Source organism: Rhizobacter sp. P2_G4 (assembly GCF_056403575.1).
This window is the reverse complement of sequence record NZ_JBFUFG010000005.1, coordinates 1-56238: the sequence shown is the minus strand read 5'-3', so window position 1 is coordinate 56238 and position 56238 is coordinate 1. Positions and strand designations below refer to the sequence as shown.

Sequence of the window (56238 nt, the reverse complement as noted above, 5' to 3'; positions counted from 1 at the left end):
AGCGGGCCGCACAGGCCGAGGTCTGCATAGCGCGGGTCGGCATTCGCCGGGATGGCGCGATTGCGCGGCACGCCGATCGCGATGAAGCCGTGGTCGGTGAACTGAGGAAACGCTCCGCGCTTCACAGCACTCGGGTGGCACGACGCACAGTTGCCCTTGGCCACATCGTTGAACAGCTCAAGTCCGTGCTGCTCGCTTCGGCTCAGCGCCGCCTGGTGCCGCAGGTACGCGTCGTACTTGCTGGTGTAAGGGTAGAAGTCGCGCGGGCTTTGCTGGAAGACCTCGAGCGCCAGGCGCAGGCCGTTCCAGGCGAGCTCTGTGTTGTCGAGCACATGCTCGCCGAACGCATCCCGAAAACGCGCGGCGCCAGGTGATTGGCGCAGGCGGTTGACCACGGCTGCCGGGTCGGCGTTGGCCATCTCGAAGGGCGACAGCAGCGGCAGGCTGGCCTGTTCATGCGCCGATGAGACCCGGCCGTCCCACGCTCGGCCACCGGTCGGTCCCTGGTCGACGCTGTCGTCGCCATCGTTGTCGCTGAAGTGCTCGCTGAACGGCGGCGTGTCTTGCTGGTACATCAGCGACGGCACCGCGCGCCGGCCTGCAAGCTTCATGTCAGCGCCGCCCATCTGCACCGCCCGTGCATTCGGCGGGCCGAAGGCATGCTGCGGATCGTGGCATGACGAACAGGCCTGGCGGCCCGAGGCAGAGAGCGACACGTCGTAAAACAACGCACGCCCCAGCTCGGTCAGCGTGGCCGCGTTCGGCTGCTTCTCGAAGTGCGTGGCGTAGAACGGTGTGGCCGCCGCCGGTTGTGGCGCGACGGCCTGCACACCCGCCACCATCACGACAGCACAAGCCACACCCAACACACAAGACACAAGACGACTCAAGACCAGACTCCTCAGCGAATGAAGCGTTCTACGACGCATTCATTTCGTGTTCATGACAAGACACGGCGGTGTCACACAGGCCCGCGAAGCTCGGCCATCACTCCATCTTCGGCTCGGACATCCGCCCATGAAACACCCGCTCAGATTCGCCGCCCCGTTCGCCGTTCTCACACTCGCCATCGTCGCCGCCTGCGGCAGCGGTGACGACAACCCCGCGCCCGCATCGCCCGACACCACCGCCGCGCTGCAGTCCAAGGTCAAGAACATTGTCGTCATCTACGCCGAGAACCGCTCGTTCGACAACCTCTACGGCAACTTCCCAGGTGCCAACGGCCTGAGCAGCGTGGTCGACGCTAACGGCGCACCCACCGCCGCCTACGTGGCTCAGAAAGACCGCGACGGCAGCACCGTACTGGCCACGTTGCCGCAAACCTGGGGCGGCGTCACCGCGCCGGGTTCGGCGACCGTCATCACGCAGGCGCAAAGCGCCGGTCTCGCCAATGCGCCGTTCTCCGTGGAAACCGCATTCCAGGCTTCTGCCAACGTGAGGCTCACGCCGTCGACCGTCACGCGCGACCTGTACCACCGCTTCTACGAAAACCAGATGGAGATCAACGGCGGCAAGAACGACATGTACGCCGCCTGGGCCGATGCCGGCGGCCTGACCATGGGCCACTTCGACTACAGCAGCTCGGCGCTCTACAAGCTGGCGCAGCAATACGTGCTGGCCGACAACTTTTTCCAGGGAGCGTTCGGCGGGTCCTTCCTCAACCACCAGTACCTGATCTGCGCCTGCGCGCCCGAGTACCCGAACGCCGACACCGCCGCCGCCAAGCCCACGATCGCCACGGTCGATACCGACGCCAACGGCAAGTTCCTCCCGCGCCTCACGCTCGCCGGCACCAGCCCGGCCTCGGCACTCGACGGCCCGCCCGTTTTCGTGAAGAGCGGCAACATCACGCCGGCCAACTACTTCGGCGATGGCAAGTTCTACGCCATCAACACCATGCAGGCGCCGTATCAGCCGAGCGGCAATGCGCCGGTCGACGTGAACGGCAACGACGCACTCTTTGCAGACACCAGCAAGGCCACCACGTTGCCGCCGCAAACGCAGACGAACATCGGCGACCTTCTCACCGCGAAAAGCGTGACGTGGAAGTGGTACGGCGGTGCCTGGAGCGCTGCACTCGCCGACGGCATGCAGGCGCCCGCAGCCAAGCGCAGCGTGATCTACGCGGGCGACGCCAACGGCGTGTCCAACACCGTCAACGTCGACTTCCAGCCACACCACCAGCCCTTCAACTACTACGCCGCGTTCGACCCGGTCACCCACGCCAGCGAGCGCGCTGCGCACCTGAAGGACTACAACGACCTGGTGGCCGACGCCGCCGCGGGCACACTGCCGGCCGTGTCGTTCTACAAGCCCGAAGGCGTGTTCAATCAGCACGAGGGTTATGCCAACCTGGCCGACGGCGACGCCAAGATCGCCGACTTGGTCGCCAAGCTGCAGGCCAGCCCGCAGTGGAACAACATGGTCATCGTGATCACCTACGACGAATTCGGCGGCGTCTGGGACCACGTGGCACCGCCCAAGGGCGACCTGATCGGCCCGGGCACGCGCATCCCGGCCATCGTCGTCTCGCCAATGGCCAAGAAGGGCACGGTGGACCACACGGCCTACGACACCGCCTCCATCCTGCGGCTCATCACTCGCCGTTTCGGACTCGATACCTTGCCCGGCTTGACGACGCGCGACGCGGCCCTCAAGGCTTCCGGCGGTCAGGCGATGGGTGACCTGACGAACGCGCTGAATCTCAACTGATGCAGCGGGCTGCGTGGCGGCAGCTGCGCAGCTTCGCGCCGTGGTGTTCCAGCAGCAAGGCTCCAGCCTCCCCGAAATGGCCGAGGCTTCTAACCGCACACCCGTGCAGCGTGACATACGCCTCGCAAGGCAGCCCGCCGTGAATTGACGGCGGCGTTTTCCGGAGGTCAGCGCTGCCGATCTCGCTAGACTCGGCCGGCTATGCCTGTGCGCTTCTGCCTTTTTCCGTGAATCCGATTCCGGCTCGGTCGACGACCGGTTCGCGGAGTGCTGCAGCGCGCATCGTCGCCCGCCTGGTGTGGAGCGTCGTGCTGCTGAATGTGGTGGCCCTGGCCATCGCCGCGCTGAGCCTGTCGCAAAGCCGCGACCGGCGTGAAGAGCGTGCGACCACCACCTCGAAGAACCTGGCGGTCGTCCTCGAACGCGAGATCGCGTCCCTCGTCGACAAGGTCGATCTGGTGCTGCTGATGGTGACCGATGAAGTGGCACGTACCCAGGCCACGCAGTCCGCCGATCTGGCCCCGCTCGGTGGGTTCATGAAGCAGCAGAGCAAGCGTGTCCCCGAACTGCACGGCCTGCGCATCGCCGATGCCAACGGCGAGGTGACGCATGGATTCGGCCTGCCCGCAGGCATGCGGACCAACCTGGCCAACCGCCCCTATTTCCTTCAACTGGCTGGCGACCCGCGGGCCGGGCTGGTCATTTCGAAGCCGGTGGTCAGCCGCGTCAGCGGCGAGTGGGAGATCGTGCTCGCACGCCGGCTCGACCGCCCGGACGGCAGCTTCGGCGGCGTGGTCTACGCGACCATCACGCTGCGGCACTTCATCGAGATGTTCTCCACCATCGACACCGGCCCGGGCGGCGTGGTGGCCTTGCGCGATGCGCAGCTCGGCGTCATCGCGCGGCAACCGGTGATCGCCTCCATCGGCGGCGACGTGGGCAACACCACCGTGTCGCCCAAGCTGCGCGCACCGGTGATGGCAGGCGAAGCCGTCGGCACCTACACCGGCGCGGGCGGAGACGGCGTCGAGCGGACCGTCTCCTTCCGCCGCATATCGCACTGCCCGATGTACATCGTGGTCGGCCTCGGCACCGACGACTACCTGGCCGAATGGCGCGCCGAGGTCACCAAGGCCATCGTGTTCGGCTGCGCGTTTCTGCTGATGACCGTGCTGTTCGCCGTGATGCTGTACCGCTCGTGGCGTCGCCGCGAGGCCGACGTCGACGCACTGCGGGTGCAGGAGCGCAAGTTCCGCACCCTGCTCGAGTCGTCGCCCGACGCGCTGGTGATCTCCGACGCCAACGCGATCATCACCGTCGTGAACCGTCAGGCCGTGCAGCTGTTCGGTTACGCACCGGACGAGCTGATCGGCCAGCCGTTCGATGTGCTGCTGCCGGAGCGCTACCGCGGTCTCGACCTGGCCTTGCCGAAGGCGAACGGCACAACCACCGACCCGGGCAAGGACCGCGACCTGTGGGCGCTCACCCGAGCCGGCCGCGAGTTCCCGATCAGCATCAGCGTGAGCCCGATCGACACCGAGCAGGGCGGCATGGTGGCCGCTGCCATTCGCGACATGACCGAGCGCCGCGCGAACGAAGAACGCATCGAGTTCCTGGCCCACCACGATGCGCTGACGGGGCTGCCCAACCGGTTGGTGGTTCAGTCCCGCTTCGAGCAGGCCACCGCGCAGGCGGCGCGCACGGGCGCGAAGGTCGCCGTGCTGCTCCTCGATCTCGACAACTTCAAGACCATCAACGATTCACTCGGCCACCTGACCGGTGACTCGCTGCTGAAGGCCGTCGCCGAGCGGCTGCGCGAATGCGCACGCGAGACCGACACCATCAGCCGCCAGGGCGGCGACGAGTTCCTCGCCGTCTTCGCGCAGCTGGCCGATACCGAGGCAGTCGGCTCCGCCATCGAACGGCTGGTGCAGTGCTTCCAGGCGCCTTGCATGGCCGACGGCCACGAGATCCCGGTCTCGTTCTCGCTCGGCATCGCGCTCTACCCCGACGATGGCAAAGACTTCGGCACGCTGCTGCAGAAGGCCGACGTCGCGATGTACCAGGCCAAGGCCGCGGGGCGCAACACCTACCGCTTCTTCGACGAAGCCATGAACGTCGCGTCTGCCGAGAACCTGCAGATGCGCAATGGCCTGCGCCTGGCTCTCGCCCGCGACGAGTTCGTCATGCACTACCAGCCCCAGATCGAGCTCGCCACCGGGCGGGTGGTTGGCGCAGAGGCGCTGCTCCGCTGGCGCCACCCCGAACTCGGCCTAGTACCGCCCGGGCGCTTCATTCCCGTCGCCGAAGAAAGCGGGCTCATCGTGCCCATCGGCGACTGGGTGCTGCATGAGGTGTGCCGCCAGGCCGTGGCCTGGCGCGATGCAGGCCTGCCGCTCGACTCCATCGCGGTGAACCTGTCGGCGGTGCAGTTCGGGCGCGGCAACGTGGAGTCGGTGGTCCGCAGCGCACTCAGCGCCTCGGGGCTGGACCCGTCGTGCCTCGAACTCGAGCTGACCGAGTCGATCCTGATCCAGAACGTCGAGAGCGTGTTGACCACCGTCAAGCGGCTGAAGCTGCTCGGCGTGAGGCTGTCGATCGACGACTTCGGCACCGGCTACTCGAGCCTCTCGTACCTCAAGCGCTTTGCGTTCGACAAGCTCAAGATCGACCAGTCGTTCATTCGCGACCTGGCCACCGATGCGGAGAACGCCGCCATCGTGCGCGCCATCCTGCAGATGGCCCACGGCTTGGGCCTGAAGACGATCGCCGAAGGCGTGGAAGGCCAGCCTGCGCTGGAGAGCCTGTTGGCCCTGCGCTGCGACGAGGCACAGGGATACCTCTTTGCGCGGCCGATGCCGGCGGAGCAGCTGGCCGAGTACCTCGCCATCGCAGCGCGCCGCTCACCGAGCGGCGCGTGGTCGACTGTCCATGGCGAACTGGTGGCCGACGTCGCCCTCGAGAACGAGCTGCGCTGAACGGAGCAGGCCGGGCACGCCGAGCGGCGTGGAACCACCCGGCGCGCAGTTCATCAGGCGTTGCGGATGTGACGGCTGGCGTGGTCCAGCATCTCCTGCAGCTGGCGATGCTCCTGGCGCGTCACGATTCCATCGGCCTTGGCCTTCGCTTCGTAGCGACGGATGGCGGCCTGTTCACGCTGCAGGCTGCGGAATTCATGGCGGCTCAACCGGCCATCACGCAGCGCGGCATCGATGCGGGCTTCCTGCCGGGCTTGGCGGGCGTCGACGCTGTGCGCGTCGTAGGCGGCTGGCCGCGCCATGGCGCCCACCGAAGCGGCAGCGAGCAAGGCACCGAGAGCAAGGGTCTTGAGGTTCAGCATGATGGATGTTCCTTTCGTGGTTGAACGGGCATCGAGTTGCATTCCCGTGCCTCTTCAACGGAGTGCCAGCCGCCCTAGCTGACGAGGGCGCGGGTAAAGAAACGTGGCCTCAGCCATTGCGTTTGTTCACAACGCAGACGACGCGGGCCTCGACCAGGCGCTTCTCAGCGGCCAGCCCGTCCATCACAACCCGGTCGATGCGGTTATGCGTTTGACGCGCCATGTCTCGGCCTGCACGATGGCGCATCGTTCACCTGTGGAGGCACGTCATGAAAAACTCAGCCACCGCTGCCAAAGGCAGCACCTTCCTCCAGCTGCACCAGGCCGAGCGCGGCTTCGTGATGCCCAACGCCTGGGACGCGGGCAGTGCCGTCATCCTCGCCCACGAAGGGTTCGCGGCCATCGGCACCACCAGCGCGGGCATCGCGTTCTCGCTCGGCAAGCCGGATTACCACGTCGGCGATGCGCGGGTAGCCGTCACCCGCGACGAGATGCTCGACGCGATCCGCCGCATTGCGGCCGCCGTGCCGCTGCCCGTGAATGCCGACCTCGAATCGGGCTATGGCGACACACCCGAGCAGGTGGCCGACACCGTGCGCCTGGCCATCGCGGCCGGTGCGGCCGGCTGCAACATCGAAGACGTGGACCGCGCCACCGGCGGCCTCTACGACGAAGCCGCGGCCGTCGCCCGCATCGCCGCGGCACGCGCGGCCATCGCGTCCTCGGGCCGGCCCTTCGTGCTGACTGCACGGACCGATGTATTCCAGCAGGGCGGCGCCGACGGCGTGCCGCTCGCCATCCGGCGCGGAAACCTGTTCCTTGAAGCCGGGGCCGACTGCATCTTCGCGCCCGGCGTGACCGACGTGGCCCGCGCCAGCACCCTGGTGCGCGAGATCGCCGGCCCGCTCAACCTCGTGCTCGGCTTGAACGAGGCCTCGTCCAATGCGCGCGCCCTGATCGACGCGGGCGTCCAGCGCATCAGCGTCGGCGGCTCCATCGCGCGCTCGGTGCTCGGCTTCGTACGACGCAGTGCACGCGAACTGCGCGAAAGCGGCACGGTGTCGTATGCGGCAGAGCAGATTCCCCAGGGAGAGCTGAACGCGCTGTACGAACGCACATGGCTCAGCCAGAACCCGTGACGCAAGACCCTAGGGCCTGTTCACACTAAATGAGCACCCGCGTGACTCAGGAAACGGGCGCCATCGAGGCGCAAAGCGCAGCTGTAGCACTTGCTACAGCGAGCATTTGCAACGATGAGGGCGCCCGTTTCCTGAGATCACCCGGAGGGCCGGGCCATTGCGAGGCGCACGGCGGCGTTGTGGGCTCGTTGTGTGCCAGAGGCACACGGCCTCGCCCACGCCTTGCCCTGCACCTCGCAATGGCCCGGCGCGGATGCTCATTTAGTGTGAACAGACCCTAGACTGCCAGCATGAAAAAAGACGTCGCCCTCGCCCATGCCTGCCGATTGATCAACCACGGACCCACGGTGCTGGTGGGCAGTGAACACGCCGGGCGCCGCAACGTCATGGCGGCGGCCTGGTCGATGCCGGTCGAGTTCGTGCCACCGCGCGTGGCGGTGGTGGTCGACAAGAGCACCTACACCCGCGAGCTGCTGATGGCCAGCGGCGGCTTCACGATCAGCGTGCCCTGCCGCGCCGTACTCGACATGACCTACACCGTCGGCAGCAGCTCGGGCCGCGATCTCGCGCAAGCGGGCGGGCCCGACAAGTTCGAGCGCTACGGCATCGAATCTTTCGACAGCCCGCTGCTCGGCCTGCCGTTCGTCGAGGGTTGCATCGCCTGGCTCGAATGCAGACTCATCAACGAGCCGCACACCGAAGAGGCCTATGACACCTGCTTCGGAGAAGTGGTGTCGGCCCAGGCCGATTCGCGCGTGTTCGACGGCGGCCACTGGTCCTTCCGTGCCGACAACGCCGAGCTGCACACGTTGCACCACCTGGGCGGCGGCCACTTCGCTTGGCCGGGCCAGAGCGTGCAGGCAACGCTGCTGCCGACGCGCTGAAGAAAGCCGCTAGACCCGGCCGCCTTCGATCAATCGAAGCGCCACCTGCACGTTGTTGCGACCCGCGTTCTTGGCCTGGTAGAGCATCACATCCGCCTGCTTGACGAGCGCCTCGACGGTGGTGGCGTCTCCCTGATAGAACGCCAGACCGATGCTCGTGGTGACCTCGATCGTCTGCTGGTCGATCATGAACGGCGCTCTCATGGCCTGGATGATCTTGGCAGCCACGGAGGACGCCACCTCGGGGCTGGGCAGGCCTTCCATGACCGCCGTGAACTCGTCGCCGCCGAGACGGGCCACGGTATCGCTGGAACGCAGCGTTTGCGACAAGCGGCTCGCGAAAGCGCGCAGCAGCACGTCTCCGACGTTGTGTCCGAACCGGTCGTTGATCTGCTTGAACCGGTCGATATCGAGGTACATCAGCGCCATCAGCGCACCCGTGCTGCGGCTGCGCTCCATCGCACCCGCGACATGCAGCTCGAACCCGGCGCGATTGATGATGCCTGTGAGCGGGTCCAAGCGCGCGAGTTCGATCAGCCGCCGCTCTTCGAGCTTCTGGCGCGTGATGTCGCTGACCACGGCGTGGAAGCCGAGGACCGTGCGGCCATCGACAGCCAGCTGCGGGATGTAATGCGCCTCGTAGCAGACATAGCTGCCGCCGCTGACCATTTCGCTCTCGAACCGGACGGACTCTCCGCGCAACGCGCTGCGAATGTGCGGCTCGACGGACTTATAGGCGGCCTCGCCCAGCAACGCACGCACGGTCTGGCCGTAGATTTCATGACGCGGCCGGCCGAAGCCGCGCTCATATGCCAGGTTGTTGAAGCGGTAACGCTCCTCGGCGTCGATGTAGGCCACGCGCATCGGCAACGCATCGGCCACCGTGGTCAGCCGGGCCTCGCTCTCCTCGAGTGCTCGTTGCGCTTGGCGGGACGAGGTGACGTCGGCAACGAGTGTGTACAGGCCAACGACCTTGCCTTCTTCGTCGCGATCGGGAACGGCCGTGACCTGCACGTGGCGAAGGCCCTCGGGGCGCACCATCTCGCGGTCGTAGGCGACCTCCTGCCCTCCATCCAGGGCCGCCCGCAGCTTGGGCTCGATCTCCTCCCAGGCCTGCGCGCCGTAGAACTCCTGCATGCTCATCCCGATCTGCGGTGCGGCCTGATCACCGAACCACTGCCGATACGTGCGGTTGACGAAGCGGAAGCGCATGTCGCGGTCGAGGTAAGAAATCAGCGCCGGCAGGCTGTCGGTCACCATGCGCAGGCGATGCTCGCTCTCGCGCACCGCTTGTTCTGCAGCCTTGGCGGCCGAGATGTCGCGCATGAGTCCCGAGAAGTATTCGACCTTGCCCTCTTTGTCGCGATGGCAGATGACGATGTGGCTGACCGGGAACTCGCGCCGGTCCGCGTCCCACACCAGCGACTCGCCCACCCACACGCCGTTGGCCACCGCGGTGGGCCACACCTCCGAAATGAAGCGCTCAAGGGTTTGCGGCGGGTTGAAATCAGCCAGCGTGAGGTGCTCGATCGAGGCGTCGAGCGCCACCCCGGTGCGGCGGCGTGCGGCCGGGTTCATGTAGGTGAGCCGGCCCTTCGGGTCAAGCTGCACGACATAGTCGGTCGTTGCTTCGAAGATGGCGCTCAGCGTGCGAAGCGCCCGCTCGGCCAGCATGCGTTCGGTGATGTCCTGGATCGCACCGACCAGGCGCACGGGCTTGCCGTCCTGCATCTCGGCCTGGCCCTGGGCGCGCACCCAGATGTGACGACCCTTGGCCGTCACCAGAGGCAGCTCCAGGGTCCAGGGCTCGCCCGTCTCGATGCCTTTCTGAACGGCCGCATCGATGATTGCCCGACTCTCGGGGGCATAGAACGTGATTGAGGTTTCCATGGTCGGCACGAAATCCGGCGCGACCTCGTAGATGCGACGCGTCTCTTCAGTCCATGTGACTGCGCGCGTGGGAAGGTCGAATTCCCATCCGCCCACGCCGGCCACGCGACCCATGCGAACAAGCAATGCCTGGCTGGTGTGCAGCGCGACCTCGGCCTGCTTTCGCTCGGTCACGTCGCGGCCGACCGAATGGATCATCGGCTGCCCGGCGGCGTCGCGCTGCAGGCTGTTGGCCCAGGAGACCCAGCGCTCGGCGCCGCTGGCAGACACCATGCGGTTTTCGCTCATGGCCGTCGTGCCGGACAGGACTTCCGTAAAGGTCCGGTGAACAAGCGGGCGATTCGCGGCCTCGATGTGATCGAACAGGTTGGTACCCACCATGTCGGCAGGCGTCAGTCCGAAGTGCAACGCATAGGCCGGGTTGACGTAGGTCAGTTCGCCGGTGGGCTTAGCGAGTGAGACAAGTTCAGCCTGATCCTCGAGGATGGCTTTCACCAGCTGTTCGCTTTCAACCAATTGCTTGAGCACCGGCCTCACCTGGCTGTGCTGGGCATAAATGGCCAACGCGACGATGCCGACGAGCGCCATGGCCAGGAGGTTCAGGCGCGAGCGCAGGGGTGCGTAGAGCGTGTCGACATCCGTCTTAACCGCCAGGCCGAGACCGAAGTCCTTGATGGGGGTGAAGGCCGAGACGACGTTGACGCCGCGCCCGTCCTTGAAGAACTGCACGCCGCGCTCGCCGAGCAAGGCCTTCGTGATGGGGATGCCGGGGCGGCCTGCCGCGTCGAACATGGGCGTCTCGAAGCCCGAGGGGCGAAGGCGGTTCGGCGCGCAGATGGCCTTGTCGTTCGCGCGGCCGCAGATGGCAACGTCGGACGTTTCGTTGGAGGCCCGGATGTCGGCCAGCAGGCGATCGAAAAGCGGCATGCGCTGTTCGGTGAGCACCCGCCCGATCCCGCGCCCATCGACGAGCACTTCGGTTTCGGTGAGGAGCATGTAGCCGTCCTTCCAGGCCAGGAAGGTCCGCTGACTTGCATTGGCCAGGCGCTGGATGACCTGCGCCGTCGCCGGCGTCATGAAACCGGCCTGCGCCACGAGCTCGCCGTTCGCGGCGTAGATCTCCACACCGGTCAGGTCGGCCGTCAGGAAACTGTCGGCAACCTTCTGGAGAAAGTCCCTGGCCGCCGCGTCGTCGGGTGCTTTGCTCAGCTTGTCCAGCGCCTGGCGCGCGGCCGGCCGGCTCGCCACGGTTCTCGGGAACCACAGACTCACCTCGATGGTGTGCGCCAGCGAGGTGGCGTTCGTCGTCGCGGTGAGCAGCATGTTTTGCGAAACCGACTGCTTGAACGTGTCGCTCATCACCGCGAAGCCGGCAACGCCGCCCGCCAGCGCGACGAGGGTGATAACGGCGATGGAGCGCCGCTTGATGCGCTGCTCGGTCTTGTGCGGCGCCTTGGCGTCAAACGGCTGTGACGTCTCGTGAAGCGTCCACAGGCCAGCGCCGACAACCGAGAGGCCGAACGCGGTTGCCGGCAGCATGCGGTTGAAAGTCGCCATCTGGTACATCGTTTCCAGGCCGACGACATAGCCGATCAACGCGCCCAGCCCGACGATGGAGATGGCCAGCACCACCGTCAGAAAGACGAGGTCGCGCCGACGGCTTGCGCGTCGCCCGTGCAGCCAGAAGGCCACGCCGGTGAGCAGAAACGCCAAGCTCGCGTTCGGGGACGGTCGCCCGGGGTAGGGGTTGGATGCAGAGGGAGCGGTGCCGGCACGGACGAAATCGATCCCCAAGGCGATGCCGGTCACGCTTTCGAACAGGTAGGCCAGCGGCAGCGCGATCAGCGCGGCGATGCAGGCCGCAGAGAGCCGAGCCAACCAAGGCGGCGGCGGCGATGCCCGCGAGGCGTTGAAGAAGCAGAGACCCGCCGCGACGAAGAGCAGCGGGTAGACGATGCCAATGAACTCGGAACCTGGGATGAGACGCGCGATGGCGTCCACCTGAAACACCCAGCGCACAGCCAGGGTTGCACCGAGCAGCCCGATCAGGAGACCGGCAACCCGCGGAGCTGAAAGAGCGGACTTCTGCACGACGTTCTGCATGAAGATTTCTGAGGGGGCATGCCTCCGCTTGAACACGCGGCGCACACCCCTCGGGACCGGTTGGCAACACCGAAGCAACTGCGACGTTGAAGAGTACGCTCTCTTGGGCCGTTACGAACGCCCGAAGTGAGCCCAAGCGCACTGCCATTTCGACCGCAGCGCTGAACCTCAGCGCAGCCGAGATCAGCTACCCCAGCTTTGACAAGGCCCGCTGCACTTCGCCGATGAAACGTCCATGGTCGAACTCGGCTTTGCCGACGATCTCGTGGATGTGGCCGTTGAGGTGCTCGCGGTCGCCGGGTGCGAGATCCTTTGCCGTCACGACGACGATGGGAATCTGCGCCGTGGCCGCGCTGCCTTTCAGCGCCTCGACGACGTCGAAGCCATTGACCTCCGGCATCTCAAGATCAAGCGTGATCAGGTCTGGCTTGTAGCGCTGCGCCAGCTCGATGCCTTCGCGCCCGCCAAGCGCCCGCAGCACGGTGTAGTCGCGCTGCTTGAGTTGCGTGGCCAGCAGTTCGACGGCACCGGCGTCATCATCGATCACGAGCACCGTGACGTCGCTGCCGCTGGTGTTCGCAAGACCCAGCCGCTGCAGCACCTTGCTCAGCGCATCCAGCCCGATGGGTTTTTGCAGCACCTGCGCCGCCCCGAGCGAAAAGCCCAGGCCATGGTCGGCCGCGATTGACACGACGACGACCGGCACGGCCTCCCACGCCGGCGTGGCCTTCAGGCGCGCGAGAAACTGCCAGCCGTCCATGTCGGGCAGCAGGATGTCGAGGGTGATGAGGTCGGGCGTGTACTGGCTCACCAGCGCCAGGGCCGCCTCAGCCGACGCGGCACGCCGCACGACGAAGCCGTTTTCCTCGAGCTGCGCCTGCATCAACGCTGCTGCGGCGTCGTTGTCTTCGACCACCAGCGCGGTGGGCCGCTTGGGCGCGACGGGCCGGGAGGTGTCGCCAGCCGCCTTGATGTCTTCGCGCCACGGCAACCACACGGTGAAGCAACTGCCGACGCCCGGCTCGCTCGTCACCGCCACCGTGCCGCCGTGGACCTCGGCCAGGCGATGCACCATCACCAAGCCCAGGCCGGTGCCTTCGACGTTGCGGGTGAGCGCATTCGGCACCTGCATGAAAGGCGCGAAGAGCTGGCTCAGGTCCTTGGCGGAAATGCCAATGCCAGTGTCGGACACCGAGATCTGGACGAAGCGCTCGTGCTCGCTCGGCGGCAGCGGCATGCGCAGGCCCTGGCCTTCGCCCGGCAAGGCGGTGGCGGCGCGCAGGCGGTTGACCTTCTCGGCCCGCAGCACGACCCGGCCATGGGCCGGCGTGAACTTCATCGCGTTGGACACGAGGTTGAACAAAATCTGCTTGAGTCGCCGCCGGTCCACGCGCAGCGTGCCCAGGGTCTCATGCGCGTCGAGCTCGAAGCGCACGCGCTTGGCCAGCGCCTGGCCGGACAGCAGCCCGAGCATGTCGGCAAGCGCAGCATCGAGGTCGACCACGTCGAGCGAAATATCGACCTTGCCGGCCTCGATCTTGGACAGGTCGAGGATGTCGTTGATCAGCGCAAGCAGGTGGTGCCCGCTCTGAAAGATGTGGTTGGCGAACCGGCGCTGCTTCTCTGCGTCGTCGGCCATGCCTTCCTTGAGCATGTCCGAGAAGCCGATGACGGCGTTGAGCGGCGTGCGCAACTCATGCGACATGTTGGCGAGAAATTCGGACTTGAGCCGCGTCTGATCGTTGAGCTCCCGGTTCTTCTCGCCGAGTTCGACATTCAGCAATTCGAGCCGGTCACTCAGGCCTTGAAGGTCGATCGCGCGCTGGTGTTCATGCGCATGGGCTTGCATCAGCCGGCCGTGCAGCAGGCCGTTCTCGATCAGCAGGACGCCGAGCACGAAGCTCGCGGCCAGCAGCCCGTAGACGCGGCCGGCGTAGAAGCCCAGGTCGAAACGCGCGCCGTTGAACATGGCCGACAGCGCGATGTCGAACAGCCATGCACACAGCACCACCATCAGCCACAGGTCGAGCACGGAGGAGTGCGCTCGCCGCCTGAACAACAGGGTCAGCGCGACCAGGCTCGCCGCCCACACCGTCGTGACGACGACGATCATCGTCGGCGTGTAGCGGTTGCCTTGCATGACGGCCGGCAGCTTGTCGTGACCCACCGTGGCGATCAAGGTGAACGCAATCACTGCAGCAGCAGCGGCCGCCACCGCGGCAACGATCACCCAGGCGGCCGACGTGCCAGAGGCCATCGCTTCACGCGGACTGTTGCGAAAGAGTGCGTAGGCCACCACGAACACCGGGAAGCCGCCGTGCCAGAACATGTACAGCCAGGCGGTGCTCTGCGGGCCGGCACCGAGCAGCCCGGTCGGCGCGAACAGCCCCGGAAAGCTGAGGCCGTGAGCGACGGTCACCAGGGCCGTGAAGACGTAGCCGGTGGCCAGCATCAGCACGGCCTTCGAGCGCCCGATGCGGAATTGCCCGAACAGCATCACCGCGGTGACCAGATCGCTGACGATCAGCGCCGACTCGTAGATCGGCATGAAGGCCCAGACCGGCGTCAGCGGCAGCTTGGCGAAGAAAACGGTGGCGGCAAAAATTACAAAGGAGCCGAGCACCACTGCCAACGCGAAGCGCCGCTCGACCGGCCCCGCAGGCCAGGTCGACAGAAACGTTGCAGCAGGAGGAGTCGGGCGAGCGTCTCGATCACTCACCATGCTTGTCATGGGTCGGATCAGAACAGATTCTTTGCGGCCGATCTACTGCGAGTCTTTACAGGTCCATGAAAAACGCCAGCAAGTTGCTGGCGTTTCGGAAGGGCAGAGAGGCCGGTTCAGGTTGGCTTGCGCTTCGCGGTGATGACCACGGTCTCCAGCACGATCACGGTTTTGGCTGCGCTTTGTGCCACTTGCGGTGCCGGAGCGGCCTGTTCCGTGAAGAGGCTCGAGGCGACGGCGGCGGTGCAACCGATCAGCAGTGCGAAGGTCAGGAAGGGGGCGAAGATGCGGTCGATCATGTTGGGCTCCAGCGGTTTGTTCGTTGCGTTGGAGTGAACTTTAGGCAGCGCCTCCCGCGCTGCCTACCGCATTGCGACGAACCGCCGGAACGGCGCGACGAAGCGCAATCTCCGCCGACAGCCCGCACTCAATCGACCAACCGCTTCAATCGACCAACCCGTTGAGCTTGGCGTATTGCAGCAGCATGATGGTCTTGCCGTCGCGGATGTCACCGCGTTCGACCATGGCGAGCGCCTCGTCGAGCGTGGGTTCGAGCACCTCGATGTCTTCGCCCTCGTGGTGCTCGCCGCCACCGGCCGACACCTTGTCGCGCGGCTCATAGGCACCGACGAAGAAGAACAGGCGCTCGGTGACCGAGCCCGGGCTCATGTAGGCCTCGAAGACCTTGCGCACGTCGGCGATGCGGTAGCCGGTTTCTTCTTCGGTCTCGCGCCGGATGCAGGTGGCTGGGTCGTCCTGGTCCAGCAGGCCGGCGCAGGTTTCGATCAGCATGCCGTCGGGCGTGCCGTTCACGAAGGCCGGGAAGCGGAACTGCCGCGTCAGCACGACCGTCTTGCGTTCGCGGTTGTAGAGCAGGATGGTCGCGCCGTTGCCGCGGTCGTAGGTCTCGCGGCTCTGGCGTTGCCAGCTGCCATCGTTGCGCTGGTAGTCGAAGGTGGTTTTCTTCAGCACGTACCAGTTGTCGGACAGCAGCTGCTCGTCGACGATGCGCACGCGTCCGCCTTCGCGCAGGGCCGGCGCACTCATGCCGCCACCTCGTCGAACGCGGCCGGCACGTCTTCGAGCCGGTGGTAGATGGCCGCACCATGGGCTTGCGCCAAGGCCACCATCTCGTCCGCCCCCTGCGAGGCACCGCCGATGCGCAAACAAGCATCGCAGCGTGCGACCAGGCGGCGCGCCAGCGGATGGAACACCTCGTTGAACACCGCGTCGCCGATCTCTCGCGAGCCGGCCAGTTCGATCAGCGGCAAGGCCAGCGCCTCACCGGTGAGCGGCACGTGGCCAGCGCGAAAGAGCTGCAGGGCCGCGGCCTGCATCGCGTGCAGGTTGGCCGCAATGCGCGCCGGGTCGTCGCCCGTGCCGGAGCGATAAGGCCCGGCCACCAGGATCATCAAGGGCTTCATGGGTTGCTTTCTTTGAACTGATCGAAGCGCGATATTTCGTGCAATCTCGTGCAATGTCAAGAATTTTCGTGCACACTGCCGGCATGCTCACCAAGCAGCGCAAGCAACTCATCCTGAGCCGCCTGAAGCAGGACGGGCAGATCGTCGCCGCCACGCTCAGCACCGAACTCGGCCTGTCGGAAGACACCATTCGCCGCGACCTGCGTGCGCTCGCAGCCGAAGGTCATCTGCAGCGCGTGCACGGCGGCGCCCTGCCCGCCTCGGCTGCGCTGGGCGACTTTGCGGCGCGCACGCAGGTCGAGCCCGCAGGCAAGCAGGCGATCGCCCGCGCAGCGGCTGCACTGGTGCGGCCTGGCCAGGTGGTGTTTCTCGACGGCGGCACGAGCTGCGAGCAGCTGGCGCTGCAGCTGCCTGCGACGCTCACTGCCACGGTCGTCACGCACAGCCCGACCATCGCGCTGGCACTGGTGCCGCACCCGCGCATCGAGGTCGTGCTGATCGGCGGGCGACTGTTCAAGCACTCGGTGGTGGCGGTGGGCGCGGCGGCACTGGAGAGCATTCGCCGCATCCACGCCGACACCTATTTCATGGGCGTGACGGGCGTGCACCCGCAGACGGGGCTCACCACCGGCGATCTGGAAGAGGCGCACATCAAACGCGCGCTGATGACGCAGTCGGCCGAGATCTGGGTGCTCGCGTCGAGCGAGAAGCTGAACGCGGCGTCGAACTGCGTGATCGCCCCTTGTACCGAGGCCACGGGGCTGATCGTCGAACGCAGCGTGCCCAAGCGCACGACGAGCGCTTTCGAGAAGCTTGGGCTCTCGGTGCTGCGTGCTTAAGCGCGCTTGAGCTCTGAGGCTAGGCCGCCGCCGATGCGACGGCCCAGGCCGATCAGCGTGTGCTGCCTTCGTTGGCGTTGTGGATGATCCAGATCAGGTTGCCTTCACCACCGGCCGGAAACCACCCGCCACCACCCGCGAAGATCAGCCGGCCTTGCCCTTTGTAGACCAGCTCGTGGCGGTGCCGGTCGGCACCGAAGTAAAACGGGATCCAGGCCTTGCCGTTCATGTAGCTGCCCTGGTCGCTGGGCGCACCGAGGATCTCGGTCGACTGCTTCATGCTCATGCCGATCTGTAGCTTGGTGAACTTGCTGTTGGCGGCGGGCTTGCCGGTGATCTCGCCGTCCCATTCGCCGACCTTCACCTTCTGCCCGTAGCCTGACTCGACCAGCTTGGAGTCGACGACCTGGCCTTGCGCGTTCATGCCGGGGCCGACCTTGCCGCTGGCAGGCGTGGTCTTGGCCGCTGCGGTGGCTGGAGCAGGCGCCGCTGCAGCAACGGGTGCCGACGTGCTGCTGGCACTGCCGCCCGTCTGGGCACATCCGGCTGCGAGGGCTGCGATGAACAAGGCCGAGAGGGCGTGCAGGCCGAGATGTCGATGGGTTTCGACGACGCGATTCATGTGAAGCTCCTTGAGAGTTTTGAGTTGGCGCAGAGCGCCATGTGCGTAGCGGCCGAGAGCTTGTCGCACGCAGGCCGAATCCGCAAGGCGTGGCACACTGCCGCCCGCCCGCGAGCCGCCACATTTCACGAACGATCCGACCACGCGCCCCATGAGCACCACCGAGATTTTCCTGATCGCGATGCTGATCATCTTCAGCGTGCCGTACCTGATCTGGCGCCTGGGTCGCACCGATTACTTCGCGCCGCTGGTGGTGGTGCAGAACGTCGCCGGCATCCTGCTTGGGCCGGGCATTCTTGGTGCGGTGCTTCCCGAGTTCCACCGCTTCGTTTTCAACGCGCCGGTGATCCAGGCGCTGAACGGCATTGCCTGGTGGGCCGTGATGCTGTTCGTGTGGATCGCCGGGGTGGAGCTCGATCTGCGCCAGGCCTGGGAGCACCGGCGAGAAAGCGGCATCACCGCAGGGCTCGCGCTTGGTGTGCCGCTGCTGCTGGGCAGCGCGGTGGCGGCCGTCATGGTGGCCTCGCCAGGATGGATCGGCGCCAAGGCGGAAAGCTGGCAGTTCGTGGTCGGCGTGGGCATGGCCTGCGCGGTGACGGCATTGCCGGTGTTGATCCTGCTGATGGAAAAGCTCGACGTGCTGCGCCAGCCCATCGGCCAGCGCATCCTGCGTTATTCGAGCGTGGACGACATCGCGATCTGGGCCGTGCTGGCCGCGATCCTGATGGACTGGTCGCGTGTGGGCAAGCAGGTCGCCTTCCTCGCCGCGTTCGCCGTGCTGGGCTGGGCGTTCCGCAAGCTGATGCAGCGCATTCCCGAACGCGACCGCTGGTACGCGAGCCTGATCTGGTTGGCCGCCTGCGGGCTGGGGGCCGACTGGTCGGGCTTGCACTTCATCGTCGGCGCCTTCTTGGCAGGCGCCATCATCGATGCGCACTGGTTCGACCAGAAGCAGCTCGATTCACTGCGGCACAACGTGCTGCTGGTCGTGGCACCGGTCTACTTCCTGAGCACCGGGCTGCGCACCAACTGGCAGGTCGGTGGGGCCTCGGTGTTCATCGCGGCGGGCGCGCTGCTGCTGGCCGCCGTGGCCGGCAAACTGATCGGTGTGCACATCGCTGGCAGGGTGTTGAAGTGGAAACCGGGCGAGAGCTCACTGATCGGCTGGTTCCTGCAGACCAAGGGCCTGGTGATGATCATCTTTGCCAACGTGCTGCTCGACAAGGCCATGATCACCGACGAGACATTTACCGCCCTGCTGCTGATGGCGGTGGGCAGCACCATGCTCACCACACCCATGGTCGCGCCCCGGCTCGCCAAGATGAAAGAAATCGTGTTCCGGTCGACGTGAATCGGGCATTTGCGGGCCCCGGCCGAGGGGCTTCAGCCAGAGGGGGTGCAATACAATCCGCGGCAGCTTCGCGAGGCGCTTCATGCCTGCGACACATGCCCGCCCTACCCTCTCGCCGGTTGCACGAAGTACCCCCATCAGTTGCATGAAATCATCTGCCTCCACTGATCTCGCTTCGCCGACCGACACGCTCACCGCCATTGCCCCCTTGACGTTCCGCCGGCTTCGGCTGGCCGACAAGACCTTGCCTTCGCAGGTGCTCGGTGGCCGCGGGGTGGGCGCGGCCCCCGATGCGCTCCAGACGCCGCTGATGGCGCCCGAAGGTGCCTTCTTCGATGCGTGGTCCAGCAGTGGCGAACTGCGCGAACGCCAGCACGGCTGCGTGCGCTACGTCACCGATGGGCACTGGCTGCACGGCTGTGCCGTCATCGACGAAAGCCGGCTCGGCATGCAGGCCAGCGCACAACGCGTGTATGCCGACCTGTTCGCCGTGCTTGCCGAGAACGAGTGCTCGCACCTGCTGCGCGTGTGGAACTACTTTGCCGACATCAACGCCGAGACCGGCGGCACCGAGCGCTACCGCCAGTTCAATGCCGGGCGCCAGCAGGCCTTCATCGAGGCGCAGCACAGCGCGTTCGACGGCTCGCCGGCCGCGTGCGCATTGGGCATGCACGGCGGGCCGCTGACGGTCAGCGTTCTAGCCGGGCGCCAGTCGCCGATCGCGATCGAAAACCCACGCCAGGTCAGCGCCTACCGCTACCCCGACACCTACGGCCCCCGTGCGCCGACCTTCTCGCGCGCGGCCGTGGCCGATGTCGGCGGTGACCGCAGCGTGCTGTTCATCTCGGGCACCGCGAGCATCGTGGGCCACGAGAGCATCCACCTGGGCGACATTCGCCGCCAGACCGAAGAGAGCCTGGCCAACATTGCGGCTGTGCGCGGCGCTGCCGAAACGCGCTCGGGGCTCGCGTTCCCGGCCGGCGAGATGATCTACACCGTGTATGTGCGCCGTGCGGAAGACCTGCCCGTCGTGCGCGAGGTGTTCGAGCGCAGCGTGGGCGCCGACAGCAGCGCAGCGCGCGAAGCGATCTACCTGAACGCGGACGTGTGCCGCGCCGAATTGCTGGTCGAGATCGAAGCCCACGGCTTCGCTCACACACGGAGCACCATTTGATCCGTCACCTTGTTGTTGCCGCAGCGCTGCTGGCGGTGAATGCCGCATCGTGGGCCCAGGCCCCCGTCGAAGCCGGCCCCGACATCGATACCGACGCGAAGCCACTCGTGCAGCGCCCACTGTGGGAGCTGGGCGTCGGCATATCGGGCTTGCGCCTGCCCGACTACCGCGGTTCGGACCAGAGCCACAGCTACCTGCTGCCCTTCCCGTACATCGTCTACCGCGGCAAGTGGCTCAAGTCGGACCGCGACGGCACACGCGCGATGCTGTTCGACTCGGAGGCGGTCAAGCTCGATCTGAGCCTCGGCGCCACCGTCCCCGCGCAGAGCAACGACAACGTGGCGCGCGAGGGCATGCCCGACCTGCCGGGCACCATCGAGATCGGCCCGAGCCTCAACCTCGCGCTGGCCCGCTCGGAACGCAAGCACTGGAAGCTCGATCTGCGCTTGCCGCTGCGTGCGGCCGTGACGCTGCAGCGCTCGCCGCGCTACGCCGGCCTCACCTTTTCGCCCAACCTGAACCTCGATGTCGTCGGGTCCGATGGTGGCTGGAACATGGGCATGCTCACCGGCCCGCTGTTCGCCAACCGCAAGAACCACCAGCTGTACTACGGCGTCGACGCGGCCTATGCCACGCCGGAACGCCGGGCCTATGAGGCCAGCGGTGGTTATGCCGGCTGGCAGACGATTGCCTCCACGTCGCGCCGCTTCGGCAACTTCTGGTTCGGTGGCTTCGCACGCTATGAAACCCTGCACGGCGCCACCTATGCCGACAGCCCACTGGTGCGCAAGAATTCAGCACTGACCGTGGGCTTTGGAATCTCGTGGGTTCTGCACACCTCGTCCGAGACCGTTCCGAGCGCGGATTGACCATGCAACACCGCAGCGCGAGGTGCTGATTGGGCTGGCTCAGACAACTGCTGGCGGGCACCGCTTTCTATCTGGCCTTGCTTCACCTGGGCGCGATGTCGCTGACCTGGAACATGGTCTGCTGGCTGATCTACCCGTTTTTGCCACGCCAGCACGGCATCGTGATCGGGCGTGCAGCCATCTCGTCGGTCTACCGCGGCTTCTGGGCCTGCCTGGAGTGGACGGGCGTGATGCGGCTCGATTACGCCGCACTCGACGTGCTGAGCCAGGACGCCGGTCTCATCATCGCGGCCAACCACCCGAGCGCACTCGACGCGCTGCTGGTCATCGCCAAGGTGCCGCGCGGCGTTTGCATCATGCGGGCGAGCCTGATGCGCAACCCCTTTCTCGGTGCCGGCGCGCGGCTGGCGCGCTACATCCGCAACGACCCGCCGAGCGGCATGGTGCGCAGCGCGGTAGAGAACCTCAAGGCAGGCGGCCAGCTCGTGATGTTCCCCGAGGGCACGCGCACCATCAACCCACCGATCAACCCCTTCCTGCCCGGCATGACGCTGATCGCGCACATGGCGCAGGTGCCCATCCAGACCGTCATCATCGAGACCGAGTCGCCTTACCTCGGCAAGGGCTGGCCGATCTGGAAGCCGCCGCATTTTCCGATGGTGTTTCGCGTGCGGTTGGGTGAACGCTTCGCACCCGATGCAGACCACAAAGGCTTGGGCAAGCGCATCGAGACCTACTTCGCCAACGAGCTGAGCCCATGAACGCGGGACCGAACGCCACGATGGCCGCATCCACCACGCACCTGCTGCTGATCCCGAGCTACAACACCGGCCCCACGGTATACGACACGGTGCGAGCGGCGCGCGCGCACTGGACGCCCGTGTGGGTGGTGACCGACGGCAGCACCGATGGCACGCCCGAAGGCCTGCGCAAGATGGCCACGGCCGACCCGGGCTTGAAGCTCATCGAGCTGCCCGTCAACGGCGGCAAGGGCGCGGCGCTGCTCCAGGGCCTGCATGCCGCGCGCATCGCCGGCTTCACCCATGTACTGACGATGGACTCCGATGGCCAGCACCCCGCGGAGTTGATTCCCTCGTTCATGGCGGCCTCAATGCAGCGGCCCGACACCATGGTGCTCGGGCGGCCGGTGTTCGACGCTTCGGCACCGCTGCTGCGCGTGCGTGGTCGGCGCGTCTCCAACTGGTGGACCAACCTCGAGACGCTGGGTGCCGGCATCGAGGATTCGCTCTACGGCTTTCGCGTCTACCCGGTGAATGACCTGATCGCCGTGATGCGGCGCCAGCCCTGGATGCGCCGCTTCGACTTCGACACCGAGGCCGTGGTGCGCCTGGCCTGGCGCGGCGTGAAGCCGGTCAACCTGCCCGCGCCGGTGAAGTACCTGTCGGCCGAGGAAGGCGGTGTTTCGCACTTTCGCTACGGCCGCGACAACGTACTGCTGAGCTGGATGCACTTTCGCCTGATGGTCGAGTTCGTGCTGCGCCTGCCGAGCCTGTTGCTGCGCCGCATGCGGCGTCGCCCGCCATTCCAGCCCTGACCATGGACCGCCCCGCGGCTTCGCCGGCCTGGACCACCGAACTCGGCTTTCGGATACGGCGCTATTTCTTCATCAAGACCTTCGGCATCACGGCCGCGACCTGGCTGTTCTTCATCGGTTATTTCTACCTGCTGCGTCACCCGGCTTACCCCGTGACCGTGATGCCGCTGACCGCGCTCGATCGGCTCATTCCGCTTCAGCCCGCCGCACTGGTCGCCTACCTGTCGCTGTGGCTGTACGTGGGTTTTGCCCCCGCGCTGCAGCGTACTTTTCTCGAGTTGATCGTCTACGGCTTGTGGATCGGCGCGATGTGCTTGACGGGTCTGGCGCTGTTCTATTTCTGGCCGACAGCCGTGCCGCCACGGCCGGTGGATGTCTCTGACTTCCCCGGTTTTGCGCTCATGCAGGGCATCGACCTGGCCGGCAACGCGTGCCCGTCGATGCATGTGGCCGCGGCCATCTTCACCGCCATCTGGGTCGATCACGTGCTGCGGTTGACCCACTCGCCGACGGTCTTGCGGGCCATCAACGCCGCCTGGTTTGTCGCAATTGCTTACTCAACGATGGCCGTCCGGCAGCACGTGGCGCTGGACGTCGCCGCCGGAGCGCTTTTGGGCGTGATTTTTGTCCTGCCTTCGCTGCATTGGCGCCCGGGCAAGGGGGGGTCCGTGGGGTCAGTCCCAGGGCAGCAGCGGATATCATCGGATGGCACACAAAAAGGCCGAAGCGACGGCCCACTTTGCCAACGGCATTTGCCGACAGTCGACACCGAGAGGGACGTTTCACGATGAGCTCGCTGAAGGAACTGCAGGATCTGATCCACGAGAAATACGGCATCGACATGTCAGAGCTCGACCCAAGTGCGTCCATGCGCGAGAAGGGCCTCGATTCGCTGGCGCTGGTCGAATTTCTCTTTGCAGTCGAAGACCATTTCCACATCAACCTGCCCGACGTCGATTCCAACGTCGATACGCTGGCGGAACTGGCGGTCGTGGTCGACAGGGTTCGGGCAGCCAAAGAAGCGGCATGAACACGCCGGGCCGTCTGAAGGGCGAACATCGGAGTGCGCTGCATGAACGCACTCCCATGAGCACCCTGACCGGCCGTCCGCAAGAAGGCGCCGTCCTGCTGGGCATGGCGGCATGCGGCGATTGGGGGCTCACGTGAGTTCCATCGCAGTCACCGGGCTGGGCCTCGTCACCTCGCATGGCGACTCCCCTGAAGCGGTGTTCGCCGCCATCATGCGCGGCGAATCGGCCGTGCAGCCGGTCTTCCCTGAACTGCCCAAGCCGGCCGCTGCGGCGACCGTTGCCTTCGATCAGTTGCGCTGGTTCACCAAGCTGCAGCTCGCCGGTGTAGACCGCGTCAGCCAGCTCGCGGTGGCTGCGGCCGATCTGGCGATGAAAGATGCCGGCATGGCCGCGGGCGACGCCGATCCCGAGCGCATTGGCGTTTACGCCGGTTGCGGCATGGGCGGCGCAGCCGCCCTGGAGGCAGCCTACCGCAGCGGCGGCCGTGTTCCGCCGCTGACCATTCCGGCCTTCATGCCCAACGCGCCCGCCGCCCACGTGGCGATGCGCCAGAAGGCGCTCGGCCCGGTGCTGACCTATTCGGTGGCCTGCGCCTCATCGGCCGTCGCGATTGCCGAAGCCGCCAAGGCCGTAGAGAGCGGCGAGGTCGATGTGGCCATTGCCGGCGGCACCGAGGCACTGATCGTCCCTGGCGTTGTACTCGCCTGGCAGGCGATGCAGACCCTGGCGAGTTTCAACCCGGGTGAAGCCGCGAACTCGGTGCGCCCGTTCTCGCTGGATCGCACCGGCTTTGCACTCGGCGAAGGCGCGGCCTTCGTCATCCTCGAATCGGCCGAACGCGCCCGCCGCCGCAACGCCCGCGTCTACGCCCAGCTCGCCGGCTGGGGCATCAGCTGCGATGCCACCCACCTCACCAAACCCGACGTGCCCGGACAGGCCCGTGCCTTGCGCGCCGCGCTGCGCCGTGCCGACCTGAAACCGCGCGACGTCGGCTACTGCAACGCGCACGGCACGGCCACGCGCATTGGCGACGTGATCGAACGCGATGCGCTGGCGGAGGTCTGGGGCAACGACCTCGACCACCTCAGCGTGAGCTCTACCAAGGCCTTGCATGGCCACCTGCTGGGTGCCGCCGGCGCGCTCGAAGCGGCCATCACGGTCCTGGCGCTGCAACATCGGCAGCTGCCACCGAATGCCCACTGCACCGAGATCGACCCGGCCTGCCGCATGAACCTGGTGACGCGCACCGGCGTCGCCGCACCTCAGCTCGAGGCTGCGTTGAGCAATTCGTTCGCCTTCGGCGGAACGAACGCGGTGCTGCTTTTCAAGCGCGCTTAAGCGTCTCCCGAGGGCCCCAGCTTCTGAGGCCGCCCCCGGGTGAGCGAAGCAACGCCTCCCTTCAAGCAACGCCCTCGGATCCGGCTTTGCCGGTCCGAAGGGGCGGCGCCCCTCGGGGGCTGAGCCCGGACATAAACAGTCCAGTGGACTGTTTATGCCTGGCGAAGAGCTGGGCCGCTGGCCCAGCGCGGCCTGCAAGGCGGAAGCGCAGCGACTGGGGGGCCGTCCTCAAGCCATGCCGCCGTTGATTGAGATCACTTGGCCGGTGATGTAGCCCGCGTCGGTCGACGCGAGGAACGCCACCAGCGCGGCCACCTCTTCGGCCTTGCCGGCGCGCTTCATCGGCACGAGGCTGTCGATCAGCTTCGGATCGAACGTGCCTTCCGCCATGCCTGAATCGATGATGCCGGGAGCCACCGCATTGACCGTGATGCCACGGCTCGCGAGTTCAAGCGAGAGCGCCTTGGTCGCGCTGTTGAGCGCGCCCTTCGCGGCGGCGTAGTTGACCTGCCCGCGGTTGCCGGTGAGCGCAGCCACCGACGAGATGTTGATGATGCGGCCCCAGCGGGTGCGGATCATCGGCATCGTGAGCGGCTGCGTCACGTTGAAGAAGCCGTTCACCGAGACGTCGATCACGCCTTGCCACTGCGCCTCTTGCAGCGCCGGAAAGGCGGCGTCGGCGTGCGTGCCGGCATTGTTGACGATCACCTGCACCGGCCCGGCTTCGAGCAGGCGCGCGCAGGCTGCATGGGCCGCGTTGCGGTCGGCCACATCGAAGGCCACAGCCTCCGCGCTGCCACCCGCTGCCTTGATGTCGGCAGCGAGGGCTTCAGCCACCGCGAGCCGGCTGTTGGCGTGGACGATCACGTGCAGGCCATCGCGCGCGAGGCGCAGTGCGATCGCGCGGCCCAGGCCGCCGCTGGCCCCGGTGACCAGCGCGCGTTTGGGTGTCGACGGGTTTGTTGTCATGAAGAGAGCGGTGTGTTGAGCACGACGGCCGCGCGCCCTTCGGCGATCGGGCTGCCGGCGTGGCTCACCGTGAAGGCGTAGAGGATCTGGCGTGCGTCACCCGCCTGGCGTGTGGCGGCGATGTGCAGCTCATCAAGGCCGTCTACGGCTGGCAAGTCGTCGAGCCGCAACACGTGCAATTGCACACCTCGCGCACTCGCGAGGAAGCCCGGGCTCGCGGACGTGCCGGCCTCCTGCCCGATCAGCGCGCCATGCAAGGCCATGGCCTGTGCGGCGTATTCGATCGCGCAGGGCGACAACAGGCCGCTGCGCGTACGCAGAGGGTGATCGGCGTCGCGGTGGTTCTCGGCGACGCAGACGATGCGTTGAGCGTCCCATTCGACCAGGCGCGCCAGCAGGCACATGCTGCCGCTGTGCGGAATCAGCGCGGCAATGCCTGCGTGCGCCAGCGTCTGCGGTGCGCTCAACGGATCACCTTGCGGTGGCTTGGCGCCCTCATGCCGTCTCGGGCTGCAACACCGGCTCCACATTCACCTGCAGGCCGAGGTCGGGCAGGTAGTCGATGGCGACAGCTTGCGACGTGCCTTGCGCAAGCGCCACCAGCAAGGGCAGCACGGCGGCCGCAGGAATGGCACGGCGCAGGGCGTCGAGCGATGCGTTCGGCAGCTCGGCCACGTTCTTCGCGCTGCCGAGGCTGATCGTGAGCGAAGCCAGCGAGCGATCGGTGGAAATGGCAGTGAACAGCAAGGCCGCGCCAAAGTGATCGGGCAGCGGCCGCGCGCTGTTCAGTGGTTCGGGATACGGCGAGTCGCTGGCCACCAGCAGCACGGGTTGGCCACTGGACCGAACGCTGATGGCGGCTTCGATCAAGCCGGCACCGAAGCTGCCGTCGAATGCACACAGGCTGGTCGACGACGCGCGGCTTGCGACCGCGATGTGCCAGGCTCCCGATGACGCGTTGTGAACGGAGTTGGTGAACTTGGTGGGCGACACCACCGGCGCTGGGGTCGCGAGCGCTTCGCACAGCGAGTGGCAGTTGGAGCACTCGCCGCTCGATGAAGAAAACACGGTTGCCAGCGTGGCGGGGTCCAAGTGCGCGTGAGCCACGGCCTCGTCGGCAACCGCCATCGCCAGCTTCACCGCAGCACCGGCACGCCGACGTTCGGCCGGTGGCAGGCGGGCCGGCAAGGGCAGCACCGTCGACGTGTTGGCATGCAGCTCGGTGCCGCGCAACACACCCAGCGACGCAGGCCACGCGTTCAGGCCCGGCCCCAGCAGGCCGATGCCCTGGACCCACACTTTCAGGTCGCTCATGGCTGCCCCTTGTCGAGCGTGACCTGGAATTCGGCGAACGTCATGCGGCACCTCCAAACACGAGGCTGGCGTTGGAGCCGCCGAAGCCGAACGAGTTCGACAGCACGCGGTGCACGCTGGCGTGTTGGTTGCGCTGCAGGTAGTTCAGCTTCAGTGAGGGGTCACGCTGTTGCACGTTCAGGCCCGCCGGCATCAGTCCGTTCTGAATGGCGAGCAGCGCGATCACGGCCTCGATGCCACCGGCCGCGCCCAGCGTGTGGCCGGTCGCGCCCTTGGTCGAACTGCAGGGGGTGCCAATGCCGAACACGGTGCTGACCGCGTTGTCTTCGGCCGCGTCGTTGCTCGGCGTGGCGGTGCCGTGCAGGTTGATGTAGTCGATGTCGGCGGCCTGCAGGCCTGCATCGGCCAGGGCACCGCGCATTGCCGCGATGGCGCCCAGGCCTTCTGGGTGCGGCGAACTCATGTGATAGCCGTCATTGCTTTCACCGACACCGAGCAGCCAGCCTTGCGGCGCCTGCTGCGGCTGGCGCTCGACCAGCGCAAATGCCGCGGCCTCGCCGATCGACAAGCCCTTGCGCGACCCGTCCCAGGGCCGGCAGATCTCGTCGGACAGCAGCTCGAGCGAGTTGAAGCCGTACAGCGTGGTCAGGCACAGGCTGTCGACTCCGCCGACCACGGCGGCATCGATCATGCCGGCTTCGATCATGCGTGCCGCGGTGCCGAACACCTTGGCACTGGACGAGCAGGCCGTCGACACGACCCAGCTGGGGCCGTGCAGCTGCAGCGCCTGCGTGGCGAAGGCGGCCACGGAATAGGTGTTCTGCGTCGGGCCGTACAGGAAGTCGGCCGGCAACGCGCCTTCAGGGCTGCGTCGGCGATAGGCCAGCTCGGTCTGCAGCAGCCCCGAGGTGCTGGTGCCGAGGAACACCGCCACACGGCCTTCCCCCCAGCGCGCCCGTGCGGTGGCCACGGCCTCGAGGAAACCGTCTTGCTGCAGGCCCAGCCATGCGAGGCGGTTGTTGCGGCAATCGAATTCCGCCAGCGAAGGCGGCAACGCGGTGGCGTCGACACCGGCGACCTCGCCAACCCAGGTGGGCAAGGGCAGATCCATGAAGGTGACCGGCGCCAGGCCGGTGCGTTGCGCCTGCAGGGCTTCGAGCGTCGCCGCTCGGCCGGGGCCCAGGGCGGTCGTCAGCGTGCAGGCCGATATGGCGAGGGGTGTCATGTAGTTGTTTCGACCTTGGCCACGAGCAACACGTTGGCAAACGGCGTGCCCTGCCCCATGGGCTGGCTGCGCACGACGAAGCCCAGCGCTTCGAGCTGGGCTGTCCAGTCGACCAGGCTGCGGCCGGATTGCTGGACCCGGCAACCGCGCAAGCGCGCGACGATTGCATCGACCCAGGTGCTGAACAGAAAACGGCGACGGGCCGATGCATCTCCCACACGCAGCAGCAGGCAGCCGTTCGCGGGCAATGCACGCCGCACGCGTGTGAGCACCTCGTTCTGCTCGGGCACGCTGATGTAGTGCAGCACGTCGAGAAGCACGACGGTGTCGGCCTCGGGGAACGGCGTGTGGCGCATGTCGCCGCAGACGAATTCGGCCGAGCCGCCGAGCGAGGCCTTGGCGCGCGCCACGTCGCGCGGTCGCAGCTCGATGCCGGTCACGCGGGTTGCGGTCGGCGCTGTGGCCCAGCCGCTGGGCCAGCGGCCTTGTTGTGCCGATGCCGTGCAGGCCCGCAGCAGGTTGGCAAGCAGACCCTGGCCGCAACCGATGTCGAGCACGCGCGCCTCGGGCGCGATCAGGCCCTGGCTCATGAGGTGCCGAAACACCGGGTCCATGCCCAGCTTGCCGCGCGCGAAACCCCAGGCGAATCGGTCAACCTTGCGGTAAGGGGCGCTGGCCGCATCGACCAGTGCGGACCAGTGCTCGCTGGCGTGCGCGGTGAGCGTCATGCCGTCGGCTCCACGCGCGCCGGCTGCAGGGCCTGCGGCAGCGTGACAGTGCGCAGCCCTGATTGCTCGATGCGCTTCAACAACGCAGGCAGCACCTCGAGTACCACCGGCTTGCCGCTCGGTGCACGCTCGGAATGGGCGTCATGCAGCAGCAGGATGTCACCGGCGCGCAGACCGCGTGTCAGCCGAGCCAGCACCTGCTGCGGGTTGGCCGTCACGGTGTCGAAGCCGCGACGCGTCCAGCTCACGAGCTGCAGGCCGACCTCGTGCARCACCGGCGCGAGGAACAGGTTTCGAAAGCCGGCTGGTGCGCGAAAGAAGACCGGTCGCTGCCCAGTGATCTGGCTCAGCGTGTCTTGCGCCTGCTGGATTTCGCGCGCAAAGGCACGCGGGCCGGAGAACGAGAACGCGTGCGAGTGCCGGTGGGTGTGGTTCTGCACGCTATGCCCACGCCGCACGATCTCGCGACACAGCTGTGGATGGGCCTGTGCGTTCTGCGCAATGCAGAAGAAGGTGGCACGGGCGCGGTGCGCATCGAGCAGATCGAGCACCGCTGGCGTGACCGCCGGATCGGGGCCGTCGTCGATCGTGATCGAGACTTCGCCCCGCGCGGCCGCCGCTTCGGGCAGCCGGCGAATGTTGGGGCCGAGCCAGGTCGAGCGAGGCAGCAGGCCGGCCGCAGTGAGTGCGGCATGGTTGAGCACCACGGCGCCCGCTGCCCAGGGCCACAGCGAGGGCTCGGCCAGTGCCACCAGGCCGGCGCCGACGTGGCACGCCACGCTGGCTTTCACCAACAGCGGCGCATGCCAGCGCTGGGGGCTGGAGTCGAGCGTCGTGGGGGTGGAAGACTGCATGCTGGTGCGGCTGAAGCGAGGCTGATTTTTGCACAAGGGTCCTCGGGCGGCCCCTTGGGAATCACCGCCTTGGCGAGGGGATGAACGCGGCCGACAGCAGCAGGCTGAGCAGAATGCCCGGCGCCACGATCTGCCCCACCGCAAACAGCGCCGGGATGCTAGAAAACGCCAGCAGGCAGAACGAAATCACGGCGGTGAGGTTGGCCAGCGCGAGTGAAGCCATGGTGTCGTTGTCGACGGCTGTCGAGATGTCGGCCGGCAGGGCCTCTTGCTGGCTGCGGATCTGGTCGAAGAAGAGCGCGTAGTTGGAGCCGATGGCGACCGTGAGGAGCAGCCCCACGAGGTGCAGGATGCCGAGCGCCACGCCGCTCGCGCTCATCACTGCCAGCACGATCAGCACGGCACCGGCGATCGGCTGAGCGATGCGCAACAGCCGCTTCCATGAGCGCAGGTGCAGCGCCAGTAGCACGCACACCGCCAACGCGCCCAGCAGCGCCTGGATCGTGGCTTCATGCAGATAGCGCTGGTAGAGCGAACCCAGTTCGTCGCCGATGTTGACGACCTGCGTGCCGGGCAGGTCGGCCAGGGCGGTCCGCAGCTTCGCCACATCCGCGCCTGCACCACCCGCCTGGACGCTGAGCAACGCCCGCCACGGGTGCGACCCGCTGCCCGGCAGCAACTGGGCCGACAACGCCGAGGCGAGAGGTGTGCCTTTTAGCGAAGCGAGTGTGAGCAATGGCTGTTGGCGCGCCGCCTGCACGTCGGCAACAAAGCCACCCAGGCGCCGCGCCGGCAAGGGGCCTTCGGCCGTGGCCTGGACCAGGCTTTCCATCAGCGTGGGCGCATCGGGCAGCGCGTCGCGGCGCTTCTGCTGCGTCGCCGGGCTGGGCAGGATGCGGGCCGGCGATTCGTAGCCGGTGATGACGCCGGCCTCGATCAGCCGGTCGAGCCGCGCGCCGGCGGCTTCGGCCTGGGCCAGCACACCGGCTTCGTCGGCCGCCGAGACCGCCACGATGGTGCCGGTCTCGGTGGCGCCCACGTCGGCGCGCAAGTCGGCATCGAGCTTCATCTTCTCGGCGCCGACCGGGCTCAGCGAAGACAGGCTGCCGTGCCATGCCGAAGGAAGCCATGCGAGTGCGGCGGCAGAGACCACGACAACCGCGGCCAACGGCCAGCGTGCACGCGGCAAGTAGGCTGTGCACCAGCCGACGAACCGGCCGAGTTGCTGGCGAAGCCCGGTACCGGGCGCGCCATCGGGTGCGAGCACCGGAAACACATACCGCGTGGTCAAGGCCGCTGCGGCCAAACCGCCCACCGAGAACAGGCCCAGCTGGGCCAAGCCGGGGAAGCCCGAGAACAGCAGGGCTGCAAAGCCGCACACCGAGGTCAGCAGCCCGAGCCGCACGGTGGGCCAGTTGTCGGCGATCCACTGCCGAGCGCCGGCGCCCTTGGGCGCTCCCGGCCGAGAGCGCGCCTGGATCAGGTAGTAGATGGCGTAGTCGACCGCCTCGCCGATCAGCGTGGTCCCAAAGCCCAGCGTGATGCCGTGCACGTTGCCGAACGCAAGGCTCACCACCGCGATGCCCGCGAGCACGCCACACGCCACCGGCAGCAGCGCGCTCGCCAGCGTCCGCAGCGAGCCACCAAAGGCCAGCAGCAGGATGCCGATGATCGCCACACCGCCGGCGATGGCGAGCCGCTCGACCTCGTGCTTGATCTGCGCCCGCGAAGCCACCGCGAAGGTGCCCGAGCCCGACACCACGAGCTGCAGCCCTTGGGCCGCGAGCGGCGCAAAGCTCTCGCGCACAGTTTGCAAGGCGCGCTCTTGCGCGTCGAGGTCGGCGCCTGCGGCCTGGGTGGTGGCGATCAGCACGGCGCGGCTCGCATTGCGCGAGACCCACACACCGCCTTCGCTGCGCGGCGCCTGCGTCGGCAGCATGCTTTCGGCCATGCGCACCGTCTCGCCGGTCGGGTCGCGCAGGATCACCGACTTGATGGCGCCGCCCGCGGGCGTGCCCAGCAGCGAGGTCGATTCATCGATCGCCGCGCGCAGGCCTTCGGCCGTGAAGCGCTGAGCGTCGACCGCCGGGCTCAGCAGGTAGCGATGCTCGAACAGGAACTTGCCGGTGGCAGCGAACTGCGAGTTGTCGCCGTTGTGCACCGCCTCGAATGCGCCGCTCTTGCGCAGCGCCTGGGCGAGCTGCAGCGAAGCCTTGCTGCGCGCCTCTTGTGTGCCGCCTTCGATGCCGATCAGCACCAACCGCGCGGCCACGCCGGTGCGCAGTTGGTCGAGCAGCACGGCCTGCTCGGCACTGGGCGTCGACGGCAAAAACGCCGACAGGTCGGCCACGTAGGTCGTGCGCCAGGTGATGCCGATCGCAGCCAGCACGCACAGCAGCCACACGGCCAGCGCGCCGCGCCTCGCGAATGCGCCGCTGCGCACCGGGGTGTCGGACATCGTTCTGTTAGCTCGCCGAAGCGGCGGGCTTGGGTGCAGCAGCGGCCATCGGCTCGATGGTCATCACCGAGCGGTCCCCGTCGGACATGGTGACCGTGACCTCGCGCACCTGCGATTGCTGGCCACCGAGCTGCACCGAGCGCACCAGCTCGCGCAAGCGCGGCTCGATGGGCACCAACTCGAGCGACCAGCGCTGAGCGCTGCCTGAAACTGCGGCGTTGAAATGGCGCTCCAGCAGCTCGCGGTTGCCGGTGAGCGTGCCGCGGATGGCTTCCATGATCACGGCCGCCTCGGGCACCGAATCCAGCGGCACGGTGCGGCTGCGGCTGCCGGCACTCATGGTCACGCTGTTGCCCACCACGGCCACTTTTTCCTGGCGCGGCTTGAGCGTCTCGCGGACGAAGGTGTCGGGGGCTGCAAACGACAGGCGGCCCGACGACTCGAGCGTGCGCTCCAGCATGTCGACGGTGCGCTTTTCCTTGAACGTGGCTTCGCCGGTTTTCACTTGCGACAGCAGCTGGGTGAGCTGTGGCAGATCGAAGGCGGTCTGTGCCTGCAAGGGCAACGACAGCACGCACGACAACGCGAACGCCAGCAGCGCGCGCCGCTCAGGCAGGCGAATCGTTTTTTGCGGGAGGTGCATTGGCATCGTCAGCCCAGAAATCGAAGAAGTTGAACCAGTTGTATGGCGACTCCAGGCACAGTGCCTCGAGCAGCGCCACGTAGCGCAGCACCGCCTCGCGCACCAGCCGATCCGTCTCCATACGGTGGTCGGCACCTTGCCCGCGGAAATCAGCCAGCTCGGCAAAACGCAGTTCGTAGCGGTTGCCGCCATGGTAAAGGCCGGCCATGAACACGACACGGCGGCGCAGCATGGCAGCCAGGCGGAAAGGGCCATCGGAAAACGCCGCCGAATGGCCAAGAAAATCGAGCTGCAGCGTGCGCGAGCGGCCCGACTGCGCCGGCAGCGTGCGGTCAGCGAGCAGGCCGGCGATGCCACCTTCGTCGAGCCAGTGGCGCAGGGACAGCATGGCCCCCGGCTGCCCAAGCGCGATGGTGTTCAGCTCGGCCTGGGGCGCCACCGCCGCCAGCGTTGCGTTGATGAGCCGCGCGTTGCCTTCGTACATCAGCATCGCGACACGCGCGCCGCGGCTCTTTGCATTGGCCCGCAAGGCCTCGAAGCTGCCCAGGTGCGCGCCGACCATCAGCACGCCTTCGCCCTGCTCGATGGGCAGGTGGATCAGCTCGCCGTGCGTGGTGGTCACATCGAACAGCTCGAAGCGCTCCTGCAGAAAGTAGATGCGGTCGAGCACCGTCGAGGCAAAGCGGTGGATGTGGCGGTAGACATCGCCCAGCCGCGCGGGGCGCTTCAACGCGCGGCCGAGGTAACGCGTCGACGCGCGGCGCGCCTTGCCGTTGGCGAGCAGGAAGTACAGCGCGATCGGATGCAGCAGGCAGCGCGTGGCCGAACGCCCGGCGGTGAGCGCGATCCAGCGGATCAGGTGCAGTGCCCACAGGTGGCTGCGCTCCCGCTCCGCCACCCAGCTGGTCGCGCCGCCTTCGACCGGCGCTCTCATGTCGTTCTCTCGAAGTGGCCGGACGCCACCTGGCGATCCGCCTCGCGCACGTCGAAGCGCACGGCGCTTGCCGTCAGGTCGAATTGCAGCGAGATCACGGCCCCGGGCCGAACCGGCGCGAGAAACTTCACGGTGCCCAGGCGCGGCGAAGGCCCGACGGCAGCCGACAGCGCGGCGTCTTGCATCACCGCTTCAAGCACCTCGGCCAGCAAGGACACACCGGGCAGCAGGGGCTGGCCCGGAAAGTGTCCTGCGAAAGCAGGGTGATCGATGGGCACCAGGACGTCCATGATGGCCCGCGGAGTCTGTGTCACCCTTCGCCCGCCGGGCGATTCGGGCCGGCGGCCAGCATGCGTTCAGCCCATGCGTTGAAGGTGCCGGCCGGCAGCTTGCCGGTGCCCTCGACGCGCGGCAGCTCGGGCACCGAGACCACGCGCCGCGGCACGAAAGCCGCATCGACACGCTGGCGCATCGCGGTGGTGACCTTCTTGCTCAGCTCGGCCGGCGGCACGGCGGGCGCGACCACGAAGGCGATCAGTCGCACCACGCCGTCTGTCGCGTCGTCGGGTGGCAACCAGAACGCGCCATCGCTCACGCCTTCGATGGTGTTGAGGTGAAAGTTCAGGTGGCCGAGCGAGCTGCGCTTGCCGGCGATGTTGATCAAGTCGTTGGAGCGCCCGAGCAGGCGGAACGACGTGGGCGTGATGACCTCCAGCACATCGGCCAGCGTGGTCGCCAGCGGCACGTGGCCGCCCTGCGCCACCGACGCGTCGCCGTCGCCGGTGATGTAGAGGCCGTCGAAGGTGCGCCATTCGGCGCCAGCCACGGTGCGGCGTGTCGCGACCTGGCCGGTCTCGGTGCAGCCGTAGATTTCCATCAGCGGTGCCGCGAGGCCAGCCTCGGCGCGCGCCGCCAGCTGCGGAGACAGCGGCGCGGTGGCGCACAGCGTGAGGTCGATCGCCGGCAGGTCCACACCTGAGTCGAGCAGCGACTTCAAGTGGAACGGCGTGGTGACCAGCATGCGCGGCCGTGCCGCACGAGACAGTGCTGCGGCGATGTCAGCGGGATAGAACGGCCGGCCGGTGTCGATCGCGGCGCCGCTCAGCATCGCGAGCAGCACCGTCGACTCGAACCCGTACATGTGCTGCGCCGGCACGGTGGCGAGCAAGGTGACGCCGTTCATGTGGCGAAGCCCCATCTGCTCGGCCAGGCGCTGTGCCTCGGACAACGCCCCGCGGTGCAGATATCCCCAGCGCTTGGCGTGCGGCACGGGTGCGCCAGTGGAGCCGGAGGTCAACACCTGCACCGCAAGCGCGGCTTCATCGATCAGCGGCACCTCGGTCTCATTCGAGACAGCGGCGGGCTCGGCTGGGTAGCGCACGATGGGCAGCGCCGCCTCGATCGACGGATGGTCGACCAGCGCATAGGCCGCCGGGAACAGGCCGCGCAGTCGCTCGATCATGTCGGGCGTGTGGTTGGGCGGCAGCAGGCTGCTCTGACCGCGCAGCATCGCGGCGCCGATACCTACCGCGAAGCGGTAGCGGTCGCCGGTGAGGTTGAGCATGGCGCCCGCTTCGGGCAGCAGCTGGGCGAGCTGCCGCACATCGGCCAAGTACTGGTGGCGCGAGATGGCCTGGCCGTCTCGCCAGGCGAACGGCGCCGCCAGGTCATCGGCCCAGATCAGCGGCAGGCTGCTCATGGGGCCGAGTTGCCCTGCGCGGACTGGGCCCGCGCCCTGCTGTTCTGCATGTAGGCGCGAATGGCGTCGGCGGCGGTCGAGCGCTCGAATTGCGGATGCAGGCGGTAGCGGATCATCAGCTCGCCGCCGAACATCAGCGCCACGGCGACGGGGGTCAGCAGGTTGGCGAAGACGGCCCAGGCCTCGAAGCTCGCAAAGAAGAAGAGCGCGAGCGAGATCGCGACGATGCCGACGAAGAGCATGACCCAGGCCTGCGTCAAGTGGCGGGTGTACTCGGCCTGCCCCGGCGCGAGGCGGCCACGATGAACGCGCAGCGCCAGTGCGGTGATCAGCGGTGTGTGCCCCGCGCGCAGCGTGCTGCCGAAGACGATCGCTAGAAAGAAATTGATGCCCACATGCTGAGCGAGGTAGAGGCCGTTGCCCGAAATCTTCACGCCCGCGATGGCCAGACCGGACAAGACCGCGATCACCAGCAGCGACAGTGCCGAGACGAAACGGTGGCCGCTGCGCCAGGCTCCGGCCGCGACGACGAGCAGCATCGGCATCAACACGCCGACCACGTTCCAGGCCGAAGCCTGGGTCTGCGTCATCAGCCAGTGGGAGCCGGCCACATAGGCCACGGCCGCCAAGACCATCGCGGCGATGCGGGCTGCGGAACGGACTTGCATGGCGGCCTCAGCCGACGCGGTGGGCTGCGATGTGCTCGCTCAGGCTGGCCAGCGAGGTGAAGATGCGGACGTTGTCTTCGTCGTCGGAGCGCAGCTGGAAGCCATAGCGCTGAGAGACGACGAGCGCCACTTCGAGGATGTCGATCGAATCCAGGCCCAGCCCGTCGCCGTACAGCGGGGCCTGCGGGTCGATGCTCTCGGGGGTCATGTCGAGGTTGAGCGATTCGACGAGCAGTGCGGCGACTTCGCGCTGGAGCTCGGTTTGGGAAGAGGTCATGCGTGCGAGGAGTCGGTGAGGTGTCTGCGCCGGTCAGCGCGTGTGCTGTGGAGCCCGGCAGCGGGGGGTCAGTTTATCAAAGGCGTGCCCCGGGAAAGGGCTCGGCATCGGGGCGGTGGCAGACCGACCAGCGAGGTCGTTTCAGCGCTCGTAAGGGCGGGTCAGCGCGAAGCCATGGCTGTCGGTCTGCGTGTCGGGAGCGGAAGCACCGGGCCCACGCGTCGCCGCATTGAGGCGGTCGATCTCGGCATAGGCAAAACGCAGCTGCCCTTCTAGACGGGTCACTGAAGAACGCTGTTCGAGCGCAAACGCGGCCTGGCGTTGCTGCGACGCGGTCTTTTCCTTTTCCAGCTCGGCCTGCAGCCTGGCATTGACGGCCCGCAGGTTCTGCGAGCTGGCGGCGACTTGTTCACGTGCCGTCGTCACGAGACGGGCATGACGGGCCGCGGCGCGGCTGCCGATGACCCGCCAAGCCAGGGTCGCGCCCAGCATGGCCCCGATCAATGCGGCCGCCAGTGCCGTTGTGATTGCCATCATGTCCATCGTGAACCTCGTTTCGTGCAGCGTGCACGGGAGCCGAGGGCACCCGCTGCACAAGACACAGAGGTTACTCAGCGAGGGCCGGCTTGTGTGCGAGTACTGGCACGGGCCCCGTGACAAAGTACACGCACACCTCGCCGGATCACCGCAGCAAGCGGCGCATTGCTCAGACCTGACGCGGTTTGACCTTGGCTGCGGCTGCCTTGGCGTTGATGCGAGCGATCTCCACATCGGCATCGAAAGCCAGCGCCACGCCCATGCGGCGCTTGACGAAGCTTTCAGGCTTGCCGAACAGGCGCAGCTCGGTGTTGGGCACACGCAGCGCCTCGTCGACGCCATCGAAGGCAATGCCCGTCGCGTCCACGCCGCCATAGATCACGGCGCTGGCCCCCGGGCTCTTGAGCCCGGTGTTGACCGGCAGGCCAAGGATGGCGCGGGCGTGCAGCTCGAACTCGTTCTGCCACTGCGTGATCATCGTGACCATGCCGGTGTCATGCGGGCGCGGGCTGACCTCGCTGAACCAAACCATGTCGCCCTTGACGAAGAGCTCGACGCCGAACAGGCCCTGGCCGCCCAGGTTGTCGGTGACGGCCTTGGCGATGTCACGCGAGCGCTGCAACGCAGCCGGCGTCATGCGGTGCGGCTGCCAGCTCTCGACATAGTCGCCGCTCACCTGGATGTGGCCGATCGGCTCGCAAAAGTGCGTCTCGATCTGGCCGCCGGCCCCAACGGCACGCACGGTCAGCTGGGTGATCTCGTAGTCGAAATCGATGAAGCCTTCGACGATCACGCGGCCGCGGCTCACTCGGCCGCCGGCCATCGCATAGTCCCAGGCCTTCTTCACGTCGGCGGGGCCGTCGATCTTGCTCTGGCCCTTGCCCGAGCTGCTCATCACCGGCTTGACGATGCAGGGGTAGCCGATGCCCTTCTTGTCGCCCGTGCCGTCGATGGCGGCCTGCAATTCGGCCAGTGAATCACAGAAGACATACGGGCTCGTCGGCAACGCCAGGGTCTCGGCAGCGAGGCGGCGGATGCCTTCGCGGTCCATCGTGAGGCTCGCAGCGCGAGCCGTCGGGATCACGCGCACCGTGCCTGCAGCTTCCAGCTCTTCAAGCATCGGCGTCGCGATGGCTTCGATCTCGGGCACCACCAGGTGCGGCCGCTCGGCCTCGATCAGCGCCTTCAGCTGCGCCGGGTCGCTCATCGTGATGGTGCGGGCGTGGTGGGCGACCTGCTGGCCGGGCGCGTTCTCGTAGCGGTCGACGGCGATGGTCTCGACGCCCAAGCGCTGCAGTGCGATCAACACCTCCTTGCCCAGCTCGCCGCTGCCCAGCAGCATGACTTTGGTGGCCGAGGGAGACAGAGGGGTTCCGAGCGTGGTCATGGAGCAGGTTCCGGTGGATCGACAGGCGGGCGATTCTAAAGATCGCCCCGGTGACAAACGGCATGCGCCGTCCGCGCCACACGAGCTGCCTGCTCAAGAGAGCTTTATCATTGCACCCATGCAAACTGGTCCCCGTGATGTGGCGCAGACGCGCCTCGACAACGCGCTGGCCCTGTTCGACGAATTTGTCCGCGCCACCGTCAAACACCCCGATGCCGCTACCTTGCGCGGCCTCGAAGGCCGCTTCGCAGAGCGGCTGCAGATCCAACCCAGCTACTGGAGCCAGATCAAGGGCCGCTCACGGCAGATCGGCGAGCGGCTTGCGCGGCAATTCGAGCAGCTGTGCCACAAGCCGGTCGGCTGGATGGACCAGCCGCACGACGGCGCTGCCGTTGCCACCGCGTCGCCCACTTCCCAGCGCTCCGCCGAGGCCGACACATCGAGCGTGCCGCAAGACGACGACGAGCGTTTCATCGTCGGCCTGGTGCTCACGTACTACCGGCGCCACCCGCAGCGCGCCCGCGCGCGCCTGCTCGATCTGCTGGGCGAGGTGCTCTCGCCCGCACCACCCACCCCACCCAAGCCGGGCAACACCGTCAAGCCCGCCGACGACCCGCAGGACCTCTGGGTTCGCACCCAGGCCGGTGTGGCGCCGCTGAAACGGAAACGCTGAATCCGCGCTGATTCGGGAACCCCCTAGAAAAAAGTGCGCAAGACCCCTTGCGCAAGATAATCAGATGTTTATCATTTGCGCAAGTTGCGGAGCCAGGCAGTCCCGCAACGACACCCCGTTCGACCCACCCTTTTCCCGGAGCCCCATGTTCTCAACCCATGCACTGAATTCAACGAAACCGCGCTTTGCGCAGGCTTCGTGCTCAGTCATCGGTGCCATGGAGGCGCCACCCGGTGCATCGCCACACTGAGTGCTCTGAACACAGAGCCTCAAACGGCCCGGGTTGCGTCACTGCACCCGGGCCGTTTTGTTTTTGCCGCGCCTTTCTGCCCGTCAGCCCACCCGAAGGAGAAGCCACATGAAGATCACCATCGCCAATGCCAAACCCCGCAACCCGCTGGTCGCTGCAGCGCATTTCCGGCGTGCAGGCAGTCATCGCCCGCATGGCGGTGCGATGCGGCAGCAAGTCGGCCGCACTCTGCGCCGCGAACTCGACCAGCTCACCCGAAGCAAAGACAGCCCATGAACACATGGCCAGGCCCCACGAGGGCGGCCTCTGAAGGAAACGATCATGACCCGTTTGAAACCGTTCCTGTGGCAGCCCGAAACGGCGCCGCATCCCTGGACCCACCCGGTACGCCGTGTGGTGGCCACGAGCCTGAGCAGCGCCAGCGCCGTGCTGGCGAAGCTGGCTCAGCAAATGGCCTTGCCCGCTCCTGCACCGGCCAGCCGTGCGCCGACCGTGCTGGAGTTCCATGCCGAAGCGGGCGCGCCCGAAGGCGGCGCGCTCTACCTGGATGGGGAGCTCCTCGGCTACCTGCCCGGCGTGAAGCGCCTGTGATCTGCGCCTGAAACCGGCCGCCGCGGCCGGTTTCAGGCGTTCTTGTGCGCGTGCTGGTGCTTGGCCTCCGACTCCGTCTGAACGCGCAGCACATAGCGATACGCCAGCAGCGCAAACGGCACCCAGCCGACCCACATCAGCAGGTCGAGCCCTTCGTGCCACCACTGCCAGGTGTCGATGGCCTCGTTCTCCCAGCCCAGCGACTCCTCGATGAAGTCGAACACCCCCAGCCACACGATCAAGAGCACGACGAGCAAGCCCCTCGCCTGCTCGCGCGGCGCCGCGTGACGCCACAGGAACGGAAGCGTCACGCCGCCGACGATCAGCCCGTACAAGGCCAGGTGCGCGAAGTGCTGGTGCTCGAAGTAGCCGCTGATGAGCGGCTCGCTGCTGATCATGCGGGCGGCCGTCCAGCCCAGTACGCCGGCACCAAGGATCACGATGACCGGGAAACGGTCGACCAGCTTGAGGATCAAGGTACTGCCCCACACCACGATGGGCACGCTGATCAGCAGGCCGAGGATCACCAGCAGCATGCTGCCCTGCGCGGCGCCACCCACGGCCAGCACGTTGTCGACGCCCATCACGGCATCGGCGACCACGATGGTCTGGATGGCACCCCGCACGGTGGCCGCGGGCCGGATGTTGTGTTCTCCGCCGCCTTCGTCACGGGTGAGCTTCCACGCGATCCAGACCAACGCCAGCCCGCCGACGAGCAGGAAGCCGGGAATCTTGAGCAGCCACACCACCACCAGCGTGAGCAGCCCGCGGATGAGGATGGCGCCGGCCGTGCCCCAGAAGATGACCCGGCGCTGCATGGCGGGTGGCACGTTGCGCGCCGCCAGGCCGATAACGATGGCGTTGTCGCCGGCGAGCACCAAGTCGAGCAGCACGATGGCCATCAAGGCCGATAAGAACTCAGGGGAGAGGATGTCCATGACGCTTGCCTTCACCAAGTCTTGAAGAACCCACGGCGCGCGAACGCCGTGACCGGTGAAGGTCTTGCCCACAGCGCCCGGCATGTGAAGCGCTGCCCAGGTGCCGGGGTGCTGCGCACCCGTGCTGACGACGGCCTGGCGAAGGGCTACTCCCCTTGCAGGCACGAGTTTCTGCTCGCGGCGCGAGGACGTCAAACCCGGGTATTCCGCAAACGCAGGCACACTCGCCGCCATGCCGAACGTCATCACCCTGGAGCACATCGAAAAACGCTTCGACAGCGGCCTGCTGGCGCTGAAAGACGTGTCGCTGCAGGTCGAATCGACCGAGTTCGTCTCGCTGCTGGGGCCGTCCGGCTGCGGCAAGAGCACCGTGCTGCGGCTGGCCGCCGGGTTGGAGCGCCCAAGCGCCGGCCAGATCAGCTCGCCGGCGCTGTCGACGCAGACCGTGGCCGATACCGCCTTCGTCTTCCAGGACGCGACGCTCATGCCCTGGGCCAGCGTGTTCGACAACGTGTGGCTGCCGCTGCGGCTCGCCGGCACACCACGCGCGCAAGCCGCCAAGCGCACCCACGCCGCATTGCAATCGGTGGGTCTGGCGGACTTTGCGCAGGCCTTTCCCTCCGAGCTGTCGGGCGGCATGAAGATGCGCGCCTCGATTGCGCGCGCGCTCGTCACGCAGCCACGCTTGCTGCTGATGGACGAGCCCTTTGCCGCCCTCGACGAGTTCACGCGGCAAAAGCTCAACGACGACCTGCTCCACTGGTGGCAGGCGCGGCCATTGGCCGTGCTGTTCGTGACGCACAGCGTGTTCGAAGCCGTGTACCTGAGCCAGCGCGTGCTGGTGATGGGCGCGCGACCCGGCCGGGTGGTCGCCGAGATGGCGATCACCGAGCCCTACCCGCGTCAACCAGCATTTCGCACGTCCACGCGTTACGCCGAGGCCTGCGCGCGGATTTCGCAGGCGCTCGAAGCAGCGCAGGCCGTCGCCTAATGCAGCGCCTGATCTTGCGTCTGACGCCCGCCTTCACTGTGCTGGCACTGTTCGCCGCGTGGGAAGCGGTGGTGCGGCTGGCCCACATCCCCCACTACACCTTGCCGGCGCCGAGCCTGGTGCTGCAAACGCTGTGGAGCAACTTCGGCTCGCTGGCTGGCAGCTGGTGGTTCACGCTGAAGATCACCTTCGGCGCGCTGCTACTGGCATGCGCCGGCGGGGTGTTGATCGCCGCCGTGTTCGCGCTATCGCGGCCGGTCGAGGTGGCCTTGTTTCCGATCGCGGTGATGCTGCAGGTGACACCGATCGTGGCGGTGGCGCCGCTGATCCTGATCTACGTCGAGAGCACGACCGCCGCCCTGCTGCTCTGCGCCTGGATCGTCGCGTTCTTCCCGATCCTGTCGAACACGGTGATCGGCCTGCGAGCGGCCGACGTCCACTTGCGCGACCTGTTCCGCCTGTACCGTGCCACACCGCTGCAGCGCCTGCGCCTGCTGCTGGTGCCGAGCGCCTTGCCCTACTTCGTGGCCGGGCTGAAAATCTCCGGCGGCTTGAGCCTGATCGGTGCCGTCACGGCCGAGATGGTGGCTGGCGCCGCGGGGCGCGAAACCGGCTTGGCCTCACGCATTCTTGAGGCGAGCTTTCGCACCGAGACGCCGAAAATGTTTGCCGCACTCACGCTGCTGGTGCTGACCGGCGTGATCATCTTCTGGGGCTTCAACGCACTGTCTCGCGCCTTGCTCGGGCGCTGGCATGCGGCGGAGTCCACCCGATTCGATTGACCAGGAGCTTTGCATGCCCAGACTGATTCGCCTCGCCCTCATCGCGACCACCCTTGCCGCAGGCGCTGCCTGCGCGCAAGACAAGGTCACCTTCGCCACGAATTGGAAAGCCCAGGCCGCGCACGGCGGCTTCTACCAGGCGGTGGCCGACGGTACCTACAAGAAATACGGGCTCGACGTGACGATCCAGCAGGGCGGCCCACAGGTCAACAACCGGCCGCTGCTGCCGGCGGGCCGCATCGACTTCCTGATGACCGGCAACCTGCTGCATAGCTTCGACAACGTGAAAAACGGCGTGCCCACCGTGGTGGTGGCCGCCATGTTCCAGAAAGACCCGCAGGCCCTGATCGCCCACCCCGGCCAAGGCTACGAGAACTTCGACAAGCTGAAAGACGCACCGCTCGCGCTGATCGCCAAGGACGGCCAGTTCAGCTGGTGGCAATGGCTCAAGGTGACGCACGGCTTCAAGGACGAGGTGCTCAAGCCCTACAACTACAACCTCGGTCCTTTCCTCGCCAACCCCAAGGCCATCCAGCAGGGCTACTCGGTGGCCGAGCCGATCTATGTCGAGAACCAGGGCAAGTTCAAACCGGTGGTGCACTTGCTCGCCGACCACGGCTTCAGCACCTACTCGACGCTGATCGAAGCGCGCGCCGACACGGTGAAGAGCAAACCCGGTCTCGTGCAACGATTCGTCGACGCATCGGCGCTCGGCTGGGTGAACTATCTCTACGGCGACCGCAAGGCCGCGGCCGCGTTGATGATCAAGGACAACCCCGAGATGACCGAGGCCGAAATGGAGGCGTCGGTCGCGCTGATGAAGCAGCAGGGCATCGTCGATTCAGGTGAATCGCTCGCGGGCGGCATCGGTGCCATGAGCCAAGCGCGTATCCAGGACTTCTATGGCCAGATGGTCAAGGCCGGGCTGTACAAGGCCGGCGAAGTCGACCTGTCGAAGGTGGCAACGCTGCAGTTCGTCAACAAGAAGGTCGGGCTGGACGTGAAGGCCAAGCTGGGCGCCAAATAGCCTCGCTCAAGTCGCATTCGAGGGACGCCGATAACCCCGGTACGACAGCAAAGATTCCGCAGTACCGTGACCATGTCAGCCGCCACCGCCCCCACGCCGCTCACGCAACCCCTGCGTGACTTGGCTGCATGGGTGGCGCACTTTCAGCAGGCCGAGATCCCGGTGATGGGCAACACCGCCGACGCGCTCGAAGCCATGCGCGCCAACGAAGACGATGTCGACGCCAACCTCATCGGCGAGATGGTGGCCGACGATCCGCTGATGACCCTGAAGGTGCTCGCCTATGCAGCGGCCCACCGCCCGCCTCGGCTGGTGACGGATGTGGAGACCGTGACGGCCGCCGTGGTGCTGATGGGCATCTCGCCGTTCTTCGGCGCCTTCGGCCCGCAGCCGATCATCGAAGACCGCCTGGCCAGCGAGCCGGAGGCGCAGCAAGGCCTGAACGACGTGATGCGGCGCGCCCATCGGGCAGCCCATTTCGCGCTGGCCTTCGCCATTCACCGCATGGACCACGACGCCGCCGTGATCTACGAGGCCGCGCTGCTGCACGACTTCGCCGAGATGCTGCTGTGGTGCCACGCGCCTGCGTTGGCGCTGCGGCTTCGCGCCGCGCAAAAGGCCGACCCGACGCTGCGTTCGCATGTCGCGCAGACGAACCTGCTGAACGTCAACTTGGCCGACTTGCAACAGGCGCTGATGAAGGCCTGGGCCTTGCCTGAATTGCTGATCCGCATCACCGACGACCGCCATGCCGAACACCCGAGCGTGCAGAACGTGGTGCTGGCCATCCGCCTCGCGCGGCACACGGCCGAAGACTGGGACAACGCGGCCATTCCAGACGACATCGTGGAGCTGTCGGAGCTGCTGAACCTCTCGCTGGCTGCCACGCTGAAGTTCGTGCGCGAGCTCGACGCCTGAACTGAGCCCTGGAGCTACAGCGGCAAGGCCGTGGTGTTCTTCACCCGGTCGAGCACGAAGCTCGTCTTGCAGTCTTCGACGCTCGGGTGCTTGAGCAGCGTGTCCATGATGAAGCGTGAGTAGTGCGCCATGTCTTGCACGACCACGCGCAACAGGTAGTCCATGTCGCCGGTGAGCGCGGCGCACTCCACCACCTCGGGCCAGGTCTGCACCGCGGCGCGGAACAGATCCATCGGGTTGCGCTTGTGCACCTCGGAATGCTTCTCAAGGCGGACGTTGATGTAGGCGGTGAGGCCCAGCCCGACACGCTCAGCCGGCACCAGCGCCACATAGCCCGCAATCACGCCCGATTCTTCCAGCCGCTTGACGCGACGGAGCGTGGCCGAGGGTGACAGGCTGATCTGCGCAGCCAACAGGTCATAAGTGATGCGACCATCGACCTGCAACGCACGAAGAATGCGCCGATCGATGGCATCGAGCGTAGATTCAGTTTCCATCGCTCTAATTCTGCAGTTTTCCGCCGAGAACCGCAGCGATAGAGGTGAATTTTGCAGAAAACCTGCAGGCCATACGACTTAAAGTGCACCATCTATCGATCTGCGCAGGAGCGAAGCATGCAATTCACCCCCTGGGACAACCCGATGGGCACCGACGGCTTCGAGTTCGTCGAGTACGCCGCGCCCGACCCCACCGCCATGGGCCATCTGTTCGAGACCATGGGCTTCCGGCCGATCGCCAAGCACCGCCACAAAAACGTGACGCTGTACCGGCAGGGCCAGATCAACTTCATCATCAACGCCGAGCCCAATTCGTTTGCGCAACGCTTTGCACGCCTGCACGGCCCGAGCGTGTGCGCCATGGCCTTTCGCGTGCAGGACGCCAACCAGGCTTATGCACGCGCGCTGGAGCTGGGCGCCTGGGGCTTCGACAACCAGACCGGGCCGATGGAGCTCAACATCCCCGCCATCAAGGGCATCGGCGACTCGTTGATCTACTTCGTCGACCGCTGGCAAGGCAAGGACGGCGCAGCGCCCGGGGCCATCGGCAACATCAGCATCTATGACGTCGACTTCGTGCCCATCCCCGGCGTGGAAGCCAATGTCGTCGGGGACGGCCTCACCTACATCGATCACCTAACGCACAACGTGCACCGCGGCCGCATGAAAGAGTGGGCCGACTTCTACGAGCGCCTTTTCAACTTCAAGGAAGTGCGCTACTTCGACATCGAAGGCAAGCTGACCGGTCTCAAGAGCAAGGCGATGACGAGCCCCTGCGGCAAGATCCGCATCCCGATCAACGAAAGCTCGGACGACAAGAGCCAGATCGCGGAGTACCTCGACCTGTACCACGGCGAAGGCATCCAGCACATCGCATTGGGCACGGACGACATCTACGGGACCATCGATGCAATGAAGCAGCGCGGCGTGTCCTTCCAGGACACGATTGCCACCTACTACGACCTGGTGAACAAGCGGCTGCCGAACCACGGCGAGAAGCTGGAAGAGCTCAAGCGCCTGCGCATCCTCATCGACGGCGCCACACACCAGGGCGCGCCGAACGAACTGCTGCTGCAGATCTTCACGCAGACGGTGATCGGGCCGATCTTCTTCGAGATCATTCAGCGCAAGGGTGACCAGGGCTTCGGCGAAGGCAACTTCCGCGCGCTGTTCGAAAGCATCGAGCTGGACCAGGTGCGCCGCGGCGTGCTGACGGACACATCGGCGGCGTGATGTTGGCCAACGACAAAGCCGTCAACCAAGGTGTCGCACCAGTCACCTACGGCGATGGTGCACGGCCACCGCGCGGTGACTACGCCACCGCGCGGGCCGACTACACCTGCGATCAGCACTGGGAGCGCTACACGGCGCAAGAGCACGCGCTGTATCAACGCCTGTACGAGCGCCAGGCGGCTCAGCTGAAAGGCCTGGCGTGCGACGAGTTCATCGCCGCCGTCGAGCACCTGGGTACACCGCACGAGATACCGCGCTTCGACGCGCTCTCGGAACGGCTGCAACTTGCGACCGGCTGGGAGGTGGTGGCGGTACCGGGGCTGATCCCGGAGGAAGCGTTCTTCGGCTTGCTGGCAGAGCGCCGTTTTCCCGTCACCGGCTGGATCCGCAGCCCGGAAGAGTTCGACTACGTGGTCGAGCCCGACGTCTTCCATGACCTCTTCGGCCACGTGCCGCTGCTCTTCAACCCGGTGTTCGCCGATTACATGCAGGCCTATGGCGCCGGCGGGCTGAAGGCGAGCCGGCTGCAAGCCTGCGAGTACTTGGCGCGTTTGTACTGGTACACGGTGGAGTTCGGCCTGATCGCCACGCCCAGTGGCCTGCGCGCCTATGGCGCCGGCATCCTCTCGTCGACCGGCGAATTGCGGCACAGCGTGCTGAGCCCGGCGCCGCAGCGGCTCGGCTTCGACGTGGAACGCATCATGCGCACGCAGTACCGCATCGACAGCTTCCAGAGCACCTACTTCGTCATCAACGGCTTCGAGCAACTGTTCGAAGCGACCGCGCCCGATTTCACGCCGCTCTATGAGCGCGTGGCGCAACAGGGTGAATTGAGCGCGGACGCGCGCCTGGCAAGCGACACGGTGTTCTGAGAGCCACCGCTCAGGTGGCCTATCGAGCAGGCACGGCGACGTCGGTTGGCTGCGAAGACGATGCGGGCGTGACCCATGCCAGCACGTCGTCGAACACCTCAGGTTGATCGATCAATTGCACGTGCGCGGAACCCGTCACGTGGCGGTTGTCGGCGCCCGGCAAGGTGGCGGTGGAGGCCGGGAACACGATGTTGTCGCAGTGGCTGTAGAAGCAGGTGAAGTTCGAGAAGTCGCCTTCTGATTCATTGGCCTCGAGCGCGCGCTGCCAGTCGGTGCCGAAAGCCATTTCGCGTGCGTTGCGGCTGGTGCCGAAACGGCCCAACCATGTGCCGCGGTGCGGGCTGCCGATGGTGACGATGCGATGAGCGCGGCCTCTGCCGGCGAAAGCAGCCGCCCAGGCGCGGATGGCGAGGCCTCCCATGCTGTGACCGACGAGCACTGGCGCCAGTCCCGTGACTTCCTGCATGCGCTGCACCGCTTGCTCGATGGTGGACGCGTAGTCGCTGATGCTGCCGAAGACGGGCTCGAGGTTCACGGCGATGAACGGCACATCTCGTTCGCGCAGCCGCAGCATCCAGCGATTCCACAGCCCCCGGTTGCAGACGAAGCCATGCACGAGCACAAGCCCACGGCGGCCGTTGGCGGTGGGCAAGTGATCAGGCACAAGCCGGGACCTGAACGGCTGCTGCCAGCAGAAGATGCGCGGCGCAGTGTGGGTCTCGCTGAACCACGCCTTAAGCAACTGCGCACCTGTTGCCTTGGGTGCGGGATCGTCGCCGTGGACCCGCCACAGCAGCATGAACTCTAGGGCCAGGAACAGCGCGTAGCCGAAGACGATCAACAGCACGCCGACGCCCGCCCAAGCAGGGTGCCCGGCGCGATAGAAGAACGCGGCCCACAGCGCCGCAGCGGCGAGGAGCGACAAGGTGGTGAATTGCTGGAGGCGGGCAAGCATGCGGCCAATGCTAGGGCCAGATCGAGGTCACGTTGGCGGCATCAACTGCACATCGCGCCCGCTCAAGCGCTTGGCAAGGCCGGTCGCGAGCTTGTTGGCAAATCCATAGACAGACAGCTGCGGGTTAGCGCCAATGCTGGTGGGGAACAAGGAACCGTCGTGGACCGACAGGTTGCTGACCTGCCAGTGCGTGCCATCGGGTTGGACGACACCCTGGCTCTCGGTCGCCCCCATCGCGCAGCCACCCATGACATGCGCGCTCACCACACGCGTGAGCAGCGGCTTCATGGGCAACGCGTTGATGGCGTCGCGCGCCTGCGCCCAGCTCGTGTATGAGCCAGCCAGCTCATGCACGGGCGTGACGGTCTGCGCTCCCGCGGCAAACTGGATCTCGGCCATGCTGAGCAAGGCGCGGCGAGCACCGTCCATCACGAAGTCGTTCAGCGGATAGTCGAGCACCGGTGAGCCATCGGACTTGAGCTTGACTTGGCCGCCTGTCGACTGCGGGTGGAAGCCATCACGCATCAAGGCCAGCAGGCTGTGCATGTGCGGAAACTGACGCAGCGCGTCGGCTTGCGCCTGCCCATAGCCAGCCAGCGTGCTAGAGAAGATCACCGGGTGCATCGGCGGCGCTTCGAGCTTGTAGCCAATGGGGCCGTCGATGGGCTGAGTTTGCAGGAAGTGATCGCTGTAAAGCGTTTGCGGCGCACCATCCCACGCTTCGACGCGCTGCTCGAACGTGGCGGCTGATATCACCACCGGGTGCAAGAAGGTGCGCGCGCCCAGCAGGCCATGCGGATCAGGCAGATCAGAGCGCTTGAGTAAGGCGGGCGAATTGATCGCACCGCCCGCCACCACGTAGTGCTTGGCCACGATGCGCGTGGGTGAGCTTTTTGCGGCGACGCTGCCGTTGCGAGTAACCGGTACGCAAATGAGTGCACTGATCTTTTGCTGCACGGTCTCGAACATGTGCGCCCTCGTCTGCTCCAGCAAGATCGCGCCTCGGTCGAGTGCAGTGGGAAGGGTGGTCACCAGCATCGATTGCTTCGCATTCGTCGGGCAACCCATGCCGCAGGAGCCAAGGTTCCAGCAGCCCTTCACGTTGCGCTGGATGCCGGAAGCGCTGATGCCGAGTCGGGTGGCTCCCGCGCGAAGCAACTCGTTGTTCTGGTTCGGCGAGGTCAACCACGGGCCGATGCTCAGCCGCCGCTCGGCTTGCTCGAACCAGGGCGCCAAGGCAGCCTCGGTTATGTCGGGCAGTCCGAAGTGCTTCTGCCAGTAAAGCAAGGTGCTGGGCGGTGTGCGGAACGAGCTGGTCCAGTTGACCGTGGTGGAGCCACCGACGCATCGCCCTTGAAGAATGTTGATGGCCTTGTCGGCCGTCTTGCGCGCTGCGCTCTCCTGGTAGAGGCTGGGGTAAGCGTCGCTCTCCCGTTGGCGGAAGTCGCTGCTGCTCTTGAGCGGCCCTTCCTCGATCAACACGACGCTGAGGCCTGCTTGAGTGAGCAGTTCGGCGGTGATGCCGGCACCGGCACCTGTGCCTACGATGGCAACGTCGCAGTCGATCTGTGCGGGCGGAGCCTTGCGGTCCCCACCGAATACCTTCCACCCGCGGTTCAGGCCATCGCGTATCGGGTCGGGCAGTTGGCTCATGCGTTTAAAGGGCCTTCGGCCCGGGATAACCCAGGACGTTCCAGGCGGAAGGGTCTGCGTAATAGGCAGCGTTCGTCAGGTCACGCAGCGCCTGGTAGGCCTGCTGCTTCAGGGCGAGTGACGAGACTCGCATGCCTTGCAAAGCGGTTTGGACTTGCGCAACGCTCGCCTCTGGCCACGGCGTGTGAAGGCCCGCCAAGGCGACCCGCCCGGGCGCGGCCGCAAGAATGGCGAGCAATTGCGACAACTCGGTTTGCACTGGGTGGGGAAATGCGAAAAGCACGTCGTCGACACGTTGAAGATGGAGCTGCAGCGCGAGTTGGCGTTGAATTGAATCAGCTGGCAGACTTCCGTCGAGCACGGCACGGGCGACGCCCGCAAAGACTTCGCGGCTTGCCTCGTTGAGCCTGCCATCTTGCAGGCCAGGTTGGAACAGTGCCAAACCACCGCCCACCAGAACCAGAGCTGTGGTGGCACCAAAACCCAGTTTCAGAAAGCTTCGTCGTTGCATGCGCAGGAGTGTTGTCGGCGGGCGAGTGTTGCATCATTCGCCTACGAAACCATAGAGGCGAGCGACTAAGTCGCCACGAGAGAAACCCGCACCCCATCGATGCCAGCCACCGCCGAATCCATCCTGAGTTTTCTGGAGACCGTCGCATCTGAACGGAAGGCGCGGGCCGCGTCGCCGGCGCTGTTGAAGCGGGTGCAGGCGCTGAAGGCGTATCAGCAACGGCGCTTCTCACACACGTATGCCGACTTGTTGGCCACGCCGCGCTACGGCGGAGCGGCCCGCTTCTTTCTGCAGGAGCTCTACGGCCCGGGCGACTTCAGTTCCCGCGACGCGCAGTTCGCCCGTGTCGTGCCCGCCCTTGTGCGCCTGTTTCCCCATGATGTGGTGGAGACGGTGAACGCACTGGCGCAGTTGCATGCCTTGTCCGAGGGTTTGGACAGCGAAATGGGCCGCCACCTCGCAGATGACCATGTGGACGCCAGCCGGTACATCACCGCTTGGCAGCAGACAGCGCGCGTCGATCAGCGCGAAATGCAAATCGAGCTGACCTTGTCGGTCGGACGATCACTCGACGAGCTCACACGCAAACCTTTGCTTCGGCAAACGTTGCGAATGATGCGCAGCCCAGCGCGAGCGGCCGGGCTCGCGGCATTGCAACAGTTTCTGGAGAGCGGCTTTGATACCTTTCTTGCAATGCGCGGCGCGAAAGAGTTCTTGGCGCTGGTAAGCGCACGCGAACATCTTCTGATGACGGCGCTGTTCGATGAGCAGGCTGCTACTGATGAAGCCGCTCGCGCCAGAGCGCTAGGACAATTACCGTAGCCCCGATGTCCCGTCACTGGGATCATCCGCCGACTCAACCGCGTCGGAGATTCCCGCACCATGCAAAAGCCCTGGCTGAAAAGCTACCCACCCGGCGTTCCGGCCGAGGTGGATATCACCGAGTACAACTCGTTGGTCGACTTGCTGGAGCAGGCGTACGCCAAGTACGCCGAACGCGACGCCGCGGTCTGCATGGGAAGCCGCCTGAAATTTCGAGACATCGACAGAATGTCGACATCACTTGCAGCGTGGCTCCAAGCAAGCGGGTTGAAGCCCGGCGCGCGCGTGGCGATCATGATGCCCAACGTGTTGCAGTACATGCCAACAATCGCCGCCATCCTGCGTGGCGGCTATGTGGTCGTAAACGTCAATCCCTTGTACACGCCGCGTGAACTCGCGCATCAGTTGAAGGACTCTGGGGCGGAAGCCATCTTCATCCTCGAGAACTTCGCGCGAACACTTGAGAAGGTGATTGGCGAAACAAGCGTTCGCCACGTCGTTCTCGCCTCGATGGGTGATTTGCTCGGGGCCAAGGGGCACTTGGTCAACTTCGTCGTACGAAACATCAAGAAGATCGTGCCCGAGTTTCGCTTGCCGCTCGATGGTGGGCGGACGGTCACGCTTTTTAATCAGGCGGTGTCAGCTGGAGCAAAGCTGGCGTTGCATAAGCCGAACTCGGGCCCAGAAAATGCCGCGTTTCTTCAATATACCGGCGGTACGACGGGCGTCTCAAAGGGAGCCACGCTGCTGCACCGCAATGTGGTTGCCAACATCCTCCAGTCCGAAGCCTGGTTCAAGCCAAAACTGGATGACATCGGCGACAAGCAGATGGTGGTCGTGTGTGCCCTGCCGCTGTATCACATCTTCGCGCTGACAGCGTGCTACATGCTCGGTGCACGCTTGGGCATGTTGAACGTGCTGATCCCAAACCCGCGAGACATCCCGGGGTTCATCAAGACGATTCGTGACTACAAGGTCAACATGTTCCCGGCAGTGAACACCTTGTTCAATGCGCTAGCAAATCACCCCGATTTCGCCAGCATCGACTTCTCCGAGTTGGCGGTCTCCAACGGAGGTGGCATGGCTGTTCAGCAAGCCACCGCGGAAAAGTGGATGAAGATCACGGGTTGCCCCGTTGTGGAGGGCTACGGTCTGTCGGAAACGTCACCGGTCGCGACGATCAATCGTTTTGATGCTGCCTCATTCACGGGCACGATCGGCCTGCCTATTTCGTCGACGGAGTTGGCAATACGCGACGACGAAGGCCGCGATGTGCCCGTCGGTGCAACTGGCGAAATCTGCATCCGCGGCCCGCAAGTGATGGCCGGCTACTGGAACCGCCCCGACGAAACCGCGAAGGTAATGACCAACGATGGGTTCTTTCGGTCGGGAGACATCGGCGTGATGGACGAGCAAGGCTATTTCAAAATCGTCGATCGCAAGAAGGACATGATCCTCGTGTCCGGTTTCAACGTCTTTCCAAACGAGATCGAGCAAGTGGTCAATCTCCATCCAGGCGTACTGGAATGCGCGGCGATCGGTGTGCCGGACGAGCGCTCAGGCGAGGCCGTTAAGCTCTTTGTCGTACGGAAAGACCTGAAGTTATCTGAAGAGACGTTGGCGGCTTATTGCGTCGAGAACTTCACTGGCTACAAACGCCCCAAGCTCATCGAGTTTCGAGACGATCTTCCAAAGTCGAACGTAGGGAAGATTCTGCGAAGAGAATTGCGCGTCGCGTAAGCCACCGAAGGATGTGATTTTCCGAAAGACGCTCGAACTTTATATCGGCGAAAAACGCAAAAAACCCCCGCCGCGTCAGCGGTGGGGGTTTCTCTATTAATAGCCTGACAATGTCCTACTTTCACACGGGAACCCGCACTATCATCGGCGCTGAGGCGTTTCACTGTCCTGTTCGGGATGGGAAGGAGTGGGACCACCTCGCTATGGTCATCAGGCTTAACCGGTCACCGCCTTGCATTCATGCAAGACAGCCAATTTGTAGAGTCGACTGCAAAAAATTTAGTTTGCAGTAGTCAGCTTATTTGATTGCGCCACGATTCTTCATTGAAGACGGGCATAACTTGTTTTACCCATTTTGACTTTTGTCAAAATTATAGGGTCAAGCCTCACGAGCAATTAGTACTGGTTAGCTTAAYTGATTACTCAGCTTCCACACCCAGCCTATCAACGTCCTGGTCTCGAACGACTCTTTAGGGGGCTCAAGGCCCCGGCAAGACTAATCTTGAGACGAGTTTCCCGCTTAGATGCTTTCAGCGGTTATCTCTTCCGCACATAGCTACTCGGCGATGCCACTGGCGTGACAACCGATACACCAGAGGTGCGTCCACTCCGGTCCTCTCGTACTAGGAGCAGGCTCTCTCAATCTTGCAGCGCCCACGGAAGATAGGGACCAAACTGTCTCACGACGTTTTAAACCCAGCTCACGTACCTCTTTAAATGGCGAACAGCCATACCCTTGGGACCGGCTACAGCCCCAGGATGAGATGAGCCGACATCGAGGTGCCAAACACCGCCGTCGATATGAACTCTTGGGCGGTATCAGCCTGTTATCCCCAGAGTACCTTTTATCCGTTGAGCGATGGCCCTTCCATACAGAACCACCGGATCACTTAGTCCTACTTTCGTACCTGCTCGACTTGTCAGTCTCGCAGTCAAGCACGCTTATGCCTATGCACTATCAGCACGATTTCCGACCGTGCCTAGCGTACCTTCGAACTCCTCCGTTACGCTTTGGGAGGAGACCGCCCCAGTCAAACTGCCCACCATACACTGTCCCCAACCCGGATAACGGGCCAAGGTTAGAACCTCAAACACACCAGGGTGGTATTTCAACGTTGGCTCCACGACACCTAGCGGCACCGCTTCAAAGCCTCCCACCTATCCTACACAGATCTGTTCAAAGTCCAATGTAAAGCTACAGTAAAGGTTCATGGGGTCTTTCCGTCTTTCCGCGGGGAGATTGCATCATCACAAACATTTCAACTTCGCTGAGTCTCTGGAGGAGACAGTGTGGCCATCATTACTCCATTCGTGCAGGTCGGAACTTACCCGACAAGGAATTTCGCTACCTTAGGACCGTTATAGTTACGGCCGCCGTTTACTGGGACTTCAGTCAAGAGCTTGCACCCCATCATTTAATCTTCCAGCACCGGGCAGGAGTCACACCCTATACGTCGACTTTCGTCTTTGCAGAGTGCTGTGTTTTTAATAAACAGTTGCAGCCACCGATTCTCTGCGGCCTTATTGGGCTCACCAAGTAAATGGATCACCTACTAAAGGCACACCTTCTTCCGAAGTTACGGTGTCAATTTGCCGAGTTCCTTCTCCAGAGTTCTCTCAAGCGCCTTAGAATACTCATCTCGCGCASCAGTGTCGGTTTGCGGTACGGTCGTATGTAGCTGGAGCTTAGTGGCTTTTCCTGGAAGCAGGGTATCACTCACTTCAGAGGCAAGCCTCCTCGTTATCACGCCTCATCTAAACCCTCCGGATTTGCCTAAAGGGTATGACTACACGCTTGAACCGGGACATCCAACACCCGGCTGAGTTAACCTTCTCCGTCCCCACATCGCACTACATATCGGTACAGGAATATTGACCTGTTTCCCATCAGCTACGCATCTCTGCCTCGCCTTAGGGGCCGACTCACCCTACGCCGATGAACGTTGCGTAGGAAACCTTGCGCTTTCGGCGAGGGGGCTTTTCACCCCCTTTAACGCTACTCATGTCAGCATTCGCACTTCTGATACCTCCAGCAGCCTTCACAAGCCACCTTCACAGGCGTACAGAACGCTCTCCTACCACGTGCAATAAAATTGCACATCCGCAGCTTCGGTAACTGGCTTAGCCCCGTTACATCTTCCGCGCAGGACGACTCGATCAGTGAGCTATTACGCTTTCTTTAAATGATGGCTGCTTCTAAGCCAACATCCTGACTGTTTTAGCCTTCCCACTTCGTTTCCCACTTAGCCAATTTTGGGGACCTTAGCTGGCGGTCTGGGTTGTTTCCCTCTTGTGTCCGGACGTTAGCACCCGGTGCACTGTCTCCCAAGCTGTACTCATCGGTATTCGGAGTTTGCAATGGTTTGGTAAGTCGCCATGACCCCCTAGCCATAACAGTGCTCTACCCCCGATGGTAATACTTGAGGCACTACCTAAATAGTTTTCGGAGAGAACCAGCTATTTCCAAGTTTGTTTAGCCTTTCACCCCTATCCACAGCTCATCCGCTAGTTTTGCAACACTAGTCGGTTCGGACCTCCAGTACCTGTTACGGCACCTTCATCCTGGCCATGGATAGATCACTTGGTTTCGGGTCTACACCCAGCGACTGAACGCCCTATTCGGACTCGATTTCTCTACGGCTTCCCTATTCGGTTAACCTTGCCACTGAATGTAAGTCGCTGACCCATTATACAAAAGGTACGCCGTCACCCTTGCGGGCTCCGACTGTTTGTATGCATGCGGTTTCAGGATCTATTTCACTCCCCTYCCGGGGTKCTTTTCGCCTTTCCCTCACGGTACTAGTTCACTATCGGTCGATTACGAGTATTTAGCCTTGGAGGATGGTCCCCCCATATTCAGACAGGATTACACGTGTCCCGCCCTACTTGTCGCACGCTTAGTTCCACTATCAACTTTTTTCATACGGGACTATCACCCACTATGGTCGGACTTTCCATTCCGTTCTGATAAGTCGATAGCTAAAACGTGCAGGCTGTTCCGATTTCGCTCGCCACTACTTTCGGAATCTCGGTTGATGTCTGTTCCTCGAGCTACTGAGATGTTTCAGTTCACCCGGTTCGCCTCGCATAGCTATGTAT

Annotated in this window: 52 protein-coding genes, 2 rRNA genes and 1 pseudogene (1 of these 55 only partly in view); 25 read left to right on the top strand and 30 right to left on the bottom strand. The window is 65.4% G+C overall.

Going from position 1 to position 56238, the window contains the following annotated elements; all coding sequences use genetic code 11:
• On the bottom strand, positions 1-929 hold the 5' portion of the coding sequence (locus AC1DYS_RS19150; RefSeq protein ID WP_477902033.1) for a cytochrome-c peroxidase. The gene continues 358 nt to the left of window position 1, outside the view; only the first 929 of its 1287 coding nucleotides appear in the window; it begins with the start codon at positions 927-929; its stop codon lies beyond the left edge, outside the window.
• 88 nt (positions 930-1017) lie between these two features.
• Here AC1DYS_RS19150 and acpA point away from each other — a divergent pair, with 88 nt between their 5' ends.
• Together acpA and AC1DYS_RS19140 are read left to right on the top strand one after the other, a co-directional pair.
• Positions 1018-2712 (top strand): acid phosphatase, encoded by a 1695-nt coding sequence (acpA, locus tag AC1DYS_RS19145; RefSeq protein ID WP_477902031.1) that lies wholly within the window; start codon positions 1018-1020, stop codon positions 2710-2712.
• Positions 2713-2939: 227 nt separating this feature from the next.
• Entirely contained in the window at positions 2940-5690 is a 2751-nt protein-coding gene (locus AC1DYS_RS19140) for a bifunctional diguanylate cyclase/phosphodiesterase (protein WP_477902029.1), read from the top strand.
• A 53-nt stretch (positions 5691-5743) separates the two neighbouring features.
• On the opposite strand, the gene AC1DYS_RS19135 is transcribed toward AC1DYS_RS19140, so the two are convergent.
• Positions 5744-6052, bottom strand: coding sequence for a hypothetical protein (locus AC1DYS_RS19135; protein ID WP_477902027.1), 309 nt, complete (start codon positions 6050-6052; stop codon positions 5744-5746).
• Positions 6053-6321: 269 nt separating this feature from the next.
• Here AC1DYS_RS19135 and AC1DYS_RS19130 point away from each other — a divergent pair, with 269 nt between their 5' ends.
• Both AC1DYS_RS19130 and AC1DYS_RS19125 read left to right on the top strand, forming a co-directional pair.
• Positions 6322-7191, top strand: a complete 870-nt coding sequence (locus tag AC1DYS_RS19130) for an isocitrate lyase/PEP mutase family protein (protein ID WP_477902025.1) — start codon at positions 6322-6324, stop codon at positions 7189-7191.
• A 290-nt stretch (positions 7192-7481) separates the two neighbouring features.
• Positions 7482-8075 (top strand): flavin reductase family protein, encoded by a 594-nt coding sequence (locus AC1DYS_RS19125; RefSeq protein ID WP_477902023.1) that lies wholly within the window; start codon positions 7482-7484, stop codon positions 8073-8075.
• A 9-nt stretch (positions 8076-8084) separates the two neighbouring features.
• Here the strand turns inward: AC1DYS_RS19125 and AC1DYS_RS19120 are convergent, their stop codons facing one another.
• The 5 genes from AC1DYS_RS19120 to AC1DYS_RS19100 all read right to left on the bottom strand — a co-directional run bounded on the left by AC1DYS_RS19120 (position 8085) and on the right by AC1DYS_RS19100 (position 16214).
• Entirely contained in the window at positions 8085-12068 is a 3984-nt protein-coding gene (locus AC1DYS_RS19120; protein WP_477902021.1) for a sensor domain-containing protein, read from the bottom strand.
• A gap of 187 nt (positions 12069-12255) precedes the next feature.
• The gene (locus tag AC1DYS_RS19115; RefSeq protein WP_477902019.1) at positions 12256-14799 is read right to left on the bottom strand and encodes a response regulator; all 2544 of its coding nucleotides are present in this window, start codon (positions 14797-14799) and stop codon (positions 12256-12258) included.
• Between the two features lie 107 nt (positions 14800-14906).
• Positions 14907-15089 carry a hypothetical protein gene (locus AC1DYS_RS19110; protein ID WP_477902017.1) on the bottom strand — a complete coding sequence of 61 codons (183 nt, stop codon included), beginning with the start codon at positions 15087-15089 and terminating at the stop codon, positions 14907-14909.
• Positions 15090-15234: 145 nt separating this feature from the next.
• Positions 15235-15837 (bottom strand): GDP-mannose pyrophosphatase NudK, encoded by a 603-nt coding sequence (nudK, locus tag AC1DYS_RS19105; RefSeq protein WP_477902015.1) that lies wholly within the window; start codon positions 15835-15837, stop codon positions 15235-15237.
• The gene (locus AC1DYS_RS19100; protein WP_477902013.1) at positions 15834-16214 is read right to left on the bottom strand and encodes a DUF4406 domain-containing protein; all 381 of its coding nucleotides are present in this window, start codon (positions 16212-16214) and stop codon (positions 15834-15836) included. Before AC1DYS_RS19100 ends, nudK begins: the two co-directional genes overlap by 4 nt.
• Positions 16215-16297: 83 nt before the next feature.
• Between AC1DYS_RS19100 and AC1DYS_RS19095 the strand changes: the two genes are divergently transcribed.
• Positions 16298-17053 carry a DeoR/GlpR family DNA-binding transcription regulator gene (locus AC1DYS_RS19095; RefSeq protein WP_477902690.1) on the top strand — a complete coding sequence of 252 codons (756 nt, stop codon included), beginning with the start codon at positions 16298-16300 and terminating at the stop codon, positions 17051-17053.
• 52 nt (positions 17054-17105) lie between these two features.
• On the opposite strand, the gene AC1DYS_RS19090 is transcribed toward AC1DYS_RS19095, so the two are convergent.
• Positions 17106-17675 carry a hypothetical protein gene (locus AC1DYS_RS19090; protein ID WP_477902011.1) on the bottom strand — a complete coding sequence of 190 codons (570 nt, stop codon included), beginning with the start codon at positions 17673-17675 and terminating at the stop codon, positions 17106-17108.
• Between the two features lie 151 nt (positions 17676-17826).
• Between AC1DYS_RS19090 and AC1DYS_RS19085 the strand changes: the two genes are divergently transcribed.
• The 9 genes from AC1DYS_RS19085 (at position 17827) to AC1DYS_RS19045 (ending at position 24993) form a co-directional block, all read left to right on the top strand.
• Complete coding sequence (locus AC1DYS_RS19085) at positions 17827-19026, top strand: cation:proton antiporter (RefSeq protein ID WP_477902009.1); 1200 nt, start codon at positions 17827-17829, stop codon at positions 19024-19026.
• A gap of 145 nt (positions 19027-19171) precedes the next feature.
• Entirely contained in the window at positions 19172-20200 is a 1029-nt protein-coding gene (locus tag AC1DYS_RS19080) for a chorismate transformation FkbO/Hyg5 family protein (RefSeq protein WP_477902007.1), read from the top strand.
• Positions 20197-21069, top strand: a complete 873-nt coding sequence (locus tag AC1DYS_RS19075; RefSeq protein ID WP_477902005.1) for a MipA/OmpV family protein — start codon at positions 20197-20199, stop codon at positions 21067-21069. Before AC1DYS_RS19080 ends, AC1DYS_RS19075 begins: the two co-directional genes overlap by 4 nt.
• Before the next feature lie 29 nt (positions 21070-21098).
• Positions 21099-21830: a lysophospholipid acyltransferase family protein gene (locus tag AC1DYS_RS19070; RefSeq protein WP_477902003.1), complete on the top strand. Its 732-nt coding sequence runs from the start codon at positions 21099-21101 to the stop codon at positions 21828-21830.
• Entirely contained in the window at positions 21827-22624 is a 798-nt protein-coding gene (locus tag AC1DYS_RS19065; RefSeq protein ID WP_477902001.1) for a glycosyltransferase family 2 protein, read from the top strand. Before AC1DYS_RS19070 ends, AC1DYS_RS19065 begins: the two co-directional genes overlap by 4 nt.
• Before the next feature lie 2 nt (positions 22625-22626).
• Positions 22627-23415: a phosphatase PAP2 family protein gene (locus AC1DYS_RS19060; RefSeq protein WP_477901999.1), complete on the top strand. Its 789-nt coding sequence runs from the start codon at positions 22627-22629 to the stop codon at positions 23413-23415.
• The gene (locus AC1DYS_RS19055; RefSeq protein ID WP_047489233.1) at positions 23412-23654 is read left to right on the top strand and encodes an acyl carrier protein; all 243 of its coding nucleotides are present in this window, start codon (positions 23412-23414) and stop codon (positions 23652-23654) included. The genes AC1DYS_RS19060 and AC1DYS_RS19055 overlap by 4 nt, the downstream gene beginning before the upstream one ends.
• On the top strand, positions 23651-23791 hold the full coding sequence (locus AC1DYS_RS19050) for a hypothetical protein (RefSeq protein ID WP_477901997.1): 141 nt from the start codon (positions 23651-23653) through the stop codon (positions 23789-23791). Before AC1DYS_RS19055 ends, AC1DYS_RS19050 begins: the two co-directional genes overlap by 4 nt.
• Positions 23788-24993, top strand: coding sequence for a beta-ketoacyl-[acyl-carrier-protein] synthase family protein (locus tag AC1DYS_RS19045; protein WP_477901995.1), 1206 nt, complete (start codon positions 23788-23790; stop codon positions 24991-24993). Before AC1DYS_RS19050 ends, AC1DYS_RS19045 begins: the two co-directional genes overlap by 4 nt.
• A 228-nt stretch (positions 24994-25221) precedes the next feature.
• Here the strand turns inward: AC1DYS_RS19045 and fabG are convergent, their stop codons facing one another.
• The 15 genes from fabG to purT all read right to left on the bottom strand — a co-directional run bounded on the left by fabG (position 25222) and on the right by purT (position 38686).
• The gene (fabG, locus tag AC1DYS_RS19040) at positions 25222-25962 is read right to left on the bottom strand and encodes a 3-oxoacyl-ACP reductase FabG (RefSeq protein ID WP_477901993.1); all 741 of its coding nucleotides are present in this window, start codon (positions 25960-25962) and stop codon (positions 25222-25224) included.
• Entirely contained in the window at positions 25959-26429 is a 471-nt protein-coding gene (locus AC1DYS_RS19035) for a hotdog family protein (RefSeq protein WP_477901991.1), read from the bottom strand. The genes fabG and AC1DYS_RS19035 overlap by 4 nt, the downstream gene beginning before the upstream one ends.
• Before the next feature lie 28 nt (positions 26430-26457).
• The gene (locus tag AC1DYS_RS19030) at positions 26458-27276 is read right to left on the bottom strand and encodes a beta-ketoacyl synthase chain length factor (RefSeq protein WP_477901989.1); all 819 of its coding nucleotides are present in this window, start codon (positions 27274-27276) and stop codon (positions 26458-26460) included.
• Positions 27277-27316: 40 nt separating this feature from the next.
• The gene (locus AC1DYS_RS19025) at positions 27317-28501 is read right to left on the bottom strand and encodes a beta-ketoacyl-[acyl-carrier-protein] synthase family protein (protein ID WP_477901987.1); all 1185 of its coding nucleotides are present in this window, start codon (positions 28499-28501) and stop codon (positions 27317-27319) included.
• Positions 28498-29229, bottom strand: coding sequence for a class I SAM-dependent methyltransferase (locus AC1DYS_RS19020; protein ID WP_477901985.1), 732 nt, complete (start codon positions 29227-29229; stop codon positions 28498-28500). The genes AC1DYS_RS19025 and AC1DYS_RS19020 overlap by 4 nt, the downstream gene beginning before the upstream one ends.
• The gene (locus AC1DYS_RS19015; RefSeq protein ID WP_477901983.1) at positions 29226-30083 is read right to left on the bottom strand and encodes a polysaccharide deacetylase family protein; all 858 of its coding nucleotides are present in this window, start codon (positions 30081-30083) and stop codon (positions 29226-29228) included. Before AC1DYS_RS19015 ends, AC1DYS_RS19020 begins: the two co-directional genes overlap by 4 nt.
• Before the next feature lie 61 nt (positions 30084-30144).
• Complete coding sequence (locus AC1DYS_RS19010) at positions 30145-32541, bottom strand: MMPL family transporter (protein ID WP_477901981.1); 2397 nt, start codon at positions 32539-32541, stop codon at positions 30145-30147.
• Between the two features lie 7 nt (positions 32542-32548).
• Positions 32549-33184: a LolA family protein gene (locus tag AC1DYS_RS19005; RefSeq protein WP_477901979.1), complete on the bottom strand. Its 636-nt coding sequence runs from the start codon at positions 33182-33184 to the stop codon at positions 32549-32551.
• Positions 33150-34118, bottom strand: a complete 969-nt coding sequence (locus tag AC1DYS_RS19000) for a lysophospholipid acyltransferase family protein (RefSeq protein ID WP_477901977.1) — start codon at positions 34116-34118, stop codon at positions 33150-33152. Before AC1DYS_RS19000 ends, AC1DYS_RS19005 begins: the two co-directional genes overlap by 35 nt.
• Complete coding sequence (locus tag AC1DYS_RS18995; RefSeq protein ID WP_477901975.1) at positions 34115-34408, bottom strand: ApeI family dehydratase; 294 nt, start codon at positions 34406-34408, stop codon at positions 34115-34117. Before AC1DYS_RS18995 ends, AC1DYS_RS19000 begins: the two co-directional genes overlap by 4 nt.
• A 20-nt stretch (positions 34409-34428) precedes the next feature.
• Positions 34429-35817: an AMP-binding protein gene (locus AC1DYS_RS18990; RefSeq protein ID WP_477901973.1), complete on the bottom strand. Its 1389-nt coding sequence runs from the start codon at positions 35815-35817 to the stop codon at positions 34429-34431.
• Entirely contained in the window at positions 35814-36485 is a 672-nt protein-coding gene (locus AC1DYS_RS18985; RefSeq protein ID WP_477901971.1) for a COG4648 family protein, read from the bottom strand. The genes AC1DYS_RS18990 and AC1DYS_RS18985 overlap by 4 nt, the downstream gene beginning before the upstream one ends.
• Positions 36486-36492: 7 nt before the next feature.
• A complete protein-coding gene (locus AC1DYS_RS18980) occupies positions 36493-36762 on the bottom strand; it encodes a phosphopantetheine-binding protein (protein ID WP_047488997.1) in 270 nt (89 codons plus the stop codon).
• Between the two features lie 141 nt (positions 36763-36903).
• Entirely contained in the window at positions 36904-37305 is a 402-nt protein-coding gene (locus tag AC1DYS_RS18975; protein WP_477901969.1) for a hypothetical protein, read from the bottom strand.
• A gap of 163 nt (positions 37306-37468) precedes the next feature.
• Positions 37469-38686: a formate-dependent phosphoribosylglycinamide formyltransferase gene (gene purT / locus AC1DYS_RS18970; protein ID WP_477901967.1), complete on the bottom strand. Its 1218-nt coding sequence runs from the start codon at positions 38684-38686 to the stop codon at positions 37469-37471.
• A gap of 118 nt (positions 38687-38804) precedes the next feature.
• Here purT and AC1DYS_RS18965 point away from each other — a divergent pair, with 118 nt between their 5' ends.
• The 3 genes from AC1DYS_RS18965 (at position 38805) to AC1DYS_RS18955 (ending at position 40200) form a co-directional block, all read left to right on the top strand.
• Positions 38805-39359, top strand: coding sequence for a hypothetical protein (locus AC1DYS_RS18965; RefSeq protein ID WP_477901965.1), 555 nt, complete (start codon positions 38805-38807; stop codon positions 39357-39359).
• Between the two features lie 358 nt (positions 39360-39717).
• Entirely contained in the window at positions 39718-39885 is a 168-nt protein-coding gene (locus tag AC1DYS_RS18960; protein WP_477901963.1) for a hypothetical protein, read from the top strand.
• Between the two features lie 45 nt (positions 39886-39930).
• Entirely contained in the window at positions 39931-40200 is a 270-nt protein-coding gene (locus AC1DYS_RS18955; RefSeq protein WP_477901961.1) for a hypothetical protein, read from the top strand.
• 308 nt (positions 40201-40508) lie between these two features.
• Here AC1DYS_RS18955 and AC1DYS_RS18950 read toward each other — a convergent pair.
• Positions 40509-41138, bottom strand: a pseudogene (locus AC1DYS_RS18950) (TerC family protein); the annotation flags it as partial.
• A gap of 232 nt (positions 41139-41370) precedes the next feature.
• Between AC1DYS_RS18950 and AC1DYS_RS18945 the strand changes: the two are divergent.
• From AC1DYS_RS18945 to AC1DYS_RS18930, 4 genes are all read left to right on the top strand, one after another.
• Complete coding sequence (locus tag AC1DYS_RS18945) at positions 41371-42129, top strand: ABC transporter ATP-binding protein (protein ID WP_477901959.1); 759 nt, start codon at positions 41371-41373, stop codon at positions 42127-42129.
• Positions 42129-42911: an ABC transporter permease gene (locus tag AC1DYS_RS18940; RefSeq protein WP_477901957.1), complete on the top strand. Its 783-nt coding sequence runs from the start codon at positions 42129-42131 to the stop codon at positions 42909-42911. Before AC1DYS_RS18945 ends, AC1DYS_RS18940 begins: the two co-directional genes overlap by 1 nt.
• 13 nt (positions 42912-42924) lie before the next feature.
• Positions 42925-43938, top strand: coding sequence for an ABC transporter substrate-binding protein (locus AC1DYS_RS18935; RefSeq protein ID WP_477901955.1), 1014 nt, complete (start codon positions 42925-42927; stop codon positions 43936-43938).
• A gap of 72 nt (positions 43939-44010) precedes the next feature.
• Complete coding sequence (locus AC1DYS_RS18930) at positions 44011-44856, top strand: HDOD domain-containing protein (protein ID WP_477901953.1); 846 nt, start codon at positions 44011-44013, stop codon at positions 44854-44856.
• 14 nt (positions 44857-44870) lie between these two features.
• Here AC1DYS_RS18930 and AC1DYS_RS18925 read toward each other — a convergent pair whose 3' ends face one another.
• Complete coding sequence (locus tag AC1DYS_RS18925; protein ID WP_477901951.1) at positions 44871-45353, bottom strand: Lrp/AsnC family transcriptional regulator; 483 nt, start codon at positions 45351-45353, stop codon at positions 44871-44873.
• A 117-nt stretch (positions 45354-45470) separates the two neighbouring features.
• Between AC1DYS_RS18925 and hppD the strand changes: the two genes are divergently transcribed.
• Together hppD and phhA are read left to right on the top strand one after the other, a co-directional pair.
• Positions 45471-46586, top strand: a complete 1116-nt coding sequence (hppD, locus tag AC1DYS_RS18920) for a 4-hydroxyphenylpyruvate dioxygenase (RefSeq protein WP_477901949.1) — start codon at positions 45471-45473, stop codon at positions 46584-46586.
• A complete protein-coding gene (phhA, locus tag AC1DYS_RS18915; protein ID WP_477901947.1) occupies positions 46586-47458 on the top strand; it encodes a phenylalanine 4-monooxygenase in 873 nt (290 codons plus the stop codon). The genes hppD and phhA overlap by 1 nt, the downstream gene beginning before the upstream one ends.
• Positions 47459-47477: 19 nt before the next feature.
• Here the strand turns inward: phhA and AC1DYS_RS18910 are convergent, their stop codons facing one another.
• The 3 genes from AC1DYS_RS18910 to AC1DYS_RS18900 are packed head-to-tail and all read right to left on the bottom strand — an operon-like array spanning position 47478 to position 50577.
• A complete protein-coding gene (locus AC1DYS_RS18910; protein ID WP_477901945.1) occupies positions 47478-48413 on the bottom strand; it encodes an esterase/lipase family protein in 936 nt (311 codons plus the stop codon).
• 27 nt (positions 48414-48440) lie between these two features.
• A complete protein-coding gene (locus AC1DYS_RS18905) occupies positions 48441-50066 on the bottom strand; it encodes a GMC family oxidoreductase N-terminal domain-containing protein (protein WP_477901943.1) in 1626 nt (541 codons plus the stop codon).
• 4 nt (positions 50067-50070) lie between these two features.
• Positions 50071-50577 carry a hypothetical protein gene (locus tag AC1DYS_RS18900; RefSeq protein ID WP_477901941.1) on the bottom strand — a complete coding sequence of 169 codons (507 nt, stop codon included), beginning with the start codon at positions 50575-50577 and terminating at the stop codon, positions 50071-50073.
• A gap of 99 nt (positions 50578-50676) precedes the next feature.
• Here AC1DYS_RS18900 and AC1DYS_RS18895 point away from each other — a divergent pair, with 99 nt between their 5' ends.
• Both AC1DYS_RS18895 and AC1DYS_RS18890 read left to right on the top strand, forming a co-directional pair.
• Positions 50677-51399 (top strand): DUF8198 family protein, encoded by a 723-nt coding sequence (locus tag AC1DYS_RS18895; RefSeq protein WP_477901939.1) that lies wholly within the window; start codon positions 50677-50679, stop codon positions 51397-51399.
• A 60-nt stretch (positions 51400-51459) separates the two neighbouring features.
• Positions 51460-53139: a long-chain-fatty-acid--CoA ligase gene (locus tag AC1DYS_RS18890; protein ID WP_477901937.1), complete on the top strand. Its 1680-nt coding sequence runs from the start codon at positions 51460-51462 to the stop codon at positions 53137-53139.
• Between the two features lie 102 nt (positions 53140-53241).
• Here the strand turns inward: AC1DYS_RS18890 and rrf are convergent.
• Positions 53242-53354: ribosomal RNA gene (rrf, locus tag AC1DYS_RS18885) — 5S ribosomal RNA — on the bottom strand.
• A 160-nt stretch (positions 53355-53514) separates the two neighbouring features.
• Positions 53515-56238, bottom strand: a 23S ribosomal RNA gene (locus AC1DYS_RS18880); the annotation flags it as partial.

What these genes read in the sequence shown, in the direction of transcription:
- acpA (WP_477902031.1), top strand. Translation starts at nt 1,018, where the DNA reads ATGAAACACCCGCTCAGATTCGCCGCCCCGTTCGCCGTTCTCACACTC.
- AC1DYS_RS19135 (WP_477902027.1), bottom strand. Translation starts at nt 6,052, where the DNA reads ATGCTGAACCTCAAGACCCTTGCTCTCGGTGCCTTGCTCGCTGCCGCT.
- AC1DYS_RS19130 (WP_477902025.1), top strand. Translation starts at nt 6,322, where the DNA reads ATGAAAAACTCAGCCACCGCTGCCAAAGGCAGCACCTTCCTCCAGCTG.
- AC1DYS_RS19125 (WP_477902023.1), top strand. Translation starts at nt 7,482, where the DNA reads ATGAAAAAAGACGTCGCCCTCGCCCATGCCTGCCGATTGATCAACCAC.
- AC1DYS_RS19120 (WP_477902021.1), bottom strand. Translation starts at nt 12,068, where the DNA reads ATGCAGAACGTCGTGCAGAAGTCCGCTCTTTCAGCTCCGCGGGTTGCC.
- AC1DYS_RS19115 (WP_477902019.1), bottom strand. Translation starts at nt 14,799, where the DNA reads ATGACAAGCATGGTGAGTGATCGAGACGCTCGCCCGACTCCTCCTGCT.
- AC1DYS_RS19110 (WP_477902017.1), bottom strand. Translation starts at nt 15,089, where the DNA reads ATGATCGACCGCATCTTCGCCCCCTTCCTGACCTTCGCACTGCTGATC.
- nudK (WP_477902015.1), bottom strand. Translation starts at nt 15,837, where the DNA reads ATGAGTGCGCCGGCCCTGCGCGAAGGCGGACGCGTGCGCATCGTCGAC.
- AC1DYS_RS19100 (WP_477902013.1), bottom strand. Translation starts at nt 16,214, where the DNA reads ATGAAGCCCTTGATGATCCTGGTGGCCGGGCCTTATCGCTCCGGCACG.
- AC1DYS_RS19095 (WP_477902690.1), top strand. Translation starts at nt 16,298, where the DNA reads ATGCTCACCAAGCAGCGCAAGCAACTCATCCTGAGCCGCCTGAAGCAG.
- AC1DYS_RS19090 (WP_477902011.1), bottom strand. Translation starts at nt 17,675, where the DNA reads ATGAATCGCGTCGTCGAAACCCATCGACATCTCGGCCTGCACGCCCTC.
- AC1DYS_RS19085 (WP_477902009.1), top strand. Translation starts at nt 17,827, where the DNA reads ATGAGCACCACCGAGATTTTCCTGATCGCGATGCTGATCATCTTCAGC.
- AC1DYS_RS19080 (WP_477902007.1), top strand. Translation starts at nt 19,172, where the DNA reads ATGAAATCATCTGCCTCCACTGATCTCGCTTCGCCGACCGACACGCTC.
- AC1DYS_RS19065 (WP_477902001.1), top strand. Translation starts at nt 21,827, where the DNA reads ATGAACGCGGGACCGAACGCCACGATGGCCGCATCCACCACGCACCTG.
- AC1DYS_RS19060 (WP_477901999.1), top strand. Translation starts at nt 22,627, where the DNA reads ATGGACCGCCCCGCGGCTTCGCCGGCCTGGACCACCGAACTCGGCTTT.
- AC1DYS_RS19055 (WP_047489233.1), top strand. Translation starts at nt 23,412, where the DNA reads ATGAGCTCGCTGAAGGAACTGCAGGATCTGATCCACGAGAAATACGGC.
- AC1DYS_RS19050 (WP_477901997.1), top strand. Translation starts at nt 23,651, where the DNA reads ATGAACACGCCGGGCCGTCTGAAGGGCGAACATCGGAGTGCGCTGCAT.
- fabG (WP_477901993.1), bottom strand. Translation starts at nt 25,962, where the DNA reads ATGACAACAAACCCGTCGACACCCAAACGCGCGCTGGTCACCGGGGCC.
- AC1DYS_RS19030 (WP_477901989.1), bottom strand. Translation starts at nt 27,276, where the DNA reads ATGAGCGACCTGAAAGTGTGGGTCCAGGGCATCGGCCTGCTGGGGCCG.
- AC1DYS_RS19025 (WP_477901987.1), bottom strand. Translation starts at nt 28,501, where the DNA reads ATGACACCCCTCGCCATATCGGCCTGCACGCTGACGACCGCCCTGGGC.
- AC1DYS_RS19020 (WP_477901985.1), bottom strand. Translation starts at nt 29,229, where the DNA reads ATGACGCTCACCGCGCACGCCAGCGAGCACTGGTCCGCACTGGTCGAT.
- AC1DYS_RS19010 (WP_477901981.1), bottom strand. Translation starts at nt 32,541, where the DNA reads ATGTCCGACACCCCGGTGCGCAGCGGCGCATTCGCGAGGCGCGGCGCG.
- AC1DYS_RS19005 (WP_477901979.1), bottom strand. Translation starts at nt 33,184, where the DNA reads ATGCACCTCCCGCAAAAAACGATTCGCCTGCCTGAGCGGCGCGCGCTG.
- AC1DYS_RS19000 (WP_477901977.1), bottom strand. Translation starts at nt 34,118, where the DNA reads ATGAGAGCGCCGGTCGAAGGCGGCGCGACCAGCTGGGTGGCGGAGCGG.
- AC1DYS_RS18995 (WP_477901975.1), bottom strand. Translation starts at nt 34,408, where the DNA reads ATGGACGTCCTGGTGCCCATCGATCACCCTGCTTTCGCAGGACACTTT.
- AC1DYS_RS18990 (WP_477901973.1), bottom strand. Translation starts at nt 35,817, where the DNA reads ATGAGCAGCCTGCCGCTGATCTGGGCCGATGACCTGGCGGCGCCGTTC.
- AC1DYS_RS18985 (WP_477901971.1), bottom strand. Translation starts at nt 36,485, where the DNA reads ATGCAAGTCCGTTCCGCAGCCCGCATCGCCGCGATGGTCTTGGCGGCC.
- AC1DYS_RS18980 (WP_047488997.1), bottom strand. Translation starts at nt 36,762, where the DNA reads ATGACCTCTTCCCAAACCGAGCTCCAGCGCGAAGTCGCCGCACTGCTC.
- AC1DYS_RS18975 (WP_477901969.1), bottom strand. Translation starts at nt 37,305, where the DNA reads ATGGACATGATGGCAATCACAACGGCACTGGCGGCCGCATTGATCGGG.
- purT (WP_477901967.1), bottom strand. Translation starts at nt 38,686, where the DNA reads ATGACCACGCTCGGAACCCCTCTGTCTCCCTCGGCCACCAAAGTCATG.
- AC1DYS_RS18965 (WP_477901965.1), top strand. Translation starts at nt 38,805, where the DNA reads ATGCAAACTGGTCCCCGTGATGTGGCGCAGACGCGCCTCGACAACGCG.
- AC1DYS_RS18960 (WP_477901963.1), top strand. Translation starts at nt 39,718, where the DNA reads ATGAAGATCACCATCGCCAATGCCAAACCCCGCAACCCGCTGGTCGCT.
- AC1DYS_RS18955 (WP_477901961.1), top strand. Translation starts at nt 39,931, where the DNA reads ATGACCCGTTTGAAACCGTTCCTGTGGCAGCCCGAAACGGCGCCGCAT.
- AC1DYS_RS18945 (WP_477901959.1), top strand. Translation starts at nt 41,371, where the DNA reads ATGCCGAACGTCATCACCCTGGAGCACATCGAAAAACGCTTCGACAGC.
- AC1DYS_RS18940 (WP_477901957.1), top strand. Translation starts at nt 42,129, where the DNA reads ATGCAGCGCCTGATCTTGCGTCTGACGCCCGCCTTCACTGTGCTGGCA.
- AC1DYS_RS18935 (WP_477901955.1), top strand. Translation starts at nt 42,925, where the DNA reads ATGCCCAGACTGATTCGCCTCGCCCTCATCGCGACCACCCTTGCCGCA.
- AC1DYS_RS18930 (WP_477901953.1), top strand. Translation starts at nt 44,011, where the DNA reads ATGTCAGCCGCCACCGCCCCCACGCCGCTCACGCAACCCCTGCGTGAC.
- AC1DYS_RS18925 (WP_477901951.1), bottom strand. Translation starts at nt 45,353, where the DNA reads ATGGAAACTGAATCTACGCTCGATGCCATCGATCGGCGCATTCTTCGT.
- hppD (WP_477901949.1), top strand. Translation starts at nt 45,471, where the DNA reads ATGCAATTCACCCCCTGGGACAACCCGATGGGCACCGACGGCTTCGAG.
- phhA (WP_477901947.1), top strand. Translation starts at nt 46,586, where the DNA reads ATGTTGGCCAACGACAAAGCCGTCAACCAAGGTGTCGCACCAGTCACC.
- AC1DYS_RS18910 (WP_477901945.1), bottom strand. Translation starts at nt 48,413, where the DNA reads ATGCTTGCCCGCCTCCAGCAATTCACCACCTTGTCGCTCCTCGCCGCT.
- AC1DYS_RS18905 (WP_477901943.1), bottom strand. Translation starts at nt 50,066, where the DNA reads ATGAGCCAACTGCCCGACCCGATACGCGATGGCCTGAACCGCGGGTGG.
- AC1DYS_RS18900 (WP_477901941.1), bottom strand. Translation starts at nt 50,577, where the DNA reads ATGCAACGACGAAGCTTTCTGAAACTGGGTTTTGGTGCCACCACAGCT.
- AC1DYS_RS18895 (WP_477901939.1), top strand. Translation starts at nt 50,677, where the DNA reads ATGCCAGCCACCGCCGAATCCATCCTGAGTTTTCTGGAGACCGTCGCA.
- AC1DYS_RS18890 (WP_477901937.1), top strand. Translation starts at nt 51,460, where the DNA reads ATGCAAAAGCCCTGGCTGAAAAGCTACCCACCCGGCGTTCCGGCCGAG.